Source organism: Streptomyces sp. NPDC001137 (assembly GCF_040298885.1).
Classification (GTDB): domain Bacteria; phylum Actinomycetota; class Actinomycetes; order Streptomycetales; family Streptomycetaceae; genus Streptomyces.
The window spans coordinates 592,449-636,903 of the sequence record NZ_JBEPBA010000002.1; the positions used below are offsets into that span (position 1 = coordinate 592,449).

Annotated in this window: 44 protein-coding genes and 1 pseudogene; 31 read left to right on the forward strand and 14 right to left on the reverse strand. The window is 71.8% G+C overall.

Annotated elements, in window-relative coordinates; all coding sequences use genetic code 11:
• Nucleotides 1-376: 376 nt before the first annotated feature.
• Nucleotides 377-663 (forward strand): annotated as a pseudogene (locus ABT254_RS46495) (hypothetical protein); the annotation flags it as partial.
• Between the two features lie 63 nt (nucleotides 664-726).
• Complete coding sequence (locus ABT254_RS05680; RefSeq protein WP_351463941.1) at nucleotides 727-1,641, forward strand: universal stress protein; 915 nt, start codon at nucleotides 727-729, stop codon at nucleotides 1,639-1,641.
• Nucleotides 1,642-1,660: 19 nt separating this feature from the next.
• On the opposite strand, the gene ABT254_RS05685 is transcribed toward ABT254_RS05680, so the two are convergent.
• The 3 genes from ABT254_RS05685 to ABT254_RS05695 form a co-directional block, all read right to left on the reverse strand.
• Entirely contained in the window at nucleotides 1,661-1,849 is a 189-nt protein-coding gene (locus ABT254_RS05685) for a hypothetical protein (RefSeq protein ID WP_351463944.1), read from the reverse strand.
• 93 nt (nucleotides 1,850-1,942) lie between these two features.
• A complete protein-coding gene (locus ABT254_RS05690) occupies nucleotides 1,943-2,617 on the reverse strand; it encodes a DUF4389 domain-containing protein (RefSeq protein ID WP_351463947.1) in 675 nt (224 codons plus the stop codon).
• Between the two features lie 135 nt (nucleotides 2,618-2,752).
• Nucleotides 2,753-3,223 carry a pyridoxamine 5'-phosphate oxidase family protein gene (locus ABT254_RS05695; protein ID WP_351463950.1) on the reverse strand — a complete coding sequence of 157 codons (471 nt, stop codon included), beginning with the start codon at nucleotides 3,221-3,223 and terminating at the stop codon, nucleotides 2,753-2,755.
• 269 nt (nucleotides 3,224-3,492) lie between these two features.
• Here ABT254_RS05695 and ABT254_RS05700 point away from each other — a divergent pair, with 269 nt between their 5' ends.
• The 10 genes from ABT254_RS05700 (at nucleotide 3,493) to ABT254_RS05745 (ending at nucleotide 14,486) form a co-directional block, all read left to right on the forward strand.
• Nucleotides 3,493-4,185, forward strand: a complete 693-nt coding sequence (locus ABT254_RS05700) for a response regulator (RefSeq protein WP_351463953.1) — start codon at nucleotides 3,493-3,495, stop codon at nucleotides 4,183-4,185.
• A gap of 120 nt (nucleotides 4,186-4,305) precedes the next feature.
• Entirely contained in the window at nucleotides 4,306-5,334 is a 1,029-nt protein-coding gene (gene gap, locus ABT254_RS05705; protein ID WP_351463956.1) for a type I glyceraldehyde-3-phosphate dehydrogenase, read from the forward strand.
• Between the two features lie 119 nt (nucleotides 5,335-5,453).
• The gene (locus ABT254_RS05710; protein ID WP_351463959.1) at nucleotides 5,454-7,181 is read left to right on the forward strand and encodes a GAF domain-containing sensor histidine kinase; all 1,728 of its coding nucleotides are present in this window, start codon (nucleotides 5,454-5,456) and stop codon (nucleotides 7,179-7,181) included.
• Between the two features lie 143 nt (nucleotides 7,182-7,324).
• Nucleotides 7,325-8,623, forward strand: coding sequence for a transcriptional regulator (locus ABT254_RS05715; protein ID WP_351463962.1), 1,299 nt, complete (start codon nucleotides 7,325-7,327; stop codon nucleotides 8,621-8,623).
• Nucleotides 8,624-8,664: 41 nt separating this feature from the next.
• Nucleotides 8,665-10,188, forward strand: a complete 1,524-nt coding sequence (locus tag ABT254_RS05720) for an aldehyde dehydrogenase family protein (protein WP_351464089.1) — start codon at nucleotides 8,665-8,667, stop codon at nucleotides 10,186-10,188.
• Nucleotides 10,189-10,202: 14 nt separating this feature from the next.
• Nucleotides 10,203-10,571 carry a DUF779 domain-containing protein gene (locus ABT254_RS05725; RefSeq protein WP_351463964.1) on the forward strand — a complete coding sequence of 123 codons (369 nt, stop codon included), beginning with the start codon at nucleotides 10,203-10,205 and terminating at the stop codon, nucleotides 10,569-10,571.
• 10 nt (nucleotides 10,572-10,581) lie between these two features.
• Complete coding sequence (locus tag ABT254_RS05730; protein WP_351463966.1) at nucleotides 10,582-11,595, forward strand: zinc-dependent alcohol dehydrogenase; 1,014 nt, start codon at nucleotides 10,582-10,584, stop codon at nucleotides 11,593-11,595.
• Between the two features lie 40 nt (nucleotides 11,596-11,635).
• Complete coding sequence (locus ABT254_RS05735) at nucleotides 11,636-12,751, forward strand: NAD(P) transhydrogenase subunit alpha (RefSeq protein ID WP_351463969.1); 1,116 nt, start codon at nucleotides 11,636-11,638, stop codon at nucleotides 12,749-12,751.
• On the forward strand, nucleotides 12,748-13,068 hold the full coding sequence (locus tag ABT254_RS05740) for an NAD(P) transhydrogenase subunit alpha part 2 (protein ID WP_351463972.1): 321 nt from the start codon (nucleotides 12,748-12,750) through the stop codon (nucleotides 13,066-13,068). The genes ABT254_RS05735 and ABT254_RS05740 overlap by 4 nt, the downstream gene beginning before the upstream one ends.
• Nucleotides 13,069-13,073: 5 nt before the next feature.
• Nucleotides 13,074-14,486, forward strand: coding sequence for an NAD(P)(+) transhydrogenase (Re/Si-specific) subunit beta (locus ABT254_RS05745; RefSeq protein ID WP_351464092.1), 1,413 nt, complete (start codon nucleotides 13,074-13,076; stop codon nucleotides 14,484-14,486).
• 251 nt (nucleotides 14,487-14,737) lie between these two features.
• Here ABT254_RS05745 and ABT254_RS05750 read toward each other — a convergent pair whose 3' ends face one another.
• From ABT254_RS05750 to ABT254_RS05770, 5 genes are read right to left on the reverse strand one after another with little or no spacing between them, the layout of a single operon-like run.
• The gene (locus ABT254_RS05750) at nucleotides 14,738-16,363 is read right to left on the reverse strand and encodes an NAD(P)-binding protein (protein ID WP_351463975.1); all 1,626 of its coding nucleotides are present in this window, start codon (nucleotides 16,361-16,363) and stop codon (nucleotides 14,738-14,740) included.
• Nucleotides 16,360-17,370: a thiamine pyrophosphate-dependent enzyme gene (locus tag ABT254_RS05755; protein ID WP_351463977.1), complete on the reverse strand. Its 1,011-nt coding sequence runs from the start codon at nucleotides 17,368-17,370 to the stop codon at nucleotides 16,360-16,362. The genes ABT254_RS05750 and ABT254_RS05755 overlap by 4 nt, the downstream gene beginning before the upstream one ends.
• The gene (gene porA, locus ABT254_RS05760; protein WP_351463980.1) at nucleotides 17,367-18,608 is read right to left on the reverse strand and encodes a pyruvate ferredoxin oxidoreductase; all 1,242 of its coding nucleotides are present in this window, start codon (nucleotides 18,606-18,608) and stop codon (nucleotides 17,367-17,369) included. Before porA ends, ABT254_RS05755 begins: the two co-directional genes overlap by 4 nt.
• Complete coding sequence (locus ABT254_RS05765; protein WP_351463983.1) at nucleotides 18,592-19,170, reverse strand: 2-oxoacid:acceptor oxidoreductase family protein; 579 nt, start codon at nucleotides 19,168-19,170, stop codon at nucleotides 18,592-18,594. The genes porA and ABT254_RS05765 overlap by 17 nt, the downstream gene beginning before the upstream one ends.
• Before the next feature lie 42 nt (nucleotides 19,171-19,212).
• Nucleotides 19,213-20,103, reverse strand: coding sequence for a universal stress protein (locus ABT254_RS05770; protein ID WP_351463985.1), 891 nt, complete (start codon nucleotides 20,101-20,103; stop codon nucleotides 19,213-19,215).
• 277 nt (nucleotides 20,104-20,380) lie between these two features.
• Between ABT254_RS05770 and ABT254_RS05775 the strand changes: the two genes are divergently transcribed.
• From ABT254_RS05775 to ABT254_RS05825, 11 genes are all read left to right on the forward strand, one after another.
• On the forward strand, nucleotides 20,381-21,103 hold the full coding sequence (locus ABT254_RS05775) for a CBS domain-containing protein (protein ID WP_351463988.1): 723 nt from the start codon (nucleotides 20,381-20,383) through the stop codon (nucleotides 21,101-21,103).
• Nucleotides 21,104-21,241: 138 nt separating this feature from the next.
• Nucleotides 21,242-21,664: an Hsp20/alpha crystallin family protein gene (locus tag ABT254_RS05780; RefSeq protein WP_351463991.1), complete on the forward strand. Its 423-nt coding sequence runs from the start codon at nucleotides 21,242-21,244 to the stop codon at nucleotides 21,662-21,664.
• A 177-nt stretch (nucleotides 21,665-21,841) separates the two neighbouring features.
• Nucleotides 21,842-22,357 carry a hydrogenase maturation protease gene (locus ABT254_RS05785; RefSeq protein WP_351463994.1) on the forward strand — a complete coding sequence of 172 codons (516 nt, stop codon included), beginning with the start codon at nucleotides 21,842-21,844 and terminating at the stop codon, nucleotides 22,355-22,357.
• A gap of 276 nt (nucleotides 22,358-22,633) precedes the next feature.
• Entirely contained in the window at nucleotides 22,634-23,704 is a 1,071-nt protein-coding gene (locus tag ABT254_RS05790; RefSeq protein WP_351463997.1) for a zinc-dependent alcohol dehydrogenase family protein, read from the forward strand.
• 136 nt (nucleotides 23,705-23,840) lie between these two features.
• On the forward strand, nucleotides 23,841-24,716 hold the full coding sequence (locus ABT254_RS05795) for a universal stress protein (RefSeq protein WP_351463999.1): 876 nt from the start codon (nucleotides 23,841-23,843) through the stop codon (nucleotides 24,714-24,716).
• A gap of 194 nt (nucleotides 24,717-24,910) precedes the next feature.
• Nucleotides 24,911-25,636, forward strand: coding sequence for an HAD family hydrolase (locus ABT254_RS05800; protein ID WP_351464095.1), 726 nt, complete (start codon nucleotides 24,911-24,913; stop codon nucleotides 25,634-25,636).
• On the forward strand, nucleotides 25,633-28,002 hold the full coding sequence (locus ABT254_RS05805; protein WP_351464002.1) for a glycoside hydrolase family 65 protein: 2,370 nt from the start codon (nucleotides 25,633-25,635) through the stop codon (nucleotides 28,000-28,002). The genes ABT254_RS05800 and ABT254_RS05805 overlap by 4 nt, the downstream gene beginning before the upstream one ends.
• 126 nt (nucleotides 28,003-28,128) lie before the next feature.
• Nucleotides 28,129-28,395 carry an SHOCT domain-containing protein gene (locus ABT254_RS05810; protein WP_351464005.1) on the forward strand — a complete coding sequence of 89 codons (267 nt, stop codon included), beginning with the start codon at nucleotides 28,129-28,131 and terminating at the stop codon, nucleotides 28,393-28,395.
• Between the two features lie 35 nt (nucleotides 28,396-28,430).
• Nucleotides 28,431-29,420: an Acg family FMN-binding oxidoreductase gene (locus tag ABT254_RS05815; RefSeq protein WP_351464008.1), complete on the forward strand. Its 990-nt coding sequence runs from the start codon at nucleotides 28,431-28,433 to the stop codon at nucleotides 29,418-29,420.
• Nucleotides 29,421-29,479: 59 nt separating this feature from the next.
• On the forward strand, nucleotides 29,480-29,647 hold the full coding sequence (locus tag ABT254_RS05820) for a hypothetical protein (protein WP_351464011.1): 168 nt from the start codon (nucleotides 29,480-29,482) through the stop codon (nucleotides 29,645-29,647).
• 258 nt (nucleotides 29,648-29,905) lie between these two features.
• Nucleotides 29,906-30,046, forward strand: a complete 141-nt coding sequence (locus tag ABT254_RS05825) for a hypothetical protein (RefSeq protein ID WP_351464014.1) — start codon at nucleotides 29,906-29,908, stop codon at nucleotides 30,044-30,046.
• Here the strand turns inward: ABT254_RS05825 and ABT254_RS05830 are convergent, their stop codons facing one another.
• Nucleotides 30,047-30,748 (reverse strand): response regulator, encoded by a 702-nt coding sequence (locus ABT254_RS05830; RefSeq protein WP_351464016.1) that lies wholly within the window; start codon nucleotides 30,746-30,748, stop codon nucleotides 30,047-30,049.
• 228 nt (nucleotides 30,749-30,976) lie between these two features.
• On the opposite strand from ABT254_RS05830, the gene ABT254_RS05835 reads away from it, so the two are divergent.
• Entirely contained in the window at nucleotides 30,977-31,564 is a 588-nt protein-coding gene (locus tag ABT254_RS05835; RefSeq protein WP_351464018.1) for an Rv1733c family protein, read from the forward strand.
• Between the two features lie 63 nt (nucleotides 31,565-31,627).
• Here ABT254_RS05835 and ABT254_RS05840 read toward each other — a convergent pair whose 3' ends face one another.
• Together ABT254_RS05840 and ABT254_RS05845 are read right to left on the reverse strand one after the other, a co-directional pair.
• Complete coding sequence (locus tag ABT254_RS05840) at nucleotides 31,628-32,287, reverse strand: CBS domain-containing protein (RefSeq protein WP_351464021.1); 660 nt, start codon at nucleotides 32,285-32,287, stop codon at nucleotides 31,628-31,630.
• Nucleotides 32,288-32,310: 23 nt separating this feature from the next.
• Nucleotides 32,311-32,775 carry a cyclic nucleotide-binding domain-containing protein gene (locus tag ABT254_RS05845; protein WP_351464024.1) on the reverse strand — a complete coding sequence of 155 codons (465 nt, stop codon included), beginning with the start codon at nucleotides 32,773-32,775 and terminating at the stop codon, nucleotides 32,311-32,313.
• A gap of 209 nt (nucleotides 32,776-32,984) precedes the next feature.
• Between ABT254_RS05845 and ABT254_RS05850 the strand changes: the two genes are divergently transcribed.
• Nucleotides 32,985-33,209, forward strand: a complete 225-nt coding sequence (locus ABT254_RS05850) for a hypothetical protein (protein ID WP_351464027.1) — start codon at nucleotides 32,985-32,987, stop codon at nucleotides 33,207-33,209.
• A 5-nt stretch (nucleotides 33,210-33,214) separates the two neighbouring features.
• Here the strand turns inward: ABT254_RS05850 and ABT254_RS05855 are convergent, their stop codons facing one another.
• Nucleotides 33,215-34,867 carry a SulP family inorganic anion transporter gene (locus tag ABT254_RS05855; RefSeq protein ID WP_351464098.1) on the reverse strand — a complete coding sequence of 551 codons (1,653 nt, stop codon included), beginning with the start codon at nucleotides 34,865-34,867 and terminating at the stop codon, nucleotides 33,215-33,217.
• Nucleotides 34,868-35,132: 265 nt separating this feature from the next.
• Here ABT254_RS05855 and ABT254_RS05860 point away from each other — a divergent pair, with 265 nt between their 5' ends.
• The 3 genes from ABT254_RS05860 to ABT254_RS05870 are packed head-to-tail and all read left to right on the forward strand — an operon-like array spanning nucleotide 35,133 to nucleotide 37,969.
• Nucleotides 35,133-36,038, forward strand: a complete 906-nt coding sequence (locus tag ABT254_RS05860; RefSeq protein WP_351464101.1) for a universal stress protein — start codon at nucleotides 35,133-35,135, stop codon at nucleotides 36,036-36,038.
• Between the two features lie 30 nt (nucleotides 36,039-36,068).
• The gene (gene adhP, locus ABT254_RS05865; RefSeq protein WP_351464029.1) at nucleotides 36,069-37,091 is read left to right on the forward strand and encodes an alcohol dehydrogenase AdhP; all 1,023 of its coding nucleotides are present in this window, start codon (nucleotides 36,069-36,071) and stop codon (nucleotides 37,089-37,091) included.
• A gap of 5 nt (nucleotides 37,092-37,096) precedes the next feature.
• Complete coding sequence (locus tag ABT254_RS05870) at nucleotides 37,097-37,969, forward strand: universal stress protein (RefSeq protein WP_351464032.1); 873 nt, start codon at nucleotides 37,097-37,099, stop codon at nucleotides 37,967-37,969.
• A gap of 14 nt (nucleotides 37,970-37,983) precedes the next feature.
• On the opposite strand, the gene ppk2 is transcribed toward ABT254_RS05870, so the two are convergent.
• Nucleotides 37,984-38,787 (reverse strand): polyphosphate kinase 2, encoded by an 804-nt coding sequence (gene ppk2, locus ABT254_RS05875; RefSeq protein ID WP_351464035.1) that lies wholly within the window; start codon nucleotides 38,785-38,787, stop codon nucleotides 37,984-37,986.
• Nucleotides 38,788-38,837: 50 nt separating this feature from the next.
• Between ppk2 and ABT254_RS05880 the strand changes: the two genes are divergently transcribed.
• Both ABT254_RS05880 and ABT254_RS05885 read left to right on the forward strand, forming a co-directional pair.
• Nucleotides 38,838-41,222 carry a phosphoketolase family protein gene (locus tag ABT254_RS05880; protein ID WP_351464038.1) on the forward strand — a complete coding sequence of 795 codons (2,385 nt, stop codon included), beginning with the start codon at nucleotides 38,838-38,840 and terminating at the stop codon, nucleotides 41,220-41,222.
• A 113-nt stretch (nucleotides 41,223-41,335) separates the two neighbouring features.
• A complete protein-coding gene (locus ABT254_RS05885; protein WP_351464041.1) occupies nucleotides 41,336-41,929 on the forward strand; it encodes an Rv1733c family protein in 594 nt (197 codons plus the stop codon).
• A gap of 22 nt (nucleotides 41,930-41,951) precedes the next feature.
• Here ABT254_RS05885 and ABT254_RS05890 read toward each other — a convergent pair whose 3' ends face one another.
• A complete protein-coding gene (locus ABT254_RS05890; RefSeq protein WP_351464044.1) occupies nucleotides 41,952-42,839 on the reverse strand; it encodes a DUF4231 domain-containing protein in 888 nt (295 codons plus the stop codon).
• Between the two features lie 63 nt (nucleotides 42,840-42,902).
• On the opposite strand from ABT254_RS05890, the gene ABT254_RS05895 reads away from it, so the two are divergent.
• A complete protein-coding gene (locus ABT254_RS05895; RefSeq protein WP_351464047.1) occupies nucleotides 42,903-44,303 on the forward strand; it encodes a hypothetical protein in 1,401 nt (466 codons plus the stop codon).
• Nucleotides 44,304-44,455: the final 152 nt, after the last annotated feature.

The following is a 44,455-nucleotide window of genomic DNA, read 5'->3' on the forward strand; positions in this document are numbered from 1 at the left end:
GCCCTTACGGCCCTTTCCACTCTCCCCGCCGCCCCCGCATCCGGGCGGCGGGGGGGGGGCCCGGGGGGGTTGTCACGCGCGCCGCCCCGCGGCCGACGACCCACGCGCGGCCACGGCCCCTCGCAGGGCCGTCCCCCTGGCGCGGACGCCGTTTCCGGCGGGGACGGGGGAGCCCCTTCGGATGCCGGGCCCGGCGTCCGCGCCCAACTCAATGATCACTCCGTGGCGACGGGGGGATCAGAGCCGACCGGACCTGTCTGAGGGACGGTCGGGTCCTTGCCACGCCGGGGTGGCCCGGTACGTGCGGGAGGCCGGAGGCGACCGGCGAGGGCCGCTCGCCCGGTGTCGTACGACAGGCCCCCGACGAGATACGTCGTTCGGCACCCCGAAGCAGCGCCCCGTGCTCGACGCCACCCCCGCCGAACTGCGCCGGGCGGCTTCCCCCCGGGCTCGAAGGGCCCCAAGGCCGAGGCGGCCGCCCGGTTCGTCGAACGCACCGGCGCCCTGGCCGCGATCGGCGCCCTGGACACGGCCTACGACATCGTGCACGGCCGCTGCGGAGCCGCTGGGGCCGGCCCGCCCTGCTCGCAGCCTGAGAAGCGCCCTGAGCGGGCGTCAGGCACCCGCAGTGCGGGGGCCGACCGGCCCCCGGCAGGGACTTGAGGCCCCTGCTGCCTCACCCGCGCCGCCCGGAAACTGGCACACAACCCCGAAGGAGGTCCGCCCATGCCCACCATCACCGTCGGCCTCGACGGCTCACCGCAGAGTCTCGCCGCCGCCGACTGGGCCGCCCGCGAAGCAGAGCACCGCGGGGCAGCGCTGTGCCTGCTGCACGCCTGGGAACAGCAGTCCCACCTGATCCCGGCCCTCGCCGGAGTTCCCGCCCCGGGCGCGATCGACACGCAGCACACGTGGGCCAGGACCCTGCTGGACGACGCGCAGTCCCGGCTCGCCCACCGCCACCCCGGTCTGGACATCGCCACACAGCAGCCCGGGGGCCGGCCGGTCGCGGCCCTCCTGGCCGCCGCGGAGGAGACGGACCTGCTGGTCCTCGGATCCCGGGGTCTCGGCACCGTCGCCGGGTTCCTGGTCGGTTCCGTCTCCCTCGCCGTCGTGGCCCGTGCCGAGCGGCCCGTCGTTCTCGTCCGGGCCGGCGAGCGCGCCCAGGACGAGCATCTGCCGGACGCCTCGGGCGACACGTCCACCACCACCCCGTACCGCGATGTCCTGCTCGGGCTGGACCTGGACGACCCCGGAGACGCGCTGATCGGCTTCGCGTTCGAGGCGGCCCTGCGCCGGGCAAGCGGCCTGCGGATCATCCACGGCTGGAGCCTGCCGACCTCCTACGGCTACGGCAGCGCCATGGACGTCGGGCTGAACGAGGAACTGGCCGAGCAGGTGCGGCACGCGCTGACCGACACCCTGCGGCCGTGGCGGGACAAGTTCCCGGGCGTGGAGGTGCACGCACAGGCCGTGATCGGCAGCGCCGGACGTCATCTCGTGCACGCCTCACGCGATGCGGGCCTGGTCGTCGTGGGCCGCAGTGAACGCCACACTTCGATCGGCGGTCACATCGGTGCCGTGGCCCACGCGGTGCTGCAGCATTCCGCCGCGCCGGTCGCGGTGGTGCCGCACGACTGATCCCCCAGGTCGTCAGTGGTCAGTACACGGAGGCGGGCCACGAACAGGCCACAGCGGTGATCACGCCCACGTCCAGCAGCACACCGACGCTCAGCCACGGGTCGAACCAGACCGCCTTGAGCACCAGGCCGCTCGACGCGGCGACCAGGGCGGCCGTGGGCCACCAACCGGAGCCCGCCAGCACCGCGGCGCCGGCGACGGCGTACACCGCCGCCGTGTACCAGGCCGGCGCGAGCGCCGCGGCCCAGGCCGGGATGCAACAGCCCGTGCACGATCAGGAACACCCCCACCAGCGGGGTGGTCACGATTGGTCCTCGGCCACGAAGGGTTCGTGGGGTTCGGTGCCGCCCATGTCGAGCCGGAAGGGCGGATAGGTGTCCGTCATCAGGGCGGCATAGGCGGCCACCCGCAGCACCCAGCGGTTGAGCCCGAGGATCAGGTCGAACAGGGCCCGCGGGTACTTCTCGGTGAAGGTCAGGGTCACGGCGGCGATCACCGCCAGCACGGCGACCAGTCCGCCGTCCCACCAGCCGAGGTGCCAGCCGCCGAGGAAGAACCCGATGACGATGTAGTGCGGGATGGCCAGCAGCCACCACTTCACCAGCACCAGGCCGCGGGAGAGCCGCTCGGGGTAGGCGATGTCCAGCCGCGCGGGGTAGTCGGGCTCCTCGCCCAGGCTGAACGGCGGATACCGGTCGGTGCCCAGGGCCGCGTACGAGTAGTACGCCACCCGCCAGCTCCAGCGCAGCACGCCCAGGTTGAAGTCGAACAGGGACCGTGGATAGCGCTCGGTGAACAGGATGCTGAAGAACGCGACCACGCTCACCAGGGTGAAGGCGATCCAGAGGAAGAACAGCACCACGTAGTGCGGAATCACCAGGATCCACTTCACCAGCCACAGCCACCGGGACAGCGGCGCGTCGAGCACCGCGTTCACCCGCACAGGACGGTCAGGTGTTCCCGCCAGGGTCGTCATGGCGATCAGCTCCTTCGGCCCGTGGCGCCGCCGCGGCGACCTGGGCCCAAGTCCAGCGTGGGCGCCGAACCCCGGCCCGGGCGAGGGCCGTTGGGGTCGACGCGGGGGCTGTCGGTCCCGGTCGCGGGGCCCGCCTCAGCCGCCGTCCGGACGGCCGGCCCAGGTGTCCGTGAGACGGATGCCGGTGACCAGGTCGGGCCGGATGCGGACCGCGTAGTCCATGGTCTGCTGCACCCACGGATGCAGCAACCGCTGATAGCGGGCCAGCTCCTCCGGGTCGGTCACCAGCTGGGCGTAGCCGGTGGCGACCACGCTCCAGCCGAGGTGCGTGGCCGGGTCGATGGTGTCTGCCTCGTAGGCCACGACGACGCCCGACGGGGCGGACTCGCGCGCTCGGGAGGTCAGGGCCGCGCCCTCATGGGTGCGGATGACGATGTCACCGTGGTCCAGGATGTGGTTGACCGGCCGGATGGTCGGCAGCGCATGCCGTGTGAAGACGATCCTTCCCACGGACACGCTGCCCAGCAGCCGCAGCGCTTCGCCGCTGTCCAGCTCGATGCTCAGGCGCGGTCCCACGGGAACCGGGTGGGAGTTGTCGAGGCGCATGGCAGGTTTCCGTACGGGTCGGCGGCTCATTGCTGACCGTCCATGGAACCGTCCTGCCGCGCCAGGGGTAAGGGCCGTTCGGCCCTCTTCCGCGTCCGATCGGCCCGGGGGCTCGCGAGCGGGTCTGCCATTGGCCCGATCGGGTACCGGAGGAACGAGACAGGCGCAGGGATCGGGGCCGACCGGCCCTGGTCCTTCAGGCGGTCAGAGGCGAATCTCGGAAACCGGCGCCGACACTCCGGCGCGGAGCGCAGGACAAGGAGCATTCGATGGCGGACGGCGAGCGGCCGGGCCCCGAGGGCCCGATCCGGGTCTTCTTGCTGGACGACCACGAAGTGGTACGCCGCGGGGTGCGCGACCTCCTCGACGACGAGCCGGACATCACCGTGGTCGGTGAGGGCTCCACCGCCCAGCAGGCCATGGTCCGTGTTCCGGCGCTCCGCCCGCAGGTGGCGGTGCTGGACGTGCGGCTGCCCGACGGCGACGGCGTGACGGTCTGCCGGGAGCTGCGCTCGCGCCTGCCCGAGCTGGCCTGCCTCATGCTGACCTCCTTCGACGACGAGGAGGCCCTGCTCGACTCGATCATGGCGGGCGCGTCCGGGTACGTCCTCAAGCAGATCCACGGCTGTGACCTGGTGTCCGCCGTCCGCACGGTCGCCGCCGGCCAGTCACTGCTCGATCCGAGCGCCACCACCCGGCTGATGGCCCGTCTGCGCGGCGGGCAGCAGCACGAGGAGGAACCCGACCCGCTGCCGGGTCTGACCGACCGGGAACGGGAGATCCTCGCCCTCATCGGCGAAGGCCTTACCAACCGGCAGATCGGCCTGCGGCTCTTCCTCGCCGAGAAGACGGTGAAGAACCACATCTCCCGCCTGCTGGCCAAGCTCGGCGTGGAACGGCGCATCCAGGCCGCCGTCATCGCCACCCGGGCCCAGGACCGGCTCCGGCAGCAGGGTCACTGACACCCAGGGCCGAACGTCCCCCGCTCGCCCCCGTCCGGCCCAAGCCCCGCCCGGCCCGCCGTCAGCAGTCTGGCCGCAGACCCCGGACACAGCCGGGCGACGATCGGGAGGGCGACGGACATGAGCGTACGCGTGGGCATCAACGGCTTCGGCCGCATCGGACGCAACTACCTGCGCTGTGTGCTGGAGCGGGCCGAGGGCGGCACCGGCACACCGGTCGAGGTCGTGGCGGTCAACGACATCACCTCACCGGCGGCGCTGGCCCATCTGCTGGAGTACGACTCCACGTACGGCCGGCTGCACCGCACCGTCGAGCACGACGACAGCTCCCTGACGGTCGACGGCCACCGCGTCGCCGTGACCGCCGAACGCGACCCGGCGGCCCTGGCCTGGAGCGAGCACGGTGTGGACGTCGTCATCGAGTCCACCGGCCGCTTCCGGACCCGCGAGCAGGCCGGAGCGCACCTGAGGGCGGGCGCCCGCAAGGTGCTGCTGTCCGTGCCGGGCAAGGGCGTCGACGCCACCCTCGTGATGGGCGTCAACGAAGGCACCTACGACCCCGACAGCGACCACGTCGTCTCCAACGCCTCCTGCACCACCAACTGCGTGGCCCCCATGGTGAAGGTGCTCGACGAGCACTTCGGCATCGTCAAGGGCCTGATGACCACCATCCACGGCTACACCAACGACCAGGTGGTCCTGGACGGCCCGCACAAGGACCTGCGCCGCGGCCGCAGCGCCGCCGTCAACATCATCCCCACCAGCACCGGGGCCGCACGGGCTGTCGGCCTCGTCCTGCCGGAGCTGGCCGGCACCCTCGACGGCATCGCCGTACGCGTGCCCGTGGAGGACGGCTCGCTGACCGACCTGAGCGTGATCCTCGAACGGCCGGTGACCGCGGACGAGATCAACGCCGCATACCGGGAGGCCGCGGACGGCCCGCTGAAGGGCGTCCTGCGGGTCTCCGACGCGCCGATCGTCTCCCGCGACGTCGTCGGCGACCCCGCCTCGTGCATCCTGGACGCCCCGCTGACCCAGGCCAACGGCGAGCTGGTCAAGGTCTTCGGCTGGTACGACAACGAGTGGGGCTACACCAACCGGCTCCTCGACCTGACCGAGTACGTCGCCGCCCGCCTGCCGCGCGCCTGACCGCCAACGGGGCCCGCCAACCCGGCCGGTGCCGTACCGTCTCCTGCCCTGGACCGTTACCGTGGCACATGACCGGGCGGTCGGCCGCCGGTGTGGCAAGGGGAGCTGGAGGAGCTGGCGTGGGAAGCCCTGAGGAGTCCCAGACTGCGCGGGTACGGCTGCCCCAGCTGAGGCTGGACGAGCTCCTGGAGGAGTTGCAGGCCCGTCTGGACGCGGCGCGCGGGACCCGCGACCGGGTGCACAGCCTCCTGGAGGCCGTGCTCTCGGTGGGCCGGGAGCTCGACCTGGAGCAGGCACTGCGCAGCATCGTGGAGGCCGCGGCGACGCTGGTCGACGCGGAGTACGCCGCCCTCGGTGTGATCGGACCGGACGGCAAGCGCCTGTCGGCCTTCCACACCATCGGGGTCACGGAGGAGCAGATCGCCAGGATCGGCCCGTTCCCCGAGGGCCACGGCATCCTCGGGGAGCTCATCCGCCACCCCGAGCCCCTGCGGCTGGCCAAGATCTCCCAGCATCCCGAGTCCTACGGCTTCCCGGCCCACCATCCGCCGATGAACACCTTCGTCGGGGTTCCCATCCGGGTACGCGACCAGGTGTTCGGCAACCTGTACCTGACCGAGAAGCGCGGGGGCGTGCAGTTCGACGAGGAGGACGAGTCGGTCCTGGCGACGCTGGCCGTGGCGGCCGGTGTCGCCATCGACAACGCCCGCCTGTACGAGGAGTCCCGGCTGCGCGAGCGCTGGCTGCAGGCGAACGCGGAGATCGCCCACGACCTGATGTCCGGCCGTGCGCGCACCGACGTCCTTCGCCTCATCGCCGAGCGGGCCGGGGAGATCACGGGGTCGGCCCTGGCGGCGGTCGCACTGCCCATGGAGTACACCCCCTCGCTCGCCGTGGAGATCGCCGTCGGGATGGATGCCGAGGCGCACCGCGGCCTCGTGCTGCCCATGGACCGGAGCCTGATGGGGCTGGCCTTTTCCGAGGCCGCGCCGGTGACCAGCGAGGATGCCGCTCACGACGAACGGATCTCGCGGGAGCCCGTGCGCTTCGAGGGGCTGGGCCCCGCCGTGGCCGTGCCCATCGGCACGGGCGGGCCCGGCCCGCGCGGCGTGGTCCTGGTGGCGCGCAAGGCCGGCCAGCCCATGTTCACGGAGACGGAGACCGTGCCCCTGCAGGCCTTCGCCGCGCAGGCCGCCATCGCGATGGAACTGGCCGAACGCCGCCAGGACGCCGAGCAGATCGCCGTGCTCAAGGACCGTGACCGGATCGCCCGCGACCTGCACGACCTGGCGATCCAGCGGCTGTTCGCCACCGGTATGACCCTGCAGAGCGCGGGCCGCTTCATCGAGCACCAGGAGGCCGCCGAACGCGTGGTGCGGGCCGTCGACGACCTGGACGAGACCATCAAGATCATCAGGTCGACGATCTTCGGTCTGCGGGCCCGTGAGGGCGGCGCCGGAACCGGGCTGCGGGCACGGGTGGTGCGCGTGGTCGGCGAGGCGGCCCCGGTGCTGGGCTTCGCACCCAGCGTGCGGATGGAAGGCCTGCTGGACACCGACGTACCGAGGGAAATCGCCGCCCATGTCGAGGCCGTCCTCTCCGAAGCCCTGACCAACATCGCCCGGCACGCCGGCGCCGACCGCGCCGACGTCGTCCTGGAGACCGACGGCCGCGAACTCCGGCTGACGGTCACGGACAACGGCGTGGGCATCCCGCCCGGGGGCCGCCGCAGCGGCCTGCGGAACATGGCCGAACGGGCCGAGCAACTGGGTGGAGCGCTGGACCTGGGCACCGGGCACGGAAGCGGCACCGTACTGTCCTGGCACGTACCGCTGCCCCGGGAATAGCGGCCGCACCTCCTCGTGGCCACTGCCTCCTGACGTGAGCCCACCAGGCCCTGCCGCAGGGGCCCTTCGGCCTCTGCACCCCTGCCCGCCACGCGGGTGAGGCTGGTGGGGCCGGACCAGGAGGACGGCATACAGGAGGTGGCATGGACGCTTCCACCGCGGCCTCGGTGCCCGCGCTGCGCGCGGCACACGAGCGATTCGTCACCGCGCCCCAGGCACCGCCGGGCGTACGCGGTCTGGTGGCCGAGTCATGGCGGCGCTGCGCCGCCACCGACGTACGGGCCGACGGCGGCCGGCTGCCGTCCCTGCCCACCACATCCGAGGAACTGGCCGCCTACCGCCGCACCCACCCGCTGGCCGGGGTGCTGCCCCTGTTCCGGGAGCTGCTGGGGACCGGGGCCGCGGACGACGGGCACATCTTCGCGGTCGGGGACGCGGACGGGACCCTGCTGTGGGTCGAGGGTGACCGCGCGACCGTCGGACGCGCCGAGGCCATGCACTTCGCCGAGGGCGCCCTGTGGTCCGAGCGACAGGCGGGGACGAACGCCCCGGGCACCGCCCTGGAGTTGGCGCGCCCCGTGCAGATCGTCACCGGCGAGCACTACAGCGCCGCCGCGCACGCCTGGTCGTGTGCCGCGGCGCCCGTGCGGGACCCCGGCACCGGCCGTGTCCTCGGCGTCGTCGACCTCACCGGCGGCGCGAGCATCGCCACGCCGCCCGCGTTCGCCGCGGTGCGCGCGGCCGCGCTGGCGGCACAGGCGGAGCTCGCGCACCGGCCGTCGGCGCCGCCCGGCGCCGACACCTGGGCGCCCGGGGCCCGCCTGAGAGCTCTCGGCCGGGACAGCGCCGTGCTCGAGACCGACGGACGCGTGCTCCGGCTCAGCCCGCGGCACAGTGAGATCGTCGTCGCGCTCGCACTGGCCGGCCACGGCATGAGCGGGGAACGGCTCGCCGTCGACCTGTCCGAGCACGAGGTGCCCGCCTCCACGCTGCGCGCCGAGATGACCCGGCTGCGCGCGGTCCTCGGCCCCGACCTGCTCGGCTCACGCCCGTACGCGCTCCTGTGCACCCCTCACACCGACTTCGGCGACGTCGCCGACCTGCTCGCGGCGGGACGGACGGCCGAGGCCCTGGCCCGCTACCCCGGTCCGCTCCTTCCGCGTTCCGACGCACCCGTCGTGGTGGGGCAACGGCGGTGTCTGGAACAGCAGTTGCGCGGCGCGGTGCTGGCCGCGGGCGAGACGGCGCTGCTGCGTCGCTGGGTGGGCGCCGAGTGGGGAGCCGCCGACGCCTCCGCATGGCTGACCCTTGCCCACCGGTTGCCGGGCGGCTCGGCGCAGCGGGCGGCCGCCGCGGCCCGCGCCCGCGCGCTGGACTCCCGTCTGGCCGTCCCGCCGCAGGTCGCGCCGTATGCAGCGTGGTTGCAGCGTTCCCGCTCCTAGCGTTCGAGCATGACCCGATCGTCGTGTCCGGAAAGGGGACGATCATGAAGTACGAGCCTCCCGGCAGGCCCGGCAGTCCCGTGGACGTCGCGCCCCGGTACGAGAACTTCATCGGCGGCAAGTGGCAGGCGCCCAGCACCGGCCAGTACTCCGTCAACCTGTGCCCCGCGACCGCGAAGCCGGTCTGCGAGGTCCCGAAGTCGGGCGCCGAGGACATCGAACTCGCCCTGGACGCCGCCCACGCCGCCAAGGACGCCTGGGGGGAGGCCTCCACGGCCCAGCGCGCGGCCGTCCTGAACAAGGTGGCCGACGCCATCGACGCCCACTGCGAGGAACTCGCCGTCGCCGAGAGCTGGGACAACGGCAAGCCGGTCCGCGAGACCCTGGCCGCCGACATCCCTCTCGCCGCCGACCACTTCCGCTACTTCGCGTCCGCGATCCGGGCCGAGGAGAGCGAGATCACCGAGATCGACAAGGATCTGATCGCCTACCACTTCCACGAGCCACTGGGCGTGGTCGCCCAGATCATCCCCTTCAACTTCCCGCTGCTGATGGCCGCGTGGAAGCTGGCCCCGGCGCTCGCCGCGGGCAACACCTCGGTGCTCAAGCCCGCCTCTCCGACCCCGTGGTCGATCCTGAAGCTGATGGAGGTCGTCGGCGACATCCTGCCGCCCGGCGCGGTCAACGTCGTGAACGGTCCCGGCGCCGAGATCGGCAAGGCGCTCGCCACCGACAAGCGCATCGCCAAGGTCGCCTTCACCGGAGAGACCACCACGGGCCGGCTGATCATGCAGTACGCGTCCCAGAACATCGTCCCGGTCACCCTGGAGCTGGGCGGCAAGTCGCCGAACATCTTCTTCGCCGACGTGGCCGCGAAGGACGACGACTTCCTCGACAAGGCCGTCGAGGGACTCGTCCTGTACGCGTTCAACAAGGGCGAGGTCTGCACCTGCCCCTCCCGCGCACTCATCCAGGAGGACATCTACGAGGAGTTCATGGGCCGCTGCCTGGAGCGCATCGGCGCCATCAAGCAGGGCGACCCCCTCGACACCGCGACCATGATCGGCCCCCAGGTGTCGAAGCAGCAGATCGAGAAGATCGCCTCGTACGTCGAGATCGGCCTGAAGGAGGGCGCCGAGCTGCTGGCCGGCGGCCACCGGAGGGCCCTGGGCGGCGAGTTCGCGGACGGCTACTTCTACGAGCCGACCGTCCTCAAGGGCCACAACAAGATGCGTGTCTTCCAGGAGGAGATCTTCGGACCTGTCCTCGCCGTCACCACCTTCAAGGACGAGGCCGAGGCGCTGGAGATCGCCAACGACACGCTCTACGGCCTCGGAGCCGGCGTGTGGAGCCGCGACGGCGCCCTCGCCTACCGCATGGGCCGCGCGATCAAGGCGGGCCGGGTCTGGACGAACTGCTACCACCAGTACCCGGCGGGCGCGGCGTTCGGCGGCTACAAGGTCTCCGGCATCGGCCGCGAGACGCACAAGATGATGCTCGAGCACTACAGCCAGACCAAGAACCTCCTGGTCAGCTATGGCACCAAGCCGCTCGGGCTGTTCTAGGGGAGTGCGGCGACATGTCCGAGAAGGTCGAACACGGCACCGTCGGGCGCGTCACCGCCACGCGGGCGGCACGCAGGGCCATCGCGGCCCTGTGCGCCGCCCAGGGCGGGCCGGTGATGTTCGTCCAGTCGGGCGGCTGCTGCGACGGAAGCGACCCGATGTGCTTCCAGAACGGCGAATTCGCCCTGGGAGACGGCGACATGCTCGTCGGCGTCGTGGACGGCTGCACGTTCCACATGGACGCCGAACAGTACGAGGCGTTCGGCCGCCCCTTCTACGTGCTGGACGTCGAAGAGGGCACGCCGGGCGGATTCTCCCTCGCAGCCGGGGACGGGCTGCACTTCGTGACCCGGGTCAAGGCGCCCGGGAACAGGACGAGTTGAGGAGCAGATCGTGAAGGCAGCAGTGGTCACCGACTTCGGCAAGCCCCTGGAGATCCAGGACCTGCCCGTCCCCGAGCCCGGTCCCGGCCAGGTGCTCGTCAAGATGGAGGCCTCCGGCCTCTGCCACACCGACATCCACGCCGCCCACGGCGACTGGCCCATCAAGCCGCAGCCGCCGTTCATCCCCGGCCACGAGGGCATCGGCACCGTACAGGCCGTCGGCGCCGGCGTGTCGGCCGACCTGGCCGGCAAGCGGGTCGCCATACCGTGGCTCGGCTCGTCCTGCGGCACCTGCCGCTACTGCGTCTCGGGCTGGGAGACCCTGTGCGAGAGCCAGGTCAACTCCGGCTACTCCGTGGACGGTTGCTATGCCGAGTACGCCCTCGCGAACGCGGGCGCGGTCGTCCAGGTGCCCGAGGGCGTCAGCTCCTTCGACGCGGCACCCCTGACCTGCGCGGGCGTCACCACCTACAAGGCGATCAAGGTCGCGAAGGTGGTCCCGGCCGAACGGGTCGCGGTCTTCGGCATCGGCGGCCTCGGCCACCTGGCGCTCCAGTACGCGCGCCTCGTCGGCGGACTGGTCACCGCCGTCGACGTGGAACCCGAGAAGCTGGGCCTGGCCCACCGGCTCGGCGCCGACCAGACCGTCAACGCCCGCACACACGACCCGGTCGAGGAGATCAAGAAGGCCGGCGGAGCGGACGTCGCCGTCGTACTCGCCGCCGCCCCCAAGGCGTTCGAGCAGGCCTACAAGTCACTCAACCGCGGTGGACGCCTGGTCATGGTCGCCCTGCCCGCCGACAACGCCGCGATCAACGTGCCGATCTTCGAGACCGTCCTCGGCGGCATCTCCGTCATCGGCTCCATCGTCGGCACCCGCCAGGACCTCGCCGAGGTGTTCGCGCTGCACGCGGCAGGACGCACCCAGGTCATCGCCGAAACGCGCCGCCTGGACGAGGTCAACGACTCCTTCGACGAGGTCCTCGGCGGACGGGCCGAAGCCCGGCTCGTCTTCGAATTCTGAGGTCCGCGACCCAGCGGACCACAGGGAGAGGCAGCAGATCATGCCCACCGTCACCGTAGGCACCGTACGGGAGCGGGCGCCCGGCGAACGCCGTGTCGCCCTCGTCCCCGAGGCGGTAACTCTCCTGATCCGGGCCGGACTTGAAGTCCTGATCGAAACCGGGGCAGGCTCCGGGGCCTGGTTCACCGACGCCGACTACACCGCCGCCGGCGCGAGGGTCGTGCCCCCCGAAGAGCTGTACGCACGCGCGGACGCCGTCCTGTGCGTCGGCCCGCCGGACCCGGAGACCGCCGAGTCGCTGCGTGCGGGGCAGACCCTGATCGGCCTGCTCGAACTGCCGCGCCACCCCGCCCTGGCCGGACAACTGGCCGAGCGCGGAGTGCGGACGGTGAGCCTCGACCTGCTGCCGCGCACCCTCAGCCGCGCCCAGTCCATGGACGCGCTGACCTCCCAGGCCAACGTCGCCGGCTACAGGGCGGCCGTGCTCGCGGCCGACTCGTACGACCGTTTCTTCCCGATGCTGACCACCGCGGCAGGCACCATGCGCCCCGCTCAGGTCCTCGTCATCGGCGCCGGTGTGGCCGGACTGCAGGCGATCGCCACCGCCCGCCGCCTCGGCGCCGTCGTCACGGCCTACGACGTACGCCCCGCAGCACGAGAGGAGGTGGAGTCGCTCGGCGCCCGATTCCTCGACATCCAGCACCCGTCAGGCACCGGATCGGGCGCCGGACAGGGCGGCTACGCACGGGAGTTGACCGAGGCGGAGCAGCAGGCCCAGCGAGCGTCGCTGGACGCGCACATCGCCCGCACCGACATCGTGATCACCACGGCCCAGGTGCCGGGCCGCAAGCCGCCGTTGCTGGTCACCGCCGACGCCGTCGAGGCCATGAAGGCCGGTTCGGTGGTCGTCGACCTCGCCGCGAGCGAACTCGGCGGAAACGTCGAGGTCTCCCAACCCGACAAGACGCAGGTCCTGGCGGGCGGCGTCACCGTCATCGGCGCCGGACGCCTGCCGTCCGCGATGGCGACCGCCGCGTCCACGGCCTACGCCCGCAACCTCGTCGCGCTGCTGCGCCACCTCGTGCACGACGGCGAACTGCTCTTCGACCCGGCCGACGAGATCACGGCCGCACTCACGAGTGGAGCCCTCTCATGAACAGTCTCGATCTCCTCACCGCGATCACCGTCTTCGTGCTGAGCGTCCTGGTCGGCGTCGAGGTCATCAGCAAGGTCCCCGCGACCTTGCACACCCCCCTGATGTCCGGCTCCAACTCCGTGCACGGCATCGTCGTCGTCGGAGCCATGCTGATCGCGGCCGAGTCGCACACCTGGCTCGGCTACGTCCTCGCCTTCGCGGCGATGGTGTTCGGAGCGATGAACGTCGTCGGCGGATATGTCGTCACCGACCGGATGCTGGAGATGTTCAAGGCCAGGCCCGCCCCCTCCGGCACTCGTGACAAGGCGGAGGTGTGAGCACCATGGACACCGTCTCCAACGCCGTCCACTACGTCTTCCTCGCCACGGCCGCGTGCTTCGTCCTCGGCCTGCACCTGATGAACCACCCGCGCACGGCCCGCCGTGGGAACACCCTGTCCGCCGGGGCCATGGCCGTCGCGATGGCCGCCACGGTGTGGCTGGTGGCCCACGAAGGTGCCATCAGCACGACCGGCTGGCTGGTGCTGGCCTCCGGCGGCCTCGTCGGCGCCGCGCTCGGACTGTACGCGGCACGCGAGGTCACGATGACCGCCATGCCCCAACTGGTCAGCCTCTTCAACGCGGTCGGCGGCGGGGCGGCCGCGCTCATCGCGCTCAACGACCTCCTCCAGGCCGACCATCCGGCCGCGCTCGGCGCCCGGGTCTCCTTGCCGGGCGCCCTGGACATCGTCATCGGCGCGGTCACCTTCTCCGGATCGCTCATCGCGGCGGGCAAGCTCCAGGGCGTCGTTTCCGGGGCGCCGGTGGTCTTCCCCGGAGCCCGGCTGCTGAACGTGGTGCTGCCGGCCTCCTTCGTCGTCGGCACCGTCTGGCTGGTGCTCGCTCCGGACTCCCTTGTCGCCCTGTACGGACTGGTGGCCGTCGCCCTGCTCTTCGGCGTGACGATGGTGCTGCCCATCGGAGGCGCGGACATGCCCGTCGTCATCGCTCTGCTGAACGCCTTCACCGGATTCGCGGTCGCTATGGCGGGCTTCGTCCTGAACGAGACCGCACTGATCATCGCGGGCATGCTGGTCAGCTCGTCGGGCGGCATCCTCACCAAGCTGATGGCCGACGCCATGAACCGGTCGGTCGCGGGCATCGTCGTCGGCGGCTTCGGCACCGGCGACGGCGCCCCGGTGGCTGTCGGTTCGGCTCCCGCCCAGGTGCGGTCGGTCTCCGCGGACGACGTGGCGATCCAGCTGGCGTACGCGAGCAAGGTCATCTTCGTCCCCGGTTACGGCCTCGCCGCGGCCCAGGCCCAGCACGAACTCGGCGACCTCGCCAAGCTGCTCACCGACCACGGCGTCGACGTCAGTTACGCCGTCCACCCGGTCGCGGGCCGCATGCCCGGACACATGAACGTGCTTCTTGCCGAAGCCAACGTCCCCTACACCCAGCTGAAGGAGATGGACGAGGTCAACCCCGAGTTCCCGCAGGCGGACGTCGCCCTCGTCATCGGCGCCAACGACGTGACCAACCCCATCGCCCGCCGTCCCGGCAACGCGATCTCGGGCATGCCGATCCTCGACGTCGACCGGGCCAAGAGCGTCGTCGTCATCAAACGCTCGATGGGCCACGGCTACGCCGGCATCGACAACGAGCTCTACACCGACCCGAAGACCGGGATGTTCTTCACCGACGCGAAGAAGGGACTGAGCGAACTGAAGGCGGCCGTGGGCGAGTTCGTCGGCTGACCCACGGTCCGCACGCCGGGGCCGCTCTCCGGGCGGCCCCGGCGGCATGCCCGGTCACGGTCCACGTGCCGACCTCCCGCGCGCCAGAGCCGGTGACGACGGCCTGGATCTGCTCCAGCTCCCCAAGCTGCAGGCCGTGGTCGGTCCGTAAGCAGGCATCCAACGCCCCGCCGGCCAAGGCGATCTCGATCACGACCCATGGACAAGACCGGCAATCCCCTCCGGGGAATGAGGGATGAGGCGGATCCGGCTCACTCCTCCGGCACCATGTCGATCGCCCCGCACGGGCACTCGGTCGCGCACAGCCCGCACCCCTTGCAGTAGTCGAGGTCGATGGCGAACCCCTTGCCGGGACCCAGCTTGGTGATCGCGTTGTCCGGGCAGACGCCGTAGCAGTTGTCGCACTCGAAGCAGTTGCCGCAGGACATGCAGCGCCGGGCCTCGAACAGGGCGGTGGACTCGTCGAGCCCCTGCACCACCTCGTCGAACGTCGAGACGCGGCGGGCGAGTTCGAGTGTCGGCCGCACCGAGGCCGGGGCGTCGGAGTAGTACCAGGTGTTGAGCCGGTCGGCCGACGCGAGGCCGTGCTTGGGGGCGGGGTCGTACGCCGTGCCGCGCAGGAACGCGTCGATGTGCCGGGCCGCCTTCTTGCCGTGTCCCACGGCCACCGTGACCGTGCGCTCGGCGGGCACCATGTCGCCGCCCGCGAAGATGCCCTCGTGCCCGGTCATCAGACCGTCGGCCACCTGCACCACGCCGTGGTCCACGGTCAACTCCGGTACGTCCCGCAGCAGGGACAGGTCCGAGTCCTGGCCGAGCGCCAGCACCACGCTGTCCGCCTCAAGCTCCTCGAACTCGCCGGTGGGCTGCGGGAATCCGGTCGCGTCGAGCGCCATCCGCTCGATGGTCAGCCGCCCCTCGTCGGCGTGCTTGATCGTGGAGAGCCACTTCATCCGCACGCCCTCCTCCAGCGCCTCCTCGACCTCGATGTCGTGCGCGGGCATACGGTCCCGGGTGCGCCGGTACACCACCACGGCGTCGGTCGCGCCGAGCCTGCGGGCGGTGCGGGCCGCGTCCATGGCCGTGTTGCCGCCGCCGTAGACGGCGACCCTGCGGCCCAGCAGCGGCCGGTCCTCGCCCTCCATACTGCCCAGCAGCGTCACCGCGTCGAGGATGCGGGCGCTGTCACCGGCCGGGATGTAGGCGCGCTTGCCGATGCCCGCGCCCACCGCCAGGAACACGGCGTCGAAGCCGCCGTCCCGCTGCGCGGCGAGCACCTCGTCGACCTTCGTGCCGAGCTCCAGCCCGACGCCCAGCGCCGTGATCCGGTCGATCTCGGCGTCCAGTACCTCACGCGGCAGCCGGTAACGCGGGATGCCGTAGCGCATCATCCCGCCGGGCTGCTCCTGTGCCTCGCGGATCGTCACCTCGTGGCCGAGCAGCCGCAGGTGGTACGCGGCCGACAGCCCGGCCGGGCCGGAGCCGACGACCAGGACACGCCTGCCCGAGGTCGTTTCCGGCACGGGCACGGTCCAGCCCCGCTTGATCGCCTCGTCGCCCAGGAACCGCTCGATCGAGTTGATGCCGACCGCGTTGTCGACCTGGACCCGGTTGCAGGCGGTCTCGCACGGGTGATAGCAGACGCGGCCCATCACGGCGGGCAGCGGATTGTCCCGCATCAACTGCCGCCACGCGGACTCGTAGTCGCCGCTCTCCGCGTGGAACAGCCACTGCTGGATGTTCTCCCCGGCCGGGCAGGCCTGGTTGCACGGCGGCATACGGTCGACGTAGACGGGGCGTTCGGTGCGCCAGGCCCCGGTGTGGTTCGCCAGGCTGGAGCCGACGTTCAGAGTGATCGCGAACGGTTTGTCCTTCACGACGACGCCTCCTCAGGGGCCAGCAGCCCGAAGCGGGCGATGTTGCGGTCGGCCGTCCGCTGCAGGCGGGCGATGACGTCCGTGCGCAGCTCGGGCCGGAAGAGGTGCGCGTAGCGCTTCTGCGGGCGCAGGTACTCCTCGACCGGCAGACGCCGCCGGATCGGTGCGACGTCGGTGACCTCGCCGTCGAGGGCCTCGAACACCGGGAACAGCCCGGTCTGTTCGGCCAGCCGGGCGATGCGCACCGTGTCATGGGAAGCCGTGCCCCAGCCCAGCGGGCAGGGCACCAGCACATGCAGATAGCGGGCGCCGCGCATCCCCATCGCCCGGTGCACCTTGGCCTCCAGGTCGCGCAGACCCGCGACGGTGGCCGTGGCGACGTACGGGATCTCGTGCGCCATCGCGATCAGCGGCAGGTTCTTGCCCTGCCCGAAGGGGGCGCCGGGCTCCTCGCCCACCGCCTGGGTGGTGGCGGTGCGCGCTGTCGGGGGAGTGGCCCCGGAGCGCTGCACACCGGTGTTCATGTAGGCCTCGTTGTCGTAACAGACGTACAGGACGTCGTCGCCCCGCTCGAACATGCCGGACAGGCAGCCGAGGCCGATGTCGACGGTGCCGCCGTCGCCGCCCTGCCCGACCACGCGGATGTCGGTGCGGCCCTTGGCGCGCAGTGCGGCGGCGACGCCCGCGGCGACCGCGGGCGCGTTGCCGAACAGCGAGTGCAGCCAGGGCAGTTGCCACGACGTCTCCGGATACGGCGTCGAGAACACCTCCAGGCAGCCCGTCGCGTTCACCGCGATCACCTTGCCGCCGGCCGCCCGCTGGGCCGCATCCAGGATGTAACGGGCACCGAGCGCCTCGCCGCAGCCCTGGCAGGCGCGGTGGCCGCAGGTCAGCGCGTTGGCGCGGCCCGGATCGGCCTGGTCGGACTGCAGCTCGGGCCCCAGCAGCCGGTTCCCGGCCGCGAAGCTGCCCACCTGGTAGAACTTGACCTGCGGCGCGCCACTCATCGGTTGCTCCCCACATCACGCAGGATGTTCTCCGCGGACGGCCCGGACCGCCTGGTCTCAGCCATCCGTGCCAACTCCCGCTCCACCAGCTCGGTGTTGAGGTCGAGAAAGGTCAACTGCCCCAGGCGTCCGGCGATCGCGTCGTCGAACAGCCGGTGCAGGGACTCCTTGGTGATCGCGCGCCCACCGAGCCCGGCGACCACGGTGTGTCCGTCCAACTGGATCCCGGACAGCGCGGTGCGCACGTTCGCCGACACGATCCCGCCGACACCGACCGCCAACGCCCGCTCCAGCACGACGACTTGGCGTGCCCTGCCGAGCACGGTCCGCACCGCGTCGAGCGGGAACGGCCGGAACGACGTGATGGCCAGCGCCCCGATGCGGACCCCCTGCTCACGCATCTCGTCGACCACGTCGCACACGGTTCCGAACACCGAGCCCAGGGCCACGACGATCGTGTCGGCGTCCTCGCAGGCGTACGGGTGGACCAGGCCGCCGCTGGCGCGCCCGAAGACCTTCCGGAACTCGTCGGCCACCCGGGGGATCGTGTCCAGCGCCTGCATCTGCTTGGCGTGCGCCAGATAGCGCACCTCGGTGAAGGCGTCCGGGCCGACCATCGCACCGATCGACACCGGCTCGTCCGGGTCCAGGACCTGGCGTGGCTCGTACGGCGGCAGGAACGCGTCGACCTGCGCCTGCTCCGGCACCTCGATCCGCTCCCAGGCGTGGGTGAGCACGAAGCCGTCCATGCACACCATCACCGGCAGCGACAGCTCCTCGGCCAGCCGGAACGCCTGCGGATGCAGGTCGGCGGCCTCCTGGTTGTCGCGCGCGTACAGCTGGATCCAGCCGGAGTCGCGCTGCGACATGGTGTCACTGTGGTCGTTCCAGATGTTGATGGGTGCGCCGATGGCCCGGTTGGCGACCGTCATCACGATCGGCAGCCCCAGCCCGGAGGCGTTGTAGAGCGCCTCCACCATGTACAGCAGGCCCTGGCTCGCGGTCGCCGTGTAGGCGCGGGCGCCCGCGGCCGAGGCCCCGATGCACATCGACATCGCTGCGAACTCCGACTCGACGTTGACGTACTCGCACGGCTTCAGCGCACCGGACTTCACCAGGCGGCTGAGCTCCTCGACGATGTGCGTCTGCGGCGAGATCGGATACGCGGCGATCACTTCGGGCCGGCAGCAGGCGACGGTTTCGGCGACCGCACGCGACCCCTCAGTCTGCTTGAGCATGCGCCCGCTCCTCCCGCTGGGCCTTCCTGACGTGGTCGTATGCCTCCCGGGCCGCGGCAGCGTTGGCCTCGCCCAGCTCCCCGGGGAAACGCTCGCGGACAGCGGCGCCGAGCGACTCGATCCTCACGCAGCCGGTGAGCGCGGCGAGTCCGCCGAGCAGGACCGCGTTCGGCACCGGCCGGCCGAAGTGGCGCACGGCGAGTGCGGTGGCCGGGACGGTGAGGGCAGGGCCGGCAAGCTCGCCGAGGCCCAGCTCGTCCACGGACCGCGGCGAGTTGATCAGCACGGCGCCGCCGGTCCGCAGCCCTTCGAAGACGTTCACCTGGTGCAGCAGCGTGGGGTCCTGGACCACCAGCGCATCGGGCCGCATGACGGGCTCGCGCACCCGGATCGGCCGGTCGTCGATCCGGCAGAACGCCACGACCGGCGCCCCCGTCCGCTCCGATCCGAAGCTGGGGAACGCCTGCGCGTGGCGGTCCTCCATGAACGCCGCCACCGACAACAACTCGGCGGCCGTGACGGCTCCCTGGCCGCCACGGCCGTGGATGCGAACCTGGAACACGGCACCTTCCCTTCCGCCGGGGTCCTCGTGTCTTTGGGCGAGTCAGTCGTGCGGGACGATCACGACGGGGCAGCGCACGTGGTGCATCACCGCGTGCGCGACCGGCCCGGTGTGCGCGCCCAGCCTGGCCGGACGGTGCCTGCGGCCGACGACCAGCAGCGCGGCATTCTGCGCGGCGTGCAGCAGCTGCTGGGCCGGGCGGCCGTTCTCCACCAGCGCCAGGACCTTTACCGTCGGGTACTTCTCCCGCCACGGCTGGAGCGCGCCGTCCAGTGCGGTTTCGGCGGCCTGCTGTGCAGCGGCACTCATCGTGGCCGCCGCGGCGGGCGGGGCGTACGGCACATGCCAGGCGTGCAGCACCTGCAGCTGTGCGGAACGCAGGGCCGCGCTCTCGAAGGCGAACGCGAGCAGTTCCTCGCACGGGCGCGCGATGTCCACGCCGACCACGACGTCGCGGTACGGCGTGCGCAGCGACGGCCGGCCCTCCGCGTCCGGCAGGTGGTCGTCCTCTGCGGTCCGGTCGGCCCGCACGAGCACCACGGGCCGCGCAACGCGGGCCACTGTCGCGAGCGCCACCGAACCGGCCATGAACCCGCCGAAGCCACTGAAGGCCCGGCTGCCCAGGACCAGCAGTTCGGCCTCACCGCCCGCATCGACGAGCGCGTCCGCCGCGGGACGGGCGATCTGCTCGGCACTGAGATACACCTGCGGGTGACGCTCGCCCAGCTGGTCCACGGCTCCGCGCAGGATCCGCCGCGCCCAATAGTGCGGCGCGTCCAGCTCGGGCAACTGCGACGTGCCGGGCTCCAGTCCCTCCCACGCGTGCACCAGGCGCAGCGGCAGGCCGCGCCGCAATGCCTCCCCGACCGCCCACTCGGCGGCGGCGAGGCTCTCACATGAACCGTCCAGGCCTACGACAACGGGGCGAAGCACGGCCACCACCTCCCCGGCTCGTCGGCCGCCCGGCTCCGGGCGGCCCTCTGCACCTCCAGCGTCTGCGGTGAGCCGCCTGCCCGGGCAGGGGCTGCGTGGCCTGGGGAACGGGCCGAACGGCCCTTGGCTGCGCTGCTCCGGCTCATCAGCGCAAAGAGAGCCCACCGGAACCCGACACTGGGCCACTCGGCCCATGTCGACGGTGGGCCGCTGCCCGACGCTGGAGGTGTCGTGCGGCACGAGCCGTCGCCCGACCGCGAGCCCAAGGGAGGACGCCATGCACGGCACTCCGCACATCGTCAGCGATGTGATGACCCGCACCGTCGTCGCCCTCGGCCGCGGAGCGACGTTCAAGGAGATCGTGAAGACCATGCAGCAGTGGAAGGTCAGCGCCATGCCCGTGGTGGAGGGCGAGGGCCGGGTGGTCGGTGTCGTCTCCGAGGCCGATCTGCTGCCCAAGGAGGAGTTCCGCGACGGCGATCCGGACCGCTACACCCAACTGCGGCGGCTGGCCGACCTGGTCAAGGCCGGCGCCGTGACCGCCGAGGAGCTGATGAGCGCACCGGCCGTCACCGTCCAGGCACACGCCTCGCTCGCACAGGCCGCCCGGATCATGGCGCTCCACAAGGTGAAACGGCTGCCGGTGGTCGACGACGAAGACATGCTGCGGGGCATCGTCAGCAGGGCCGACCTGCTGAAGGTCTTCCTGCGCAGCGACGAGGACATCGCCGGGGAGGTGCGGCGCGACGTCGTCGACCACCTGTTCCCCGCCGAGGCCGAATCGATCCGGGTCGAGGTGCGCGAAGGCGTGGTGAAGCTCACCGGAAGGACCGGCGACACCGCCCTGGTGCCCATCGCCGCACGGCTGGTGCGGGCCGTCGAGGGCGTCGTGGACGTGGACTGCGCGCTCCTTGGCCCGCGCCGGCGCCCGGACCTCGACCCGGACCTGCCGGATGCCGGGACGACCGCGCCGCCCTCGGGAGTCGGCGGTGCGCCTTGATGCGGTGCCCCAACCGGCAGGTGCCGGGGGGACGTTGGGGCGCGTGGGCCGACCGGGCCCGGTAGAGGCCCGGTCGGCCCACGCGCGTCGCGCCCCGGCGCGGGACGCTGGAAGTGGCGAAGCAGAAGAGGAGGGGACATGACTGGCATGATCGAACGGCTGCCGGGCTGGCCGACCCTGCCCGACCTGTTCGGCTGGGTCGAGACCGGTTTCCCCGGGGCGCACACGGTCCCCGGACTGCACGGCATCCGCATAGAAGAACACTTGGCGGACGAGAAGTACGTGCTGCGGGCGGAGCTCCCGGGCATCGACCCCGCCAAGGATGTCGAAATCACCGTCGCGGAAGGCGTTCTGACCCTGCGGGCAGAGCGCAGTGAGGAGACGACACAGAAGCACCGCACGGAGTTCCGCTACGGCACTTTCGCCCGCTCCGTCCGGCTGCCGGCCGGGGCCAAGGGTGACGAGGCCACTGCCGAGTACAAGGACGGCGTCCTGACCGTCACGGTCCCCGTGCCCGAGACCAAGAAGGCCACAAAGACCATCCCGGTGCGGCAAGTCTGAGTGCGGGCGGGCGCTCGCCCGCACCCGCGGTGCGCGGCCGGTACGCCGGCCGCGCATCCGTCTGCCCGGGCCGGGCGGACGGGCCGGGCGGCCCCGTTCCGAGGTCTTTCGGCCCAGCGACCGGAAAACCGGGCTCCGGCAAGGGTGGAGGCAGACGCAGTTGCAGGGAGAAGAACCATGACTGTCTCCACTCGTATCGCGATCATCGCCATCGGCGACCCGGACCGGCATGACGACGGTGTGCCCCGAGCGGTGCTCTCCCGGCTGCGGGAGCGGGCCACCGCAAGGCCACTGCCCCCGGGCACCCTGCTCGCCGCCTGCGACCCCGACCCGGCACGGCTGATCCGGCTGTGGGAGAACACGGAACTGGCCGTCGTGCTGGAGGCCGCCCACGCCCGCCCGAGCCACCCCGGCCGCATCTACCGCCTCGACCTGGACACCGCGGCGCTGTGGCGGGCCGGCACGATGCGCCCGCACGGCCTGGGCGAAGCCGTCAACGTCGGCAGGGCGCTCGGGCGGCTGCCCGGCCACCTGGTGGCGTACGCCGTGGACGGTGCGGACACCTCGCTCGGCCAGGGGCTTTCCGAACCCGTCGCCGCGACGGTCGGGCACCTCGCCGCCTGCGTCGAGGCGGAGATCACCCGCCATCGGGCCACGATTGCCCAGGACTTGGCGGACCGGGCCCGTCCATGAAGGACGGGAAGGGCCCCATCCGCTTCTCGCGGATCCTGATTGCGCGGTGCGCGGCCGCCGGCCGCTTCTCCGCGCCTGTGCCGGGTCCTTCCCGTCACCTCCAGCACAACACGAGGACACCGGACACGCCAGGGCCGCTCGGCCCCGCATCACGCCCTCGCCGCGGCTTCTGGGGCCGCCCGGCCCATGCGGATCGGCCGGGACTTGGTCAAGCTGGACCTACGGGGGTTTTCCGGTAATTCCGGCATCCTGTGCGGCAAGAGGGTGAGGTCGGACATGAGAGGCTACGTGTTCCACGGCCCAGGACAGGCGGCCTGGGAAGAGGTCGCAGACCCGGGCCTGGAGGAGGCCACCGACGCGATCGTGCAGGTGGACGCCGTCACCATCTGCGGGACGGATCTGCACATCCTCAAGGGCGATGTGCCCGAGGTGCGCCCGGGTACGGTGCTGGGGCACGAGGCGGTCGGTGAGATCGTCGAGGTCGGCAGCGACGTGCGGACGGTGCGGCCCGGCGACCGGGTCCTGATCTCCTGCATCAGCCCCTGCGGACGCTGCCACTACTGCCGCGAGGCGATGTACGGCCAGTGCCGGGGCGGCGGAGGCTGGATCCTCGGCCACCTGATCAACGGCACCCAGGCCGAGTACGTCCGGGTCCCCTACGCCGACCTTTCCGTGCATCCGTTGCCCGGCAGCGTGGACAACGAGGACGCCGTGCTGCTCGCCGACATCTTCCCGACGGCCTACGAGGTGGGCGTGCTCAACGGGCAGGTACGTCCCGGAGACACCGTCGCCGTGGTCGGGGCGGGGCCCATCGGCCTGGCCGCGATCGCCACGGCCCGGCTGTTCGCCCCCGAGCGCATCCTCGCCGTGGACCTCGCCGCGCCCCGCCTGGAGGCGGCCAGGAAGCTCGGTGCCGAAGCGGTGGCCGATGCGAGCGAGGCGCCGGAGCAGCTGATAGCCGACCTCACCGACGGGCTCGGTGCCGACGTGGTCATCGAGGCGGTCGGCGTACCGGAGAGCTTCGAGCTGTGCACACGCATGGTGCGCCCCGGCGGGCACGTGGCCAACGTCGGTGTGCACGGCAAGCCCGCCACCCTGCACCTGGAAGACCTGTGGATCAAGAACGTGACCATCACCACGGGGCTGGTCGACACGCGCTCCACCCCCACCCTGCTGCGGATGGCGGCGGCTGGACGACTGCCGACCTCACAACTGGTCACGCACGGCTTCCCGCTCGACCGCATGGAGGAGGCGTACGAGGTCTTCGCCCGCGCCGGCGAGACCGGCGCGCTCAAGGTGGTACTCGGCGGCCCGCAGCGGGAGGTCGTCCCCGTGCCGGCGGCATGACGGGAGCCGCGGCCTGGGCCGAGCGGCCCCGGGCAGGGGCCGAACCACCCCTGTCGACGCCAGGCCGCCGGTGTGACGGTGAAAGCGGAGCTCTGCGCTGAGCTTCCGCACAGACCGACGAAAGGCGGTGGGGAAGATGGAGCTGCCCCTGGTCGTGGGCGTCGACGGATCCGACGGGAGCCTCGCCGCGGTCGACTGGGCCGTGGACGAAGCGGCCCGGCACGGACTGCCGTTGCGCCTGGTGTACGCCTCGCTGTGGGAACGCTACGAGGGCGCCGTGCCGTCCAACAGTCTGCAACGTCCCTCCGAGCAGGTGATGGCGGAACACGTCGTCGCCTCCGCCGCGGAGCGCGCCGGGCGGCGCAACCCCGACGTGAAGGTCACCGCCGAGGTGCTCCCCGAGGAGGCGGTCTCCGCGCTTCTGCGTGAGGGCAACAACGCCTCTGTACTGGTCACCGGCTCGCGCGGGCGCGGCGAGCTGGCGGGTCTGCTGCTCGGCTCGGTCGGGCTGGCCGTGGCGGCCCGCGCCCACGGCCCGGTGATCGTCGTCCGTGGCGACAAGGCCGGCCTCGCGGGCACCCACGAGCGGATCCTGCTCGGCGCGGGGGAGCCGGCCACCGGCGGCGAGGCCGTTCGGTTCGCCTTCCGCGAGGCCGAGGCACGCGGCTGCGCCCTCGACGTCGTGCGCACCTGGCGGTGTCCCGCACACGAGAGCGCCGACGACCCCCGGCTGGCGGCGGACCCCGCGCACCGCCACGAGCAACAGGCGGCCGCGCTGCTCGACGCCCTGCTCGCCGACGCGATCGCCGACCACCCGGGGGTCCTGGTGCACCGCGTCGCGGTCGAGGGACCGGCCCGCAAGGTGCTGCTGCACCGCTCGGCCGCCGCGGACCTCGTGATCGTCGGGGCGCAGCGCCGCACCGGCCACGGCGGTCTCCAACTCGGCCGGGTGGCACACACATTGCTGCACCACGCCGACTGCCCGGTGGCGGTCGTGCCCCAGCAGGTGTGACCGTGCACCGACCCCTGAGCGACCTCGACGAAGTCCGCGCCGGTTCGTCAGCGCCCCATGGGGGCGCGGGGCCGTATCCGCATGCGGCTCCGCCGCAGGGCGCGATCAGCCACGACGACGCCGCGGACGAGCGACGGCACAGCGCCCCGCGGCGGAGCCGCACATCGGCACACCCCGCGGAGCGCCTCGCCCCGGTGCTGAGGGACGTGCGCGCCGTCGTCTTCGACACCGACGGCGTCATCACCGACTCGGCCCGGGTGCACGCCGCCGCCTGGAAGACGGCCTTCGACGCCTTCCTGCGCGCTCACCCGCCCCGGGATCCGGCGCTGCGCCGCCCCTTCGACGTGCGCGACGACTACCTGCGCCACGTGGACGGCAAGTCCCGGCTCGACGGCGCAGCGGCCTTCCTCCGTGCACGCGGCATCGACCCGTCGGAGGAGACCGTGCGGGCCGTCGCCGCGGACAAGGAGCGCCTGTTCACCCGGCGTCTGCGCGCCCATGGCGTCGACGCGTACCCGGGAACGGTACGGCTGGTGCATGCCCTGCGCCGCGCCGGGATACCCCGGGCCGCGGCCTCCGCCTCCCGCCACGCCGGTGAGTTGCTCGACCGGGCCGGGATACTCGATCTCTTCGACGTGCTCGTGGACGGCAGCGAAGCAGCCCGGCTGGGACTGCCCGGCAAACCGCGACCGGACCTCTTCCTCGAAGCGGCCCGCCGGCTCGGCGTCCCCGCAGCACGAGCCGCCGTCGTGGAGGACGCCCTGGCGGGCGTCGAGGCGGGCCGCCGGGGCGGATTCGCCCTGGTGATCGGTGTGGACCGCACGGACGGCCCGGACACCGAGCAGCGGCTGCTGCGGCACGGCGCCGACATCGTCGTGTCCGACCTCGCCGAACTGGTCGTACGAGGAGAGCCGAAGTGACGGGCTGGACCTGGGAGTACGAGGGCTACGAGCCGGCCGACGAGCGCCTGAGGGAGGCGCTGTGCACGCTGGGCAACGGCTATTTCGCCACCCGGGGAGCGCTGCCTGAGTGCGCTGCGGACGAGGTGCACTACCCGGGCACCTATGTGGCGGGCTGCTACAACCGGCTCGCCTCCGACGTGGCCGGCCGCCAGGTTGAGAACGAGGACATGGTCAACCTGCCGAACTGGCTGCCGTTGCGCTTCGGCCTCCCCGGAGGGCGGTGGCTCACGCCCGACACCGCGACGGTGCTCGACCACCGCGAGACCCTGCACCTGTCCTCGGGACTGCTGGAGCGCTGGACGAAGTACGACCTCGGCGAGGAACGCGCGCTGACGGTGCGTCAGCAGCGGCTGGTGCACATGGCCGACGCTCATCTGGCCGCGCTGCGCACCGAGTTCACGGCCGAAGGACGGGTCGGCCGCCTCGACGTCGAGGCGGCCCTCGACGGCGGCGTCACCAACAGCGGCGTGCCCCGCTACCGGGACCTCGACGGCCGCCACCTCACCCATGTGCACACCGGAACCGCCGCCCCCGACACCGTGTGGCTGCGCTGCCGTACCCGCACGTCGGACATCCGCATCGGCATGGCGGCCCGCCTGACCGCCGGCGCACCCGCCACGATCAGCCACGAAGTGCCGGGCGTCGTCCAGCGGTTGAGCCTGGACCTGGCCGCCGGGGACACCGCCGTCGTCGACAAGACGGTCGCTCTGCACACCTCGCGCGACCCGGCGATCAGCGACCCGCTGTTCGCCGCCGTCGACCGGGTGAGCCGGGCACCCGGCTTCGACGAGCTCCTCGAATCCCACCTCACCGCCTGGGACCAGCTCTGGCGCCGGGCGGACCTCGAGGTCGACGGGGAGGCGGGCCGCATCCTGCGGCTGCACCTCTTCCACGTCCTGCAGACCCTCTCCCCGCACACCGCCGACGTCGACGTCGGCGTACCCGCCCGAGGACTGCACGGCGAGGCCTACCGCGGACACGTCTTCTGGGACGAACTGTTCGTCCTGCCCTACCTCAACCTGCACTTCCCCGAGGTCTCCCGCGCCCTGCTCCGCTACCGCCACCGCCGCCTCGAACAAGCCTGCACCGCCGCACGGTCGGCGGGCCGCCGTGGTGCGCTGTACCCCTGGCAGAGCGGGAGCGACGGACGCGAGGAGACCCAGCAGCTGCACCTCAACCCCCGCTCGGGACGCTGGCTGCCCGACCACTCCCGGCTCCAGCACCACGTCGGCTCGGCCATCGCGTACAACGTGTGGCAGTACTGCGAGGCCAGCGGAGACGCCGAGTTCCGCACCACCAAGGGCGCCGAGATGCTGCTGCAGATCGCCCGCTTCTGGGCCGACTCGGCCGTCTACGACGAGCGGCTCGGACGCCACCGCATCAAGGGCGTGGTCGGCCCCGACGAGTACCACGACGCCTACCCCGGCGCCTCGCAGCCCGGCCTCGACGACAACGCCTACACGAACGTCACGGCCGCCTGGGTGCTCTCGCGCACGCTCGAACTGATGCAGTCGCTGCCCGAGCCACGGCGGCGCGAACTCGTCGAACGCACCGGCCTCGACGGCGGCGAACTCGAACAGTGGCAGGACGTCTCCCGCACCCTTCACGTGCCCTTCCACGATGGTGTCATCAGCCAGTTCGAGGGCTACGGCGACCTCGCCGAACTCGACTGGGACGGCTACCGCGAGCGCTACGGCGACATCCGGCGCCTCGACCGGATCCTGGAGGCGGAGGGCGACACCGTCAACCGCTACCGGGCCTCCAAGCAGGCCGACGTCCTGATGCTGGGCTATCTCTTCGCACCGGCAGAACTGCGGGGCCTGTTCCGCCGGCTGGGCCTGCGGCTCGACGAGGACATGTGGCGGCGCACCGTCGACCATTACCTGCGGCGCACCAGCCACGGCTCCACGCTCAGCGGGCTGGTCCACGGCTGGGTCCTGGCCCGGGCCCGGCGGGCGGAGGCGTGGAAGTTCTGCCTGGAAGCCCTCCGGGGCGACGTCGCCGACGTCCAGGGCGGCACCACCGGCGAGGGGATCCACCTGGGCGCCATGGCCGGCACCCTCGACCTCGTCCAGCGCGGACTGACCGGCCTGGAGACGCGGGGTGGCGCGCTGTGGCTCGATCCGGTGCCGCTGCCCGAGCTGTCCTCGTACGGGTTCGCGCTGCGCTACCACGAGCACTGGGGCGTACGGCTGAGGCTGGAGCGCGGGCTGCTGGAGATCGCGGTGCCGTCGTCCGACGGCACGCCCATCGACGTACGGCTGCCGGACCGTGCGGTCTGCCTGCGGCCGGGGGAGACGGGCCGGCTGCTGCTGGGGGACTGAGGGCGAACAGGGCCGGGGCTTGGGCCGGATGGTCCCAGGTCGACACCGGGCGGCCCCTACTCGCTGGTCGTGCGGGGTGTGACGGTGGCCGTGAGAAGCAGTCCGAGACTAAGGAAGCGGTCCGCGATGTACTGGAACGGTCACGACATGAACGGATGGGGCTGGTTCACGATGTCGATCGGCACGGTCCTGCTGTGGGCCCTGCTCATCACCGTGGCCGTGCTGCTCTACCGCACCCTGAACCGGGCCCCGGAGCCCCCGCGCACCCCGACCGCCGCCTCGCCCGAGCGACTGCTCGCCGAACGCTTCGCCCGGGGTGAGATCGACGAGGAGCAGTACCGCCGAAGCCTGGCCGTGCTGCGCGGGGACGGCCCCACCCTCGCCAAATCCTGACAGAACCCCGCGCCCGTCCGAGGGAGGTGCGCCCCATGCCTGCACAACCACTCGACACGACGAACATCACGGCCCTGGTGGCCGCCGCCACCGCCGCGCCCTCCCTGCACAACGCGCAGCCGTGGCGATTCCGCCATCACACCGGGGTCGGCACGGTCGAACTGCGGGCCGACTTCGAGCGCGCCATGCCGCACACCGACCCGGACAACCGCGGCTTGCACATCGGCTGCGGCGCGGCGCTGTTCAACCTCCGTGTCGCCGCGGCCGACAGCGGCCTGCACGTCGATATGCGTCTGCTGCCCGATCCCGCCGACCGGGAGCTGCTCGCCGTCGTGCATCTCAACGACAGCGACCCGCCCGACCGTGACCTGGCGACGCTGTTCCCGGCGATCGCCCGCCGGCACACCAGCCGCCATCCGTTCCAGGACAAGCCGATCCCGGCCGCCGTCCGGGACGCCCTGCGCGACGCCGCCCTCAGGGAGGGCGCCCAGCTGGCCTTCCCCGAGGCCTGGCACACGGAGTCACTCCTGGAGCACGTCCGCGATGTCGAGGGACGCGACAGCCTGCACCCCGAGCGTCTCGAGGACGTGCAGCGGTGGACCCGCGTCGGGGCGGAGAGTGCCGACACGGCCGTGGACGGCATTCCCGAGGGGGCCTTCGGACCGCGCAAGCAGGGCGGCCGCGCTCCGGTCCGCGACTTCGCCGGCCGTCGCGCCGTGCCCGGCCGTCCGGCGGCTGTCTTCGAGACCACGCCGCATCTGGCACTGCTGGGCACTCCCAATGACCACCCCGACGACTGGCTGCGCGCGGGACAGGCGCTCGAGCGGGTCCTCCTGCTGGCCACGCTCGACGGCCTGGCCACCTCCCTCACCTCCCACGCACTGGAGCAGGCGGACCTGCGGGAGCTGGCCCGCGATCCACGCTCGGCCATGGGCTTCGTCCACATGGTGCTGCGCCTCGGCTACGGGCCCGCGGGCACGGGGACACCCCGCCGTCCCGTGCACGAGGTACTGGAGATCGGCTGAGCGCACGCCCGGCCCTTGCGAGGGCCGGTCGGCGCGCCCCCGGGCCCGTCGTGGTGGGAGTGGACGGTACGCCGTGGGGTCTGGCGGCCGTGGAAGCCGCGGCGTCGGCGGCCGCCCGGCGCGGAGTGGGCCTTGAGCCGGCTCACGCCCTGACATGGTCCGAGGAGCTGGTGCCGGCCGGTGTGGCGCCCTGGGATCCGGACGACGGCGGGTTGCGGGACCGGTGAACGAGGCGCCGGCCGATGCCGAGTGGCGGGCCCGCCGGGTGGCGCCCGACTTGGCGATCACGTGTGAGTCCTTGTCGGCGAGCCGGTGACGGTGCTCGGGTCCATCGTCGCGCGCCGCATCGCCCACCGTGGTGGGGAGCCGCCCCGCGCACGGCTTGCGCGGCCGCTGCACGGCACGGTCGCCGGTCGTGCGACGGCCCGTGCGGGCTGTCTGGTGCAGCCGCCGAGTTCGCCTTCGCGGAGGCCTCGGAGCGCGGTGTGGACCTGGTCGTCCTGCACCGGACGGCCGCCGTACGCGCCTTGCCCGGGCTGCGCGAGCAGTATTCGGGCGTCACCGTGCGCACCCGCCCGGTCCGCAGCCGCCAGCACCGCTCCCTGGTCCCGTCCGGGAAGGTGTGATCAGTGCGTGGGCCGGTCGGCCGTCTGCGGCTGGTCCAGGTGCGTGGCCAGGACCGCGGCCTGCACACGGCGTTGCACGCCCAGCTTGGCGAGCAGCCGGGAGATGTGGTTCTTGACGGTCTTCTCCGAAAGATAGAGCTGCTTGCCGATCTCACGGTTGGTGAGTCCGTCCCCGATCAGCGCGAGGATCTCCCGCTCGCGCGGCGACAGGCCCGCCAGTTCGGGTGCCACGGTGGGGGCTTCGGCGGGTTCCGTGCGCAAGGAGCGCATGAGCCGGGCGGTCGTGGCCGGGTCCAGCATGGACTGGCCGGAGGCCACGGTGCGGACCGCCGAGATCAGGTCGGAGCCCTTGATCTGCTTGAGGACATAGCCGGAGGCGCCGGCCATGATGGCGTCGAGCAGGGCGTCCTCGTCGTCGAACGAGGTGAGCATCAGCACGGCGAGTTCGGGCATACGGCTGCGCAGGTCCCGGCAGACGGAGATGCCGTCGCCGTCGGGCAGGCGGACGTCCAGGACGGCGACGTGGGGTCGCACGGCGGGTGCGCGGACGAGGGCGTGCTCGACGTTCTCGGCATCGCCGACGACGCTGATGTCGGGTTCGGCGTCCAGCAGGTCGGCGAGCCCGCGTCGGACGACCTCGTGGTCGTCGAGCAGGAAGACGCGGATCGGGTCCTGCGCCGTGAAGGTACGTGCCTCGGTCATGTCGACCCCTCGTTCCCCGGATGTATGACACACGGACTGCGGGCCGCACGTCACGACGATCATCACCCGTGGGGACCGGACGCACTAGGGCCGGACGGCCCCACTCGTCGCCACGCCACCCGGTCCGCCGCGCCGTGCGAAGGGCCTGCTGCCCCTCCCGAAGACGGTGATGTGGTGAGACCTTTTAGGTGTGTGCGTCCTCATTGCGCCCGTAAGGGGGTGTGACCGATGCGAAAGGTCAGACGCGCGAAGGTCCTGGGGTGGCGCTGGCGGAGCAACCCGCTGCGGAGGCGCAGCGATGTGGTGGAGGCGTGGATCGTGCTGGCCGCCTGGACGGCCGCGACGGCCGGAGCGGTCGCCGCCGGGATGGTCGGGGCGCAGGCCGCGCAGCGCGTGGTGAACGAGGACCGGGCGGACCGTCGGCCGGTGTCGGCGGTGGTCGTGAAGACCGTGGCCGGAAGCGGGCGGGACCTCGTCACCGGTGTGCGGTACGACCGGGTGCTGGCGACGGTGCGCTGGAGCGACGGGAAGGGCAAGGTCCGTACGGGCACGGTGGACGTGGAGCCCACGGCGAAGCCGGGCAGTGAGGTGCGGGCCTGGACGGACGGACGCGGCCGCCTGGTGTCGGCCCCCGTGAATGCCGAGGAGGCGGCGACACGTGTCGTGCTGGCCGGCACCGGAGTCGGGCTGGCGACGGGACTGACGGTTCTCGGCGGCGGGCGGCTGGTGCGGCTGCGCGTGCAGCGGCGGGCCACCGAGCGGTGGGGAGCCGAATGGGAGCGGGTCGAACGGGAGTGGGGGCACCGGACAGGCTGAGACTGGGACGACCGGCCGACCACCGGGATACCGGGATGGTGGCGGCGATCAGATTGCCGGCGATCAGATTGCCGGCCGGTCCAGTCCGTCGAGCGCGAACTCCACGTCCACGACACCCTCGACCGCCCGGACAAGGCGCGCGGCCACCGGCACCAGGGAGGCGTCGCGGACCCGGCCGCCGAGCGTCACGACCCCGTCGCGGACCTCGACCCGTACCTCCGAGAGCGGTGTGGTGAACAGATACGAGACGATCTCCCGCCGCACCTCCTCGGCGATCTCCTCGTCGTCCCGCAGAAAGACCTTGAGCAGGTCCGCCCGGCTGACGATGCCCTCAAGGCGCCCCCCGTCGTCGACCACCGGCAGACGCTTGACCCGGGCCCGGGCCATCTCCCGCGCGGCCTGCGCGAGCGTGGCGTCCGGCCGGACGGTGAGGGCGGGTGAGGTCATCAGCTCGCCGGCGGTGACCGAGCCCGCCTTCGCGAGGTCCGACAGCCGCCGCAGCTGCGTGTACCGGTCGGGATCGCTGTCGCGGAACTCCTCCTTGGGCAGGAGATCGGCCTCGGATACGACCCCCACGACCCGGTTCCCGCCGTCCACCACGGGTACCGCACTGACCTTCCGGTCCTGCATGGTCCGCACGATGTCCTTGAAGGCGGCCTCGCGGCCGACCGCGGCGACGGTACGGGTCATCACGTCACTCACGATGTGCGGGAATGCGTGCACGACGCCTCCTTGATCGCTCGAGTTCAGCGGAGCGTCCCGCTGCCGTACGGGGCATAGAGGTCCAGCAGCCGCACCCGGGCCGCCTGCAGCCGGTGGGCCACGACCTCGCCCACCCAGCGGGCGATGGTCCGTCCGAACGCGGGATCCTCCTGGCAGATCGTCCGCACGGTCGTGGCGTCGAACTCGTACGCCCGCAGCGGCGAGGCCGCCTCGGCGCCGAGGTGCCAGATGTACGGGGCGAACAACCAGGACCAACCGACCAGTTCGTTGTGCCCGATCGACTCGATGACGGCGGCACGGCGGCCGGGCACGCGCATGTCGAGATCGATCGTGCCGGTGCGGATGATCCAGAACCGGTCGGCGTGACCGCCCTCCTCGAAGAGCCGGGTGCCCTCGGGGAACGACACCTCCCGGGCGATCCGCATCAGCCTCTGCCGGTGCTCGGCAGGCAGCGCCCGCGGCATGCTCGTGGTGACGGGAGCGTTCATGGCGTGCCTCCACTCAGGCGTACGGACTACCACTCCCAGCGTGGGCGGGCGGCCCGGACCGGACCAGGGGCCACCCGGCCCCACGATCGGGCCGACCGGCGGCGCGTCCCACCCCCCTGGCACCCTGTGCCAGGCGCCCGCCCGCAGTTCGATGGTGATGAGAGAGCCAACCGACAGCGCAGAACGACAGAGCGGAAAGGGGGAACACCATGGGTACGAGCCTGACTCCGGAATTCTGGCGGCAGTCCGCCCTTCTCCTGGTGATCGCCATGGCCGTCACCTTCGTGCTCAGCGCGGCACTCGATGCGCTGGTCCTGCGGGCCCAGCAGCGCCGTGCCGCACGGCGGCCGTCGGACACAGGGACGTCCGTGACGACCGGGACGACCGGGACGACGACGCGCCGGCCTGTCGTACGCACGCCCGTGAAGAACTGACCGGCCTAACTCTCGCGGCACCACGTCCGATACGCGGCCACGGCGGTCGGCAGCGTGGGAAAGATCAATTCCCTGCCGACTGCTTCGGCCAGCCCATACGCCTCCAGGTCGTCCAGCAGATCCTGTTTCACCCGCGCGAGGGCGAACACGATGCCGCGGCGGGTGAGTTCGCGGCGCACCTCGTCGACCGCGTCGAGGGCGGTGATGTCCACCTCCACGTTCGCCTCGGTATTGAGGACGAACCAGCGGACCGGGGTGGTCTGTTCGTCCACCGCGGCCAGCGCCCGGCGGTGGAAGTCCTGCGCGTTGGCGAAGAAGAGCGGGGAGTCGTAGCGGTAGACGAGCAGACCCGGGATGGTGCGGGCCTGCGGGTAGTCGTCCACGTCGTGCATGCCGGCCACGCCCGGCACCAGCCCCTCGACGGCGTCGTGCGGGCGCGCCACCCGGCTCAGCAGCTCCGCCACGGACAGACCGACGGCGACGATCACGCCGTAGAGGATGTCCAGGGTCAGCACCCCGGCCAGGCAGCCGAGCGCCAGCAGCAGTTCACGCCGCCGGAAGGAGGCCAGCCGGCGAAAGCCCGCGACGTCGATCATGCGGACGGCGGCGTAGACCACGATCGCGCCCAGCACGGCCGACGGTGTGTGGGTCAGCAGCGGGCTAAGGAACAGCAGCACGGCGACCACCACCAGACCCGCCACCAGCGAGTACGCCTGGCTCCGCGCCCCCGTCGAAGAGGCGAGCGCGGTCCGGCTGGCGCTGCTGCTCACCGGAAAGCCGTGCAGACAGGAAGCCCCGAGATTGGCCGCGCCGAGGGCCAGGAACTCCTGATTGGCATCCAGCTCCGAGCCGTTGTCGTCGGCGGCGGTGAAGCCCCGGGCGGTGAGGATGAAGTCGGTGTAGGCGACCAGGAGGACGCCGAGGGCGGGCAGCACCAGGTGCGGCACTTGCGTCAGGTCCGGCGGGGCGAAGTCGGGCAGGCCCGCCGGTACCGCGCCGATCACCTTGATGCCGTGCCGGCCGTCCAGATCGAAGGCGGCCACGGACGTGGTGCCCAGCACCAGGACCAGCAGTGGCCCGGGCGCCAGGGGGAGCCATCGCCGGACCGCGAACAGGAGCACGAGCGTGACGGCGGAGAACAACACCGTGGCCGGGTGGGCCTGGCCGAGGTGCCGGATGAAGGACCACAGTTGCGGGAAGAACGTCGAACCCGTCGTCGGTACGCCGGTCAGCTTGGTCAGCTGGTCCACGACCATGATCAGGGCCACGCCAGCCAGGTAGCCGATCAGGACGGGGCGGGAGAGCAGGTCGGCGACGAAACCCAGGCGCAGCAGCCGCGCGGCCATGCAGAGCAGACCGACCGTGGCCGCGAGCGCGGTGGCCAGCGTGGCGTAGCGACCCGGGTCGGAACCCGCGAGGGGAGCCACCACGGTGGCCGTCATCAAAGCGGCCGTCGTCTCGGGGCCCACCGACAGCAGCCGTGAGGTGCCCAGCAGGGCGTACAGCGCGAGCGAGGGCAGGATCGCCCAGAGCCCCGTGACCGGCGGCAGTCCGGCCACGCTTGCGTACGCCATCACCTGCGGCACGAGATAGGCGGCCACCGTCACCCCGGCCAGCAGATCGCCGCGCAGCCATGCCCGCCGGTAGCCGAGCAGCATGACCAGCCCCGGCAGCACCCGACGCCACGCCCCCGGCCCATCGAGCAGGGGACCGGCACCGGGCACGCCCCGCCGCCCTGCGGATCTTCGCACCATGGCCCGCCCTTCGCCGTCCGGCCCCAGGATCCAACGGCCGCGCGCACCGCCGCAGCACTCCGAGCGCGATGGGGCCGGTCGGCCCCGGCTCAGGACCAGCGGCCCCTGCACCGCGCCCCCTCCCGGAGCCGACGCTGGGAGCGGATCAAACCGGGAGGTGGAGATCATGATGCCCCGTACTGTCACGGTGGGCCTGGACGGGTCGCCCGAGAGCCGCGCCGCCGGCGAATGGGCCGCGCGCGAGGCGGCTCTGCGTGGCCTGCCGCTGAAGCTGGTGCACGTCTGGGAGGCCGTACCCGACCCGATGGCGCAGGCACCGCTGCTCGGAGCCGAGACGCTCCAGCACTGGACAGAGCGCGTTCCCCGCGAGGCCGCCGAAGGACTGCGGCTGCGTCACCCCGGCGTCGAGGTGATCACCGAGCACTTCAGCGGACGGCCCGCCGAGATCCTGGCCGGTCAGGCCAAGGAGGCCGAAGTGTTCGTTATGGGTTCCCGGGGTCTGAGCGGGATCGGCGGCTTCCTGATCGGTTCGGTCGGCTACGAGGTCGTCGCGCACGCCGACCGTCCGGTGGTCCTGGTCCGCGCCGGGGAGCAGGCAGCGGACGAGCACCGGCCGGATCCTGCGGGCATCCCGTCCGCCGCGGGCCCCTACCTGCCCGTGCTGCTCGGCCTGGACACCGATTCCCCGGACGAGACACTGATCGGGTTCGCTCTCGACGAGGCCGTCCGCAGGTCCACCTCCCTGCGGGTCGTCCACGGCTGGAACCCGTCGCCGTACATCTCCTACGGCGTCCCCGCGGACTACGAACTGCACCGGTCGCTGGCCCGGCAGCACGCCGACGCCCTGACGGACGCCATGCGCCCGTGGCGGCAGAAGTTCCCGGACGTCTCCATCACCGAGGAGTCCCGCTACGGCAGCCCCGCGAGCCTCCTGGTCGACGCCTCGGGCGATGCCTCCCTGGTCGTCGTCGGCCGGCGGCACCGGCACGGCCGGCTCGGTCCGCACATCGGCCCGATCACGCACGCGGCCCTGCACCACGCCACCGCCCCCGTCGCCGTCGTCGCCCACGACTGACCCACCCCCTCTGACAGGAGCTCAACAACCATGAAGGCAGCAGTCGTACAAGCCCTCGGCGCCCCTCTGGTCATCGAGGACCGGCCCGATCCCGAGCCGGGCCCCGGCCAGGTCCGCATCCGTGTCGAGGCCTCGGGGCTGTGCCACACCGACATCCACGCCGCCCACGGCGACTGGCCCGTCAAGCCCGAGCCGCCGTTCGTGCCCGGCCACGAGGGCGTGGGCCTCGTCGAGAAGCTCGGCGACGGCGTCACCCATCTGAGCGTGGGGGACCGGGTCGCCGTACCGTGGCTGGGCAAGGCCTGCGGGCGGTGCGAGCACTGCCTGTCCGGCTGGGAGACGCTGTGCGAGCAGCAGATCAACACCGGGTACGGCTGCGACGGCGGATACGCGGAGAAGATGCTGGCCTGGGCCGACTTCGCGCAACCGGTGCCCGAGGGCGTCAGCGCCGTCGAGGCCGCCCCGCTGACCTGCGCCGGCGTCACCACGTACAAGGCGCTCAAGGTCGCAGGCGTCCAGCCGGCCCAACTCGTGGCGATCTCCGGCATCGGCGGCCTCGGTCACCTGGCCGTCCAGTACGCGAAGATCGCCGGAGCCACTGTCGCGGCCGTCGACGTCACCGACGAGAAGCTCGAACTGGCCACGGAGCTCGGCGCCGACCTCGTCATCGACGCCCGCAAGCAGGATGTCGGCGAGGTGCTGAGGCAGCACGGCGGCGCCCACGCGGCGATCGCCCTGGCCGTGAACGAGGCCGCGTTCACCGCCGTGAACTCCGGGTTGCGGCGCGGCGGGAAGCTGGTGATGGTGGCACTGCCGGCGCACGGCACCATCCAGGTCCCGATCTTCGACACCGTTCTGAACGGCACCTCGGTGATCGGCTCGATCGTGGGCACCCGTCAGGATCTCGCCGAGGTCTTCCAACTGCATGCGGCGGGCCGCACCAGGGTCATCCACGAGACCCGTCCGCTCGCCGCGGTCAACGAAGCCATCGACGAGGTGCTGCGCGGCCAGGTCAAGGCCCGCATCGTGTTCGATCTAGGCACGGAAAGGTGACAACGATGGAACTGCCTCTGGTCGTGGGCGTGGACGGCTCCGAGCCGAGCCTGCGTGCCGTCGACTGGGCCGCCGACGAGGCCGTGCTGCGAGGAGTGGAGCTGCGGGTCGTGTACGCCTCCCTGTGGGAGCGCTATGAGGGCACGTCCCTCGCCGTGGACCTGGGCAAGCCCTCCGAGTCGGTGCTCGCCCAGGACGTCGTCGACCTCGCGGCCCGGCGGGCGCACGAGCGCCACCCGGACCTGAAGGTGACGCCGGTGGCGCTGGCTGAGGAGCCCGAGTACGCCCTGGTGCACGAGGGGCGTCAGGCTTCCGCTCTGGTGGTGGGCAGCCGTGGCCGCAGCGGCATCGCGGAGTTCCTGCTCGGTTCCGTCAGCCTGTCCGTGGCCGCGCACGCCGACTGCCCGGTGATCGTCCTGCGCGGCAACCACGACAAGCAGGCGGTGCCGGGCACTCACCAACGTGTCCTCCTGGGCGTCGGCGAGGACGGCGCCGAGTCGTCGGCCGTGCGCTTCGCCGTCGACGAGGCGCGCCGCCGCGGGGCGCGTCTGGAGGCCGTACGCGCCTGGCGGTGCCCCGCGCACGAGAGCACCGACCACCCGCTGATGGCCGGGGAACCCGCCCGGCTGCACGAGGAGCGCGCCGTGGCGGCGCTGGAGGGTGCGCTGCACGACGTGCCGGCGGACGTCGACGTGCACCGCCGCACCGTCGAGGGCCACGCCCGCAGGGTCCTGACGGACCTCTCGAGCGACGCCGACCTGCTGGTCGTGGGGGCCAAGCGGCGCGAGGGACGCTTCGGGCTCCAGCTCGGCCGCGTCGCCCACGCGGTACTGCACCACTCCGCCTGCCCGGTCGCCGTCGTACCGCAGCGGGCGTGAGCGCCGTGACGGGCTTACAGGTTCGCCGCGTGATCGGGGACGTACGTCTGCAGGTCACGCGGCGAGCGCTGGTAGCCGGTCGACTTCGGCCGGTCCGGCAGCTCCAGCACAGGCGGCGGCACGTCGTGATACGGCAGGGAATCCAGCAGATGGGCGATCATGTTCAGCCGTGCCCGGCGCTTGTCGTCGCTCTCCACGACGAACCACGGTGCCTCGGTGATGTCGGTGTGCACCATCATCTCGTCCTTGGCCCGGGAGTACGCCTCCCAGCGGGTGATCGACTCCAGGTCCATCGGCGACAGCTTCCAGCGCCGCAGCGGGTCCTCGAGACGGCGCCCGAAGCGCGCCTGCTGCTCGGTGTCGCTCACCGAGAACCAGTACTTGCGCAGCAGGATCCCGGCCTCCACCAGCATCCGCTCGAAGATCGGGCACTGCCGCAGGAAGAGCTGGTACTCCTCCTTGGTGCAGAAGCCCATCACATGCTCGACCCCGGCCCGGTTGTACCAGGACCGGTCGAACAGCACGATCTCCCCGGCGGCCGGAAGATGCTCGACGTACCGCTGGAAGTACCACTGGGTGCGTTCGCGCTCGGTCGGCTTCGGGAGGGCCGCGATCCGGGCGACACGGGGGTTGAGGTGCTCGGTGACCCGCTTGATGGTGCCGCCCTTGCCGGCCGCGTCCCGTCCCTCGAAGACGATGACGAGGCGGGCGCCCTCCGCACGCACCCACTCCTGCAGCTTCACCAACTCCGTCTGCAGACGCAGCAGTTCCTTCTCATAAGTCTTGCGCGGCACCTTCGCCGCCTTCTTGCCGGCCATGCCGTCTCCACCGCCCCGTCGCCCCACGCCGATGACTTCCGGAGTGCCTGATGCCCAAGGTCGAACACCAGAACAGCAGCACCGTACTGACCGACGACGAACTGCGCACCCTGGACGCGCACTGGCGTGCCGCCAACTACCTGTCCGCCGGACAGATCTACCTCATGACCAACCCGCTGCTGCGTGAACCGCTGCTCCCGGAGCACATCAAGCCGCGGCTGCTCGGCCACTGGGGCACCTCGCCCGGTCTCAATCTCGTCTACACCCACCTCAACCGCGTCATCAAGGCCCGCGGCATCGACGCCCTGTGCATCTGGGGGCCCGGCCACGGCGGGCCGTCCGTGCTGGCCAACTCCTGGCTGGAGGGCAGCTACAGCGAGACGTATCCGGACGTCGGCCGGGACGGGGCCGGCATGGAGCTGCTGTTCCGCCAGTTCTCCTTCCCCGGCGGCGTGCCGAGCCATGTCGCGCCGGAGACCCCCGGCTCGATCCACGAGGGCGGTGAACTGGGCTACTCGCTCTCGCACGCCTACGGGGCGGCCCTGGACAACCCGAACCTGCTGGTCGCCTGTGTGATCGGCGACGGCGAGGCGGAGACCGGACCGCTGGCCGCCTCCTGGCACTCCAACAAGTTCCTCGACCCGGTCCACGACGGGGCCGTGCTGCCGATCCTCCACCTCAACGGCTACAAGATCGCCAACCCGACGGTGCTCGCGCGTCTGCCCGAGCACGAGCTCGACGAGCTGCTGCGCGGCTACGGCCATGCGCCGATCCACGTCAGCGGCGACGACCCGGCCGCCGTTCACCGCGCGATGGCGCGGGCGATGGACGACGCCCTGGACCGCATCGCCGCGCTGCAGCAGTCGGCCCGCGAGAACGACGTGGCGGAGCGCTCGCACTGGCCGGTCATCGTGCTGCGCACCCCCAAGGGCTGGACCGGGCCCGCCGAGGTCGACGGGGTGCCGGTCGAGGGCACCTGGCGTGCCCACCAGGTGCCGCTGGCCGGCGTACGCGAGAACCCCGAGCACCTGCGGCAGCTGGAGGCGTGGCTGCGCTCGTACCATCCGGAGGAGCTGTTCGACGCCGACGGCCGGCCGGTCGCCGACGCCCTCGCCTGTGTCCCCGAGGGGGCCAGGCGTCTGGGCGCCACCCCGCACGCCAACGGCGGCCTGCTCCTGCGCGACCTGCCCGTCCCGTCCCTCGACCGGTTCGCCGTGCCCGTCGACAAGCCGGGAACGACCCTCCACGAGCCCACCCGCGTCCTCGGCGACCTCCTGGAAAAGGTCATGGAGGACACCTCGGCCCGCCGCGACTTCCGGGTCGTGGGTCCCGACGAGACCGCCTCCAACCGGCTCCAGGCCGTCTTCGACGCCAGCGGAAAGGCCTGGCAGGCCAGGCACCTGCCGGTCGACGAACACCTCGACCGGCACGGCCGCGTGATGGAGATCCTCTCCGAACACACCTGCCAGGGCTGGCTGGAGGGGTATCTGCTCACCGGCAGGCACGGCCTGTTCTCCTGCTACGAGGCCTTCGTGCACATCGTCGACTCGATGGTCAACCAGCACATCAAGTGGCTGAAGACCTCCAGGCAGCTGCCGTGGCGCGCACCGATCGCCTCCCTCAACTACCTGCTCACCTCGCACGTGTGGCGCCAGGACCACAACGGCTTCTCTCACCAGGACCCCGGCTTCGTGGACCACGTCCTCAACAAGAGCCCCGAGGTCGTACGCGTGTATCTGCCGCCGGACGCCAACACGCTGCTGTCCGTCGCCGACCACGCACTGCACAGCCGCGACTACGTCAATGTGATCGTGGCCGGCAAGCAGCCCTGCTTCGACTGGCTGTCCATGGACCAGGCCCGCGCCCACTGCGCCCGCGGAGCCGGCATCTGGGAGTGGGCGGGCACCGAGAACGGAGCCGAGCCGGACGTCGTCCTCGCCTGCGCCGGTGACGTCCCCACCCAGGAGGTGCTCGCCGCCGCCCAGCTGCTGCGCCGGCACCTGCCCGGTCTCGCGGTCCGCGTGGTCAACGTCGTCGACATGGCCCGCCTGATGCCCCGCGAGGAGCACCCGCACGGCATGAGCGACTTCGAGTACGACGGCCTGTTCACCAAGGACAAGCCGGTGATCTTCGCCTACCACGGCTACCCGTGGCTGATCCACCGCCTCGCCTACCGGCGCACCGGCCACCAGAACCTGCATGTGCGCGGCTACAAGGAGTCCGGCACCACGACCACGCCCTTCGACATGGTCGTCCGCAACGACCTGGACCGCTACCGGCTGGTCATGGACGTCATCGACCGAGTGCCCGGGCTGGCGGTGCGGGCCGCGGCCGTACGCCAGCGCATGGAGGACGCACGTCTGCGCCACCACGACTGGATCCGCATCCACGGCACCGACCTGCCGGAGGTCGCGGAGTGGACCTGGAGCGGATGAGTCCGGACTGCTCGACGGGGGCCGATCGGCCCATGCGTTCCCGGCTCCCATGACCGAGCCTGGAAGAAGGCGACGAGCGATCTTCGAGTCGAAGGACGAGGGGGTGTCGGGCCATGGCACAGACGCGTCCCACCCCGGTGAAGAAGGTGCGCCTCTGGCGGTGGCGGCACAATCCGCTGCGCCGGCACAGCGACTGCGTCGAGGCCTGGATCGTCCTGGCCACCTGGACCATCGCCCTGGTGTGCGGCCTCCTCGCGGGCTTTGCGGCGGATGCCGCCATGCAGGACAGCCTTGCCGCACGACGCGCCGCCGTGCACTCCGTGTCGGCCGAACTCACCCGGAACGTGGACAGCACCACGAACGTGTCGACCGACGGCGGGGCGACGGTGTGGGGAACCGTCCGGTGGACGGCCGCCGACGGGACCACACACACCGGTCTGACACGCGTCGACCCGAGCAGCACCGCCGGCACCCCGGTCACCGTGTGGATCGACAACCGGGGCGCGTTGGCCACTCGGCCTCCGAGCGGGGGAGATGCGCGCGGGCAGTCGGCGCTGACAGGTGCGCTGGCCGCGGCGGGCGCGGTCGGCGTGGTCCTGTGCTGCGGACGGCTGGCACGGCGACGGCTCGACCGGCGGCGCATGGGCGCCTGGGAGGCCGAGTGGGAGCGTGTCGGCCCCCAGTGGCGGAAGAAGATGAGCGGATGACCAACGGCCCCTCACAAAAGCGTCAGTCGGCGGCCCACCTGGCCATCCACGCCTCGTTCTGGGCGGAGATCACCAATTCGCAGCGATCGACGAAGCCGTCGTCGTCCCGCCTGTCGCCAGGCTCGACCAGAGCTTCCCGGCGGGCCAGTATGCCTTCCAGCTCGGCCGCGGTGCGCGAGAACTCCAGTTCCTGGTAGACGTAGCGGGCCGCTGCGGCATGTGCGGTGACGGTCGCCGTGACGGTGGTGACGGTCGCCACCCAGACGGCGGCGCTGTCCGTGCCGAAGACGGAGCCCGCTGCGCCCAGGACAGCTGCGAGGGCGGCGAGTGCCAGTTCGCAGCGCCGCACGACGGCACAACGACGACTCATGAGAGCGGCGCGCGGCCTGTAGTAGCCGTTGATCTGCTCGACGAGGCGTACCGCCACGTAGGAGTCCACGTCCCTGACGTCCGGGAGCGAACGCTGCTGGGGGACCAGTCCTCGCGTGCGGTACGCCAGATCACCCGCGTCGGCCACCACGCGGTCGGCCCGGTCCAGCAGTCGGCGCGCTGCGTCCGGCCCGCGATAGCCGCCGACCCCTGCCAGGCAGATGAAGACCTCACTCTTGAGTGCCTCACTCACCGAGCGCAACCGGGTCCAGTCCCGCAGGGCGGATGCTCCGGAGCGGCCGGCAGCCAGGGGCACAAGCCCGGCGCAGACGGCGGCGATCAGGGTCAACGACCGGCCCAGCGCCGACTGCCAGCCCATGACCTGCGCCCCGAGGGTGGAAAGCGACGCGGCCGCGATGCCCAGTATCAGACCGACGGCACGAGCCCTCCCCAGTTGCTGCTTCGCGTCTTTGGCGGCCTGCGACCACACGCTCTGCCAGTCCCAGACACGGCGAGCGGCCAGGTCGGTTGATTCCCCCATGCGGTTGATTGTGCCAGCCTGACGTGACGACGTGTGTGACGCGGGTGCAGGGAGCGGGGGAAGATGTCGGAAGACCAAGGGCCGCTGCCCGACCGGCAGTTGAGTACGCCGGGTGAACCGAGCGCACCGACGGAGCCGACCGCACCGAGCGGTGCGAGAGCGCCCTCCGACCGTAGACGGCCTCCCCGCCCGCGAGCAGAGTTCCGCCAGTCGCCGGTCAAGGGGCTGTCACTTCAGATCCTCGGCACCCTCATGATGAGTGTCGCGGTGGCCTGCGGGGCGATGTCCTACCATGCCCTGCACCAGTGGAACGCCGGCCAGAGCTGGGTGACCACAGCCGCTGAACTGGCCCTGATGATCCTGACGTTGTCCGGCGGGCGGCGGGCCATTCGCGAGGGAGGCCGCCACCGGGCAAAGGTGATCCAGTCCTTTGACGGCCTTGCGCAGGACCAACCTGTCGTCCTGCTTCTCCGGTCCTTTGCCGACGACGAGGGCCTGGCGTCGATCCAGAAGGGGTCGATGAGGGCCGGGCCGTGGGGTGCGGTCACCGATACCGAGGAGGAGCAACTGCGCCAGGCTGTCGAACCCTTCGGCGCCATGGTGGCCCTGGGCCGGCCGGGCGACCGGCTGCCGCAGGTCGGTGCGGGACGCCACTACTCCTCCGATCTGGAGTGGCAGAGCCAGGTCCTCGCGGCGCTGGACCGGGCGGTTCTCGTCCTTCTGGTCTGCGGCCCGGGACGCAGCCTCGGATGGGAGGTGGAGCAGGTCGTGGCGCGCTGCCCTCCGGAGCGGCTGGTACTGATCGGCGTGCGCGACGCCGCGCAGTACGAATCCTTCAGAAGCGCCCTGCAGGATCTCTTCCCCAAGGGTCTGCCTCCCGCCTCGGAAGGCGACGAGAGCTGGAAGAACGAATGGGACGGGCCGGCCTTTGTGCGTGAGACGGTCTGGTTCGACGCCGACTGGACACCGCATATCACTCCACTCGGCAGTGACGACGATCCCGAGTTCGATGCAGGACGGCTCGTCAACCCCGACGCATGGGTGAAGTCGGCCTTCCCTCTGGCGATCCGGCCCGTGTACCGGCGGGCCGGCCTCAACCCGCCGGGTCTGCCCTCGGCCCGTCTGCCCCGCCCTTGGCCGGTCAGGACAGCGGTGCCGCTACTCACATTCGCCTGGGCCATGGCGCTCGTCACGATCTCGCCCCCTTCAGGCAGCCAGATCCTGGCGATCCTCTGCTTCCTGGCCCTTCCGATTGCCGGGATGCTGTGGGGGGGCATGGCGCGGCGCGAGGATCGCCGTCATCCTGCTGACGTTCTTCTCCGCCGGACTGCCCCTTGTGTTCACGCTGGTGGGCGGTTTCGCGAAGCTCGTCCTCCATGCGTCGGAGCCCATCGTCCACAACTCTCTGCTCGTCCCCGTCGGGGCCGTGATGGTCGTCGGAGCCCTTTTGCTTCATCACCGTGACGCATGCATGTGGAGGGCTTCGCTGGCCTACCGGACTGCGCCGTCGGGGCCACGCGCCTAGTGTCCCGGTCTTGAGTTCTGGTCTCGCCTCGTGAGTCGCCTTCCGTTTCAGATTCGGGCGTTTGCCAGTCGCGAGGTGGCTGTGGGCGGTG

Coding starts and splice junctions, on each gene's coding strand:
- ABT254_RS05850 (WP_351464027.1), top strand. CDS start 32,985: ATGGGTACGAGCCTGACTCCGGAATTCTGGCGGCAGTCCGCCCTTCTC.
- ABT254_RS05880 (WP_351464038.1), top strand. CDS start 38,838: ATGCCCAAGGTCGAACACCAGAACAGCAGCACCGTACTGACCGACGAC.
- ABT254_RS05835 (WP_351464018.1), top strand. CDS start 30,977: ATGCGAAAGGTCAGACGCGCGAAGGTCCTGGGGTGGCGCTGGCGGAGC.
- ABT254_RS05780 (WP_351463991.1), top strand. CDS start 21,242: ATGACTGGCATGATCGAACGGCTGCCGGGCTGGCCGACCCTGCCCGAC.
- ABT254_RS05755 (WP_351463977.1), bottom strand. CDS start 17,370: ATGAGTGGCGCGCCGCAGGTCAAGTTCTACCAGGTGGGCAGCTTCGCG.
- ABT254_RS05785 (WP_351463994.1), top strand. CDS start 21,842: ATGACTGTCTCCACTCGTATCGCGATCATCGCCATCGGCGACCCGGAC.
- ABT254_RS05890 (WP_351464044.1), bottom strand. CDS start 42,839: ATGGGGGAATCAACCGACCTGGCCGCTCGCCGTGTCTGGGACTGGCAG.
- ABT254_RS05690 (WP_351463947.1), bottom strand. CDS start 2,617: ATGACGACCCTGGCGGGAACACCTGACCGTCCTGTGCGGGTGAACGCG.
- ABT254_RS05885 (WP_351464041.1), top strand. CDS start 41,336: ATGGCACAGACGCGTCCCACCCCGGTGAAGAAGGTGCGCCTCTGGCGG.
- ABT254_RS05680 (WP_351463941.1), top strand. CDS start 727: ATGCCCACCATCACCGTCGGCCTCGACGGCTCACCGCAGAGTCTCGCC.
- ABT254_RS05775 (WP_351463988.1), top strand. CDS start 20,381: ATGCACGGCACTCCGCACATCGTCAGCGATGTGATGACCCGCACCGTC.
- ABT254_RS05735 (WP_351463969.1), top strand. CDS start 11,636: ATGCCCACCGTCACCGTAGGCACCGTACGGGAGCGGGCGCCCGGCGAA.
- ABT254_RS05845 (WP_351464024.1), bottom strand. CDS start 32,775: ATGAACGCTCCCGTCACCACGAGCATGCCGCGGGCGCTGCCTGCCGAG.
- porA (WP_351463980.1), bottom strand. CDS start 18,608: ATGCTCAAGCAGACTGAGGGGTCGCGTGCGGTCGCCGAAACCGTCGCC.
- ABT254_RS05740 (WP_351463972.1), top strand. CDS start 12,748: ATGAACAGTCTCGATCTCCTCACCGCGATCACCGTCTTCGTGCTGAGC.
- ABT254_RS05815 (WP_351464008.1), top strand. CDS start 28,431: ATGCCTGCACAACCACTCGACACGACGAACATCACGGCCCTGGTGGCC.
- ppk2 (WP_351464035.1), bottom strand. CDS start 38,787: ATGGCCGGCAAGAAGGCGGCGAAGGTGCCGCGCAAGACTTATGAGAAG.
- ABT254_RS05725 (WP_351463964.1), top strand. CDS start 10,203: ATGTCCGAGAAGGTCGAACACGGCACCGTCGGGCGCGTCACCGCCACG.
- ABT254_RS05695 (WP_351463950.1), bottom strand. CDS start 3,223: ATGCGCCTCGACAACTCCCACCCGGTTCCCGTGGGACCGCGCCTGAGC.
- ABT254_RS05700 (WP_351463953.1), top strand. CDS start 3,493: ATGGCGGACGGCGAGCGGCCGGGCCCCGAGGGCCCGATCCGGGTCTTC.
- ABT254_RS05795 (WP_351463999.1), top strand. CDS start 23,841: ATGGAGCTGCCCCTGGTCGTGGGCGTCGACGGATCCGACGGGAGCCTC.
- ABT254_RS05895 (WP_351464047.1), top strand. CDS start 42,903: ATGTCGGAAGACCAAGGGCCGCTGCCCGACCGGCAGTTGAGTACGCCG.
- ABT254_RS05830 (WP_351464016.1), bottom strand. CDS start 30,748: ATGACCGAGGCACGTACCTTCACGGCGCAGGACCCGATCCGCGTCTTC.
- ABT254_RS05790 (WP_351463997.1), top strand. CDS start 22,634: ATGAGAGGCTACGTGTTCCACGGCCCAGGACAGGCGGCCTGGGAAGAG.
- ABT254_RS05810 (WP_351464005.1), top strand. CDS start 28,129: ATGTACTGGAACGGTCACGACATGAACGGATGGGGCTGGTTCACGATG.
- ABT254_RS05745 (WP_351464092.1), top strand. CDS start 13,074: ATGGACACCGTCTCCAACGCCGTCCACTACGTCTTCCTCGCCACGGCC.
- adhP (WP_351464029.1), top strand. CDS start 36,069: ATGAAGGCAGCAGTCGTACAAGCCCTCGGCGCCCCTCTGGTCATCGAG.
- gap (WP_351463956.1), top strand. CDS start 4,306: ATGAGCGTACGCGTGGGCATCAACGGCTTCGGCCGCATCGGACGCAAC.
- ABT254_RS05860 (WP_351464101.1), top strand. CDS start 35,133: ATGCCCCGTACTGTCACGGTGGGCCTGGACGGGTCGCCCGAGAGCCGC.
- ABT254_RS05870 (WP_351464032.1), top strand. CDS start 37,097: ATGGAACTGCCTCTGGTCGTGGGCGTGGACGGCTCCGAGCCGAGCCTG.
- ABT254_RS05715 (WP_351463962.1), top strand. CDS start 7,325: ATGGACGCTTCCACCGCGGCCTCGGTGCCCGCGCTGCGCGCGGCACAC.
- ABT254_RS05855 (WP_351464098.1), bottom strand. CDS start 34,867: ATGCTGCTCGGCTACCGGCGGGCATGGCTGCGCGGCGATCTGCTGGCC.